Source organism: uncultured Cedecea sp. (genome assembly GCF_947498825.1).
In the GTDB taxonomy this organism is placed as follows: Bacteria; Pseudomonadota; Gammaproteobacteria; order Enterobacterales; family Enterobacteriaceae; genus JGM124.
Genome location: NZ_CANMLV010000024.1, coordinates 1 through 57671 on the forward strand (window position 1 = coordinate 1; position 57671 = coordinate 57671).

Sequence of the window (57671 nt, forward strand, 5' to 3'; positions counted from 1 at the left end):
GTGGTGGGTGATGACGGGATCGAACCGCCGACCCCCTCCTTGTAAGGGAGGTGCTCTCCCAGCTGAGCTAATCACCCCCGCTGTGTGGAGTCGCATTATAGGGATAGTTGAAACTGAGTCAACGCATTTTGTTAAGTTTTTTTCTGTTAGTCTTAAAAATAAACGATGTAGGCAAGAAAGACTTAGCAGTGTTTTGTTTACCATCAAATCATCAGGAATATCACTCTTACCGGGCTGTAACATTGAGGAATTAGCCCACAGTGATAGAATGTTATTGTGAACTTTCCCTGGCAACTGTCGTTTTTCGGCATTTCTGCGTAATTAAGGCCTTTTAATGAAAATCAAAACTCGCTTTGCGCCAAGTCCGACTGGCTATCTCCACGTCGGTGGTGCTCGTACCGCTCTTTATTCCTGGCTTTTTGCTCGTCACAATGATGGTGAGTTTGTATTACGTATCGAAGATACAGATCTCGAACGTTCCACCCCTGAAGCCATCGAAGCCATTATGGATGGTATGAACTGGTTGAGCCTTGAGTGGGATGAAGGTCCTTATTTCCAGACTAAACGTTTTGACCGCTACAATGCAGCGATTGATGAAATGCTGGAAGCCGGAACAGCATATAAGTGCTATTGCTCCAAAGAGCGTTTAGATGAGCTACGTGAAACGCAAATGGCGAATCACGAAAAGCCGCGTTATGACGGTCATTGTCGCCACGATACTCATGAGCATGCAGCAGATGAGCCTTGTGTCGTTCGTTTTGCCAACCCGCAAGAAGGGTCTGTGATTTTTGACGATCAGATTCGTGGTCCTATTGAATTCAGTAATCAGGAACTTGATGACCTGATCATCCGTCGTACTGATGGCGCACCAACTTATAACTTCTGTGTGGTTGTTGATGACTGGGATATGCAAATTACTCACGTTATTCGTGGTGAAGACCATATCAATAACACACCACGTCAAATCAATATCCTGAAAGCGCTGAATGCGCCGGTTCCACTTTATGCACACGTATCGATGATTAATGGTGATGACGGTAAAAAATTATCCAAACGTCATGGCGCAGTCAGCGTGATGCAATACCGTGATGATGGTTATTTACCGGAAGCCTTGCTCAACTATCTGGTGCGTTTGGGTTGGGCCCATGGCGATCAGGAAATATTTACCCGCGCAGAAATGATAGAGCTATTTTCTCTGAACTCTGTCAGTAAGTCAGCGAGTGCCTTCAATACAGAAAAGTTGCAGTGGCTTAACCATCATTATATCAATCATTTGCCGCCAGAATATGTTGCTACTCAGCTTCAGTGGCATATTGAGCAGGAAAATATTGATACGCGCGTTGGTCCACAATTAGCTGATTTAGTTAAGCTTCTGGGTGAGCGTTGTAAGACACTTAAAGAAATGGCCCAGACCTGCCGCTATTTCTATGAAGATTTCGCTGAATTTGATGCTGATGCTGCGAAAAAACATCTGCGTCCGGTAGCCCGTCAGCCTTTAGAAGTCGTGCGTGACAAATTAGCGGCTATTACAGACTGGAGCGCTGAAAATGTCCATCAGGCGATTCAGGCAACTGCTGATGAGCTGGAAGTGGGTATGGGTAAAGTGGGAATGCCGCTACGCGTCGCTGTAACGGGCGGTGGCCAGTCGCCGGGTCTGGATGTGACTGTTCACGCCATCGGAAAAACGCGTGCGATAGAACGTATTACAAAAGCTCTGGCGTTTATTAGTGAGCGTGAAGGACAGTAAGCGTTCGTTCTGTTCTGAATAGCCGGCATAAATTGCCGGCTCAAAGACTATTTTTAGTAACAGAGGACATGGTTACCTCTCCCTCTGTTACCTTTTTATATCTGTACCCATCATTCTTCAGGTTGCCTGGATGTTGCGTGTGTGAGACGCGCCGAATCACATAATTTATCCATGTTCATCGACGAGCCTCACTTCGCACCTACAAACAACCCGAATTATTTTGGGTATATAGCTGCATAATCTCAGTCCAAGTCCAATGACTAAACAGGTTACTCATCTCTGATTCCCAGTCGAGTCAATACACCTGCAATACCGTCCCGCAATAGTATCGCAGCCATTCTTTGTTGTTCGCTATCTGACATTTGCTGGAGTGAATTTAACAGCAGATTTTCCAGTGGTGTATCATTGGTGTTATAGCGAACCTGATTATCAGTGACGCGTCTGGCGCTATTGATAAACTCTCGAACCTGTTCATCAATATGGATCAGACGGGCCTTACCACCCTGGACTCCCGGTTTGGGTGAGGTGGTCCAGCTTTGTTTTCGTACCCATTTGTTGATGGTTTGGCGACTGTAACCAGTAACTATGGCTAATTCCTCGGGTGTCATTCTTTCCTTGAGCACAGTGATTCCTTTTCATTTCCTGAAGGGAGGGGAGTTGTTTATTTTATTGAAGTACTTTACTTCAAACTGTGACAGAATTAACTACAATGCGACTTGATGCAATCAGGATTTACTCAGGACGATGACTTTTTAGGCGATCGAGCGCGGAAAAACAATTTGCCGTTGACAGCCTATGATGGGTTTCATATTATGCCGACCGTCAGCACGACAAGGTTATATGGTCTGGGGCTATAGCTCAGCTGGGAGAGCGCTTGCATGGCATGCAAGAGGTCAGCGGTTCGATCCCGCTTAGCTCCACCAAATCTTTACCAGCAAGATTTGAACCATAGTAAAACCAACAATATGGGGCTATAGCTCAGCTGGGAGAGCGCTTGCATGGCATGCAAGAGGTCAGCGGTTCGATCCCGCTTAGCTCCACCATATTCGAACCCCCGCAATTGCGGGGGTTTTTGCTTTGTATTGCAGATATTCGAAATCTATATGAAGTTATTTTCTGCGATGTAATTGCACACTTCCCCATCAATTTTAGTTGTTCTTCTTCTTATTATTATCCGAAAGTTTTCTCTGAGTACGATATAAAAACCTCTTGGTCGTCATTAAACGACAAAAAACCGGGCCAATCAGGTCCCGGTTTTTAGGTCAAATCTCAGACGCTGTAAAAATCAGACAATGCCCGGTATTAGATAACCAGTGCTGCAACAGAAGCAGACAGGATACTTACAAGCGTTGAACCATACAGCAGTTTCAGGCCGAAACGTGATACCACGTTACCTTGCTCTTCATTCAGGCCTTTAATCGCACCGGCGATAATACCAATAGATGAGAAGTTAGCGAAGGATACCAGGAATACCGACAGGATACCTACTGAACGAGGGGACAAAGTACTGGCAATATTTTTCAGGTCCAGCATAGCAACGAATTCATTCGAAACCAGTTTGGTTGCCATGATACTACCTACCTGTAACGCTTCACTTGCTGGAATACCCATTACCCAGGCAATAGGATAGAAGAGATAACCGAGAATTTCCTGGAAAGAGATCCCCAGTACGGTAGTAAACAGTGCGTTCAGCGCAGAAATCAAGGCGATAAAACCAATCAGCATAGCTGCAACGATAACTGCAACCTTGAAACCTGCCAGAATATATTCACCCAGCATTTCAAAGAAACTTTGTCCTGCATGAGTATTGGTCATTTCCAGCTTATCTTCTGACTCATCAACCCGGTAAGGGTTGATAAGAGAAACAACAATGAAGGTGCTGAACATGTTCAATACCAGCGCTGCGACCACATACTGGGCATCCAATAGTGTCATATATGCACCGACAATGGACATAGAAACTGTCGACATAGCGGTAGCGGACATGGTGTACATGCGATTACGTGACATTTTTCCGAGAATATCTTTATAAGCAATAAAGTTCTCAGATTGTCCAAGTATCAATGAACTGACAGCGTTAAATGATTCCAGTTTACCCATACCGTTGACTTTAGAAAGCACGGTACCGATAGCGCGGATAACAATGGGTAGCACGCGAATGTGCTGCAGAATACCGATAAGAGCAGAGATAAAGATAATCGGGCAGAGTACTTTCAGGAAGAAGAACGCCAAGCCTTCATCGTTCATTTTGCCGAAGACAAAGTCAGTCCCTTCGTTGGCAAAACCAAGGAGCTTCTCGAACATGCCGGAGAAACCTTGAACGAATCCTAAACCCACATCTGAAGTCAGGAAGAACCAGGCCAGTAACACTTCAATAACCAGCAACTGGATAATAAAGCGAATGCGTATTTGTTTGCGGTTAGGACTGACCAAGATAGCAAGCAGTGCAACAACAGCAAGCGCTAAAATGAAATGCAGAATATGGGACATATTTGCTCCGAGTTTGAGGCAAGTTTAGTTTCGTTGCACATTCTATGTAACAGGAAACAATAAAATGAGATCCGCTCCACAAAATAGGAATGTTCTATAATTCAAAATCAAAATAGTGATCTGCCATACAATTTACATATACTGAAAGAATGACGAGTTTATGTTAATAGATGTGGATAAATGTTACCTGTTGCTCAAATAATATCATATGAACTGCTGCGTTTTTTCTGATAGTTAGTCCATCCTTTCGTTTAAATACCGTCTAACTCCTCTAAGTTACACTTGTCGGCTGGTTATAATTTGTTAGCATTAAATATAGCAAAGGCTATATCCCGGAGATACGCAGTGAGCGAACGTCACATTAAACATAGCACCGGGCGAACAAGTCGCAAATTACGTCTGGCGTTAATGGGACCTGCCTTTATTGCAGCGATTGGCTACATTGATCCGGGGAACTTTGCTACGAACATCCAGGCAGGCGCCCGTTTTGGTTATCAGTTACTGTGGGTTGTGGTCTGGGCTAATATCATGGCGGCGTTAATCCAGGTTTTATCGGCAAAACTTGGGATCGCGACAGGAAAGAACCTGGCAGAGCACATTCGTGATAATTATCCGAAACCCATGGTGTGGTTTTACTGGATTCAGGCGGAAATTATTGCGATGGCGACCGACCTCGCGGAATTTATTGGTGCAGCCATCGGTTTTAAACTGATTCTGGGGATCTCGCTACTTCAGGGCGCAGTGCTGACAGGAATTGCCACCTTTCTTATCTTGATGTTACAAAACCGCGGGCAGAAGCCTCTGGAAGTCGTTATTGCTGGCTTACTGCTGTTTGTGGCAGCTGCTTATCTGGTTGAGCTGATTTTTTCCCAGCCTGATATGGTGCAACTTGGGCAGGGCATGTTAATGCCCACTCTGCCAAATTCTGAAGCGGTATTTCTGGCGGCCGGAGTACTGGGTGCCACTATCATGCCACACGTTATTTATCTTCATTCGTCTCTGACGCAAGGGCAGGAGGCGGGGGGGCGGGCTGCACGCTATTCGGCAACTAAATGGGATGTGGGCATTGCCATGACCATTGCCGGGTTTGTCAATATTGCGATGATGGCAACCGCAGCGGCGGCATTTCACTTCAGCGGATACTCAGGTGTTGCCGAACTTGAAGATGCTTATAAGGCACTAGAGCCATTACTGGGCCATGCTGCGGCAACTATCTTTGGTTTGAGTCTGGTGGCTGCCGGACTCTCTTCTACTGTGGTCGGAACACTGGCCGGTCAGGTCGTGATGCAGGGATTTGTGCATTTTTATATCCCACTCTGGTTGCGCCGAGCGGTAACCATGATCCCTTCTTTTGTGGTTATCTTATTAGGACTGGATCCGACGCGAATACTGGTGATGAGTCAGGTATTGCTGAGTTTCGGTATTGCTCTGGCGCTGGTACCGTTACTGTTATTTACTAATAATAAAAAGTTGATGGGTGATTTAGTCAATACGCACTATATGCGCATGATTGTCTGGATGATTGTGATTATCGTGGTTGCGTTAAATATGTGGCTTATCTTCGCGACGTTAACCGATTAAGAAGGCAGAAGGCAGGGAATTTAATCCCTGCCAAAAAATCAATGCCGGTGGTGATGGCGGCCTTTGCCTTTGCTATGCTTTCTGTCTTGATAGCCATCACGATAGCCACGTATATAGCTATCACGACCCCGATCTCTACCACGCTCCCAGCCTCTGTTGTAACGATGCCAGCTATTTTTTTGCCAGCGATAGTGGTCATGCCAGTCCCGACTATTGAGCCATTTTCCGCCGTCCCAGTAGTTTCCTCGATAGTCTCTGTCACCTATTTGTAATTTTATCGAAGGAAGCAGCGTTATTTCAGCGGCATTGGCCATAAAAGGCGCGCTGATGAATAACGTTAACGCTAGCATCAGTGGCTTTAGCATATTTTGTACTCCTGGATATACATCGGCCCCCAATGGCCTGTAATCTCATATTATCGGTAACAATCAAACCGGATATTGCCAAAACTCTTAATTTATCGTCGATCAGAGTTTTCTCATCGCTGTGTCACGCAAACCCTACCCCCGTCGCGAGCTGAATCGAGTCGCCTTGGAATGTGATCCAGTTCACTTTTTACGTGCTTCCTGAACGATCGTCTTGTTGTTTAAGCGGGCAAAATCTACAGTAGCGAAAGAATGATTTGTGACTTTACTGGAGTGATTAAACCATGACCAAATATGCGTTGGTGGGAGATGTCGGGGGCACTAATGCGCGTCTGGCGTTATGTAGCCTGGATAATGGCGATATTGAACAGATAAAGACCTTTTCCGGACTGGATTTTCCCAGCCTTGAAGCGGTTGTTGCTCATTATCTGACTACGATTGATGCCACAATCAAAGACGCCTCTATTGCCATTGCCTGCCCTATTACTGGCGACTGGGTAGCAATGACTAACCACACATGGGCTTTTTCTATCGAGGAGATGAGAAATAACCTTGGTCTGGATACTCTGGAAATCATTAACGACTTCACTGCGGTGTCGATGGCGATTCCGATGATTAAACCTGAGCACTTGATTCAGTTTGGGGGCGGTGCTCCCGTTGCTGGCAAACCCGTTGCCGTCTACGGAGCCGGTACCGGTTTGGGCGTGAGTCACTTGGTTCATGTTGATCAACGCTGGGTAAGTTTGCCGGGTGAAGGCGGGCACGTTGATTTTGCACCGAACAGCGAAGAAGAAGGCATTATTCTGGAAGTGTTACGCGCTGAAATTGGTCATGTTTCAGCAGAACGTGTTCTGTCAGGTCCGGGATTAGTTAACCTGTATCGCGCTATTGTTAAAGCAGATAACCGGACGCCGGAAAACTACCAACCGAGTGATATTACCGAACGAGCTCTGGCCGATAGCTGTACCGATTGCCGTCGGGCGCTGTCACTGTTCTGCGTGATTATGGGGCGCTTTGGTGGCAACCTGGCGCTGAATCTGGGAACCTTTGGCGGGGTCTATATCGCCGGGGGGATTGTGCCGCGCTTTATGGACTTCTTTAAAGCATCAGGTTTCCGGGCTGCATTTGAAGATAAAGGGCGTTTTAAAGAGTACGTCAAAGATATTCCGGTCTATTTGATTGCCCACGATCAGCCAGGCCTTTTAGGTGCGGGTGCGCATCTGCGCCAGGTATTGGGTAAAGTGCTCTAATCCCTTCGTGATATATCAAAAGCAATCATTGATACAGGCATTTCGGTGCCTGTTCTCACATCACTACCCTATGTTATAAGATGATTTGCATTTCCAGTAGAATATACCGCTATTAAACTCCTGTTTATTGATGTATTTCGCTAATTCATTCTGCATCCTCCCCTGGTCTAATGAGTAAATATATTCTCAGTCCCCTCTCGACAACCTGTTTTATTTCAGGCTATTGTCAGCGCTATGCCACCTCATGTGGCAGCGTCGCTCGGACGGTCCGGGCGCTCACGTAATCAGAGGAATTTATGGCTGACTCCAGTCCAAAGCGTCATTTTTCGCGTATCGATCGTCTTCCCCCTTATGTATTTAATATTACCGCTGAATTGAAAATGGCTGCGCGTAGGCGCGGCGAAGATATTATCGATTTTAGTATGGGTAATCCGGACGGTGCGACTCCTCCTCATATCGTTGAAAAACTCTGTGCTGTGGCGCAGCGTGAAGATACGCATGGTTATTCAACCTCACGCGGCATCCCACGTTTACGCAGAGCTATTTCGGGCTGGTACAAGGAAAGGTACAACGTTGATATTGATCCGGAAACGGAAGCCATTGTCACGATAGGCTCTAAAGAAGGTCTGGCACATTTGATGTTGGCGACCCTTGATCATGGTGACACGGTACTGGTGCCTAATCCCAGTTATCCTATTCATATCTATGGCGCTGTTATCGCGGGGGCGCAGGTTCGTTCTGTCCCGCTGGTTGAAGGTATCGACTTTTTTGCCGAACTGGAACGTGCGATTCGGGAAAGTTATCCGAAACCCAAAATGATGATCCTCGGTTTCCCGTCTAACCCAACTGCACAATGTGTGGAACTGGAATTTTTTGAGAAAGTCGTTGCTCTGGCTAAGCGCTACGATGTACTGGTGATCCACGATTTAGCCTACGCTGATATTGTCTATGATGGCTGGAAAGCCCCGTCGATTATGGAAGTACCTGGCGCTCGGGACGTTGCGGTAGAATTCTTCACCCTCTCTAAAAGTTACAATATGGCCGGCTGGCGTATTGGCTTTATGGTGGGAAATCAGGAACTGGTGAGTGCTTTGGCGCGAATCAAAAGCTATCACGACTACGGTACTTTTACCCCTCTGCAAGTGGCTGCTATTGCTGCTCTGGAAGGAGACCAGCAGTGTGTGCGTGACATCGCAGAGCAATACAAACGTCGTCGCGATGTCCTGGTAAAAGGGTTGCATGAAGCAGGCTGGATGGTTGAATGCCCGAAAGCATCAATGTACGTTTGGGCGAAAATACCAGATGCTTATATGGAAATGGGATCGCTGGAGTTCGCTAAAAAAATGCTCAAGGATGCGAAGGTTTGTATTTCCCCGGGGATTGGTTTCGGTGAGTATGGTGATACGCATGTCCGTTTTGCCTTGATTGAAAACAGTGACCGTATCCGCCAGGCTGTCCGTGGGATAAAAACCATGTTCCGTAATGATGGATTACTGCCGAATAGCCCGAAAAATAACGCCGATTTGACTGATTAACTGCGTGCGGAATCTCTTCTTTAAAACAACGACAGGCTGGTAAACCTGTCGTTTTTTTGTACTGTTTGCTGTCCGTTATTCAATCATGAAGAAGAACGTGCCTGCCCATACCATCACCATGAACGAAGTACCCATCAGAAAGTATTTCACTTAGTATCGCTCCGTGTTTTTGCACAAACATTAAACAAAAAAGGTCATCATTACTCCGATGGCGCTAATGTACTCTTAAGCATAAATTAAAAACAAGTGTCTCAAAATTGTGACACTGATCGTTTTAAAGCGCGGACTAATCAACGTATCAGTCAGTTAAAATGAACCGAATTGTTTATAAATGAGAGTCACTCTCAGTGACATACAGATGATGGATAAACTGATTTCACGAAAGTTATAAAAAAATATATATTTATTAAATGATTACAGATTAAATGTTCGTAGAAAAGTTATTTTTGAACCTGGGGTTGTGGGGGCTATTCACGTGACTGAACAGGTAAAATAGCCGGGTGAACAGGTCATATCGTGACGTATTTTTTTATCTTTTAATGCAAAGAAAAACTGATGCTGAAGAAAATAGATTTAAATAGTGACTTGGGTGAGAGTTTTGGTCAGTGGCAGCTCGGCGATGATGCTGCTATTTTACGCCTGGTGAGCAGTGCGAATGTTGCTTGCGGTTTCCATGCTGGTTCACCGGCTCAGTTACTGAAGACGCTCAAAGCGGCCAGGGCACAGGGCGTTATTATTGGTGCTCATGTCAGTTATCCTGATTTGGTCGGTTTTGGGCGGCGCAATATGGATATTGCCAGTGAAGAGTTGACGGCTGACGTTATCTACCAGATAGGGGCATTACAAGGTCTGGCCCTGGCGGCTGGAACTCAAGTGCGTTACGTGAAACCTCATGGTGCGCTCTACAATACGATAGCGTATAACGAACGCCAGGCGCTGGCGGTGATTGACGCTATTCTCGCCGTCAATCCAGCATTACCCTTAGTGGGACTGGCAGGTTCGCCCTTATTAAGCCTGGCACAACAAAAAGGTCTGAAAACGGTTGCAGAAGCCTTTGCTGACCGAGCTTATCACTCTGATGGTACTCTGGTATCCCGTCAGCAATCAGGCGCAGTGATCCACGATACCCGACAGGTGGCAGAGCGTATGCTGCAATGGGTGACCGAAGGTGGACTCCTCTCGACAGAAGGCAAGTTTACCGCTATCGAAGCGCAGTCGATTTGTGTGCACGGTGATACGCCGGAAGCCGTAGCTATGGCGACAGAAATTCACCACTTATTGAAATCTCAAGGTATTGTGATTGGCTCTTTTTTGTCTGAGTAAAGTGACTGGGCAGGCATATACTGAGAACGCCGATATCAACGGCGCTCATTGAAGCAAGAACTCAGCGAGCTGATTCAGGCAGGTCAGGGCTCCCCGTTTTTTAGGACGGGGAGAATGTCAATTGAGGACTATTTAATCTCAATAGCGTATTTTTCAATTGGGGTGATGTGCTTAATCAGCTCATTATCAAACAGAAATTGCTCGTAAGCCTGATAGCGGGCGGTATCCAGATGAGCAGGATTACTGGCGAAGAGTGGCAATGTCTTCAGCCAGGCCTGATGATTCAATTCGCTGTTTAACTCCGGGTGGCTGCTGGCAAACGCTTTCCAGGTTTCTTCCGGATGCGCTTGTAAATAGTCATGTCCTTTTTTTAGCGCGGCAAGGAGTTTGGCCGTTTTGGGCTGGGCTACATCATCCCGGTTGGCCACGATAATCAGTTCGTCATAGGCAGGAATACCGTAATCTTCAATATTAAATACCACCGGTTCTTTACCCTGAAGCTGTAATTCCAGCGCTTCAATATTACGATAACCGCCGATAACAGCATCAACTTGTCCTGCCAGTAGTGCACCACTGAGCTGGAAGTTGACATTAACAGGACGGACATCAGCCAGAGTCAATCCCTGATTTTTTAGCATGGTCCCGAGCGTCACTTCTTCAATCCCTGAGACGGAATAACCGATTTTTTTACCCTTGAGGTCAGCCGGAGAAGCGATCGTTTTGTCCAGAGTGATTATCGTATTTAGCGGAGTATTCACCAGGGTACCTACACGAACCAGCGGTAGCCCCTGGTCGGCAAAAAAGTGCAACTGTGGCTGATAGGTAATCGCAAAATCCGCTTTTTTAGCCGCAACCAGCCGCGGTGGCAGTGAAGGATCGGACGGCGGTACGATTTCGACCTCCAGGCCTTCCTCTTTAAAAGCTCCGATTTGCTCAGCAACGATAACAGGGGCATGATCGGGATTGAGATACCAGTCCAGCATCAGAGAGACCTTTTCTGTCGCAGAAACGGGGGTGACAATGACGGTTGTCAGTAACAGAGCGCACAGATTTTTTTTCATAATATTTAAACTCTTAAGTTAAACAGAATTATTGGGCTTCCCAGTTCACCAGGCGATTTAGCAGACTATCAACCGCTACCCACAGCAGTACTGTCATCAGGATAAGAATGAATAGCGCAGCAAAGAGCTGGTCTGTTTGCATACGTGCATTCGCATTGAGCATCAAATAGCCCAATCCTTCGGCAGAACCGACCCACTCACCGATAATGGCGCCGATAGGCGCAATCGCCGCAGCCATTCGCAGACCAGTGCCAAAGGCGGGAAGAGCTGCCATCAGCCGGACATGACGCAGTTGCGCCCAGGGAGAAGCGCCTAAAGTACGGGCGAGATCGAGATAGTCAGCGTTAACGCGCCGCAGTCCATCGAAAAAGGCAGAAGTGACAGGGAAGAAGATAATCAACACTGCCATCGTCACTTTGGCGCTCATACCAAAACCGAACCACAGCACCAGCAGTGGCGCGAGAGCAAACACCGGTATTGCCTGGCTAGTGAGAACCAGTGGCATCAGCCAGCGTTGCAGACGTGGGGAGTAGATCATCCCCAGAGCCAGTAACACACCGAGCAAAACACCCAGTACCAGACCACTCAATACTTCCGAGACTGTCACCAGCGTGTGATAAGCCAGGTAATCTTGTCCCTGCCATAAGGCTTGCGCCACGGCAACAGGGGAAGGGAGCAGAAATGCGGGAATAGAACCTCTGGTTGCCAGCCACCAGAGTACTAACAGGCCAGTAAAGACCGTAACTCCTCGTCCCCAGCGAGCCAGGCGGTTGTCTGGTTGAGCCACTATTCTGCCCCTCTCACTAACTGCTGTAGCAGCGCGGCCTGGCTTTTGAGCAGAAAAGGATCATCGGGGGCTCGGGGTGGCTGTCCATTGATATGATGGCTGTCATCAATACCTGCCGGATGTCTCGATAACACCAGCAGACGATGGCTGAGTCGGCAGGCTTCCATTGGATCATGCGTTATCAGTAATACTGTATGGTCAGCCAAAAGCTCAGCCGCCAGCGTCTGAATGGTCGTCCGGGTGAGGGTATCCAGTGCTGAAAAGGGTTCATCCATCAGGACGATGGGCTGGCGCTCATACAGTGTGCGTGCAATAGCGGCCCGCTGCCGCATACCGCCTGAAAGCGCAGCCGGGCGATCGTTACCGTGACTGTCAAGCCCGACACGTTCGAGTAAGTGTGTCGCCCACGTCAGGTCCGCTTGTTCACCGCGCAGCCGGGAACCCAGAGTGATATTTTCCATAACGCTCAGCCAGGGATATAACAGGTCTTGCTGACCCATATAGGCAATCCGTCCTGAGACAGGCAGACCATCGCTGGCAATGACTGAACCTGAAGTCGCGGTAGTCAGCCCGGCAATAATTTTCAACAGACTGGTTTTACCTGCGCCACTGGCCCCGAGCATAGCAACAAAGGTTCCGCCTTCAATATGGAAATTGAGTTTTTCAAAAATAACCCGAGAACCAAAGCGGAGCGTCAAATCACGCACTTCAATCCCAGGCCTTGGATAAGTCATGATCATGCTGCCGCCCCGGGCGTTTTAGCTGCGTTGAGCCCCATCTGCCAGAAGGCGGATTCCAATTGTGTCGCGGTGGTAAAGATTTCACTGAGTCGTGCAAAACGCGCGTCTGCTCCTCGCTCCTGACCGACGCGGTCCAGCATCTCTATCGCAGCTTTAACCCCGTCCAGATAAGCAGGATCACTGTAGTTTTGCATCCAGGAAGCATAGGGATTGTTCTCCATGACCGTGTTCGGGTCACGAAGCAACTGGAGCCCGACCTCCGCATAGCCTGCCACACAAGGAAGCAGGGCAACCAGCAACTCAAGGGCATCTCCGGTATGGCCAATATCCAGTACATAGCGGGTATAGTTGATAGTTTCACGAGCCTCTGGTTCAGCGGCCATTTGCTGCTCAGTGAGTTCCCACCCGGCGCAGTAACCTACATGCAGCGGTAATTCCTCCACAATATGATTCAGCGATCTGACGGCCGCGCGAATTTCAGGCAGGGTATGAAATTTGCCAGCCAGCAGAGCATAAGCGCGGGCGAAATGTATCAGGAACAAATAGTCCTGAGTCAGATAACGGCGGAAGGCGACTTCTGGCAGAGTACCTGCGCCAAGTTGTTGTAAAAAAGGGTGGGAAACATAGTGTTGCCAGTCCTGGCCGGCGCTCTGACGCAGACGACCAAACAGACCATATTCGAACATTGAAACAGACATAAGATCTCCAAAAAAAAGGTGGAGATCCGGGGTGCGCGGCGGTGTGAAGAGTCAAAGCACAGCTGTGCCTGACAACCCGTCCCTTCGCTGGCATGACCCAGATCAGGTTCAAAGGGTTCGGCATAACAACTGCCATCTCAGCCCATTACAGGACACCCCTCGGAGAAGCTTGTTATACGATATTTGTTTTTTTATTACAACATAATGCGGGTCAGGGTTAAGCATAACACCGCTATTCCGGGTACCTGACAGGCAAACTTACGAAGAAATAAAATCTCACAGCACCTCAATATTCTGGATATTTCCCTTTCTGTCAGTCAGCATTTTATTGCCGTTACATTTAAGTATTTATCGTCCGATTAATCCTTCTTATCTTCAGGGAGACTTGGAGATCCTTCAATAATTTATAGTTACATATTGAAAATAAAAGTTTAAATAATTATCATTTTCATTCAAAATATGAAAATTTCCTCTGTCTGACTGCCCTTTTGGGGTAGCCCATAAGATAATTTAAGGGTTGTTTTAATGAGATTGAGCACCTTATGTACCGCGATAGCGTTGTGTCTGACTTCCTCTGCCTATGCACAGTCTGCGGCAAACAGTGATGATGAACTGGTTGTCACTGCGACTCGTAACGACGGTTCAAGTAATGATTCCCCTCAGGTAATTCAAATCATTACGGCAAAAGAGATAGCGCAGCAGCGAGAGCTGACGTCAGATACCTCGCAGATCCTCAGTAACTTACTGCCCTCATTTTCTCCCTCCAGACAAAAAATGTCGGGCAGCGGTGAAACCCTCAGAGGACGTACCCCTTTAGTGATGATCGATGGTATTCCGCAATCGAATCCGTTACGTCCGACTGGGCGTGAAATGCATACGATTGATGCCTCAATGATCGAGCGTATTGAAGTGATTAAAGGGGCGAATGCGAGTAACGGTATTGGGGCTACAGGTGGGGTTATCAATATTATTACCAAGCGTGCTCAGCCTGGTAAAGTAAATCAGCATTTCAGTATCGAAACCACAACGCCTACCTCAGAGCTTGACCACAATACGCTTTCTTATAAGACCAACTACAGCGTGAATGGGAGCGAAGAGTATCTCGATTATATGTTTGCTCTGAGTTATGAAGATCAGGGATTGTTCAAAGATGCTGATAACCACGCTATCGGGGTTGATAATACTCAGGGAGATCTGATGGATTCTCGTGCCTGGGATATGCTGGCAAAAGTGGGCTACTGGCTGGACAACGATCAGCGGATACAGTTAAGTCTTAACCGCTATCGACTGAAAAATAAAAATAATTATCTGAGTGTCAGAGGCGATCGTGCCGCGGGCTTGCTGACTACATCCGTTAAAGGGACTCCGGAAGGCAGCGCGCCGCATAACGACGTCTGGACGGTGGGAACAACGTACGATAATTATGATTTTGCCGGCATGAAACTCACCGCGCTGCTCTATTATCAGCGCTATGAAGCGTTATTCGGTGCGACAAACTCCTCATCATTCCAGGATCCGACCATTGCGCCTGTCGGCACGCTTTACGATCAGAGCCGTGCTTTTACTGATAAATACGGCAGTAAAATTGCGCTGACAAAAGACGATCTCTGGGATGACAAAGTCAAAGCGACCGTTGGCTTCGATACTTTGTTTGATAATTCAAAGCAGGATCTGTGGTCCACTAAGCGGACTTATGTTCCTGAAATCAAATACACCGACCTGTCTCCTTTCCTGCAACTCGAATATGCACCGATAGACTCTGTGACATTAAGCGGGGGAGTACGTTATGAGTATGCCCGTCTGAATATTGACAGCTATCAAACGGTATGGGCCAACGATAATGTGAATGTTGAAGGCGGGACGCCTACGTTTAATAAGACATTATACAATGCGGGCATTGTCTGGACGGTGTTTGAGCCCGTTAGTGTATTTGCGAGCTACAATGAAGGCTTTACCGTGCCTGATGTTGGCCGCGTGTTGCGGGGTATTGATACCCCAGGTGTCAAACTGGATGAGTACAGAGGTTTGCAGCCGATCATCACAAAAAACAGTGAAGTCGGTTTCCGGATCCAGCAGTCGGCGTTTGATTTCGAAGCCAGCTACTATAAATCAACGTCAAAACTGGGAAGTCGGGTTGAGTTACTGGGTGATGCGTTTGTCGCTCGTCGTGAAAAAACCGAAATCGATGGTACCGAGATTAGCGCAGGCTATCGTCCTAATGCGGATCATAAACTGACCCTGGCATGGTCACATATGCGCGGACGTTATGACAGCAATGGCGATGGTAAACTTGATTCGAAACTGGATGGTTTAAATATTGCCCCTGACCGCATTATTGCCAGCTGGTCTGCCAACTGGGATCCAAAGTTGAGTACTTTTTTACAGGCCAACTGGGCTTTGGGTAAAACCTTTGATGACCAAAATAAAGACTTTTCTGGTTATGCGTTAGTCGATGCCGCCGTAGCATATCGACTGCCTTATGGTAAGTTAAGTCTTGGTGTCAGTAACCTGCTGAATAAACAATATATCACTTATTATTCGCAAAGCGCTTCGGTCGATCCGGATCGTTACTTTGCCGGACGAGGCCGTACTGCGACATTGGGTTACAGTATTGATTTTTGATTAGGACTGCCCCCGTTACAGGGGGCAATATCATTGATAATGAAAAATAATTATTCGTTTTCTCTTTTGCGCCGCCGTTGTTTGCAGGCGCTTCTATTAGGCAGTGTCTCACCCGCATTATTTGCCGCACCTTCTCGTCAGCCACGCGTTGTATCCTTGTTCCAGGGGGCAACGGACAGTTTGGTTGCACTCGGTGTGACTCCCGACGGTATTGTTGAGTCCTGGGCAGAAAAACCGGTTTATCGCTATTTGCGTCCTTTTCTTTCTGGTGTCCCACAGTTAGGTTTAGAAACTCAGCCATCCCTTGAAAAAATAGCACTGATTAAACCTGATATTATTTTTGCTTCTCGCTTTCGTCACCAGGATGTCGCGCCTTTAATGAAAAAGATTGCTCCGGTGATGCTGTTAGACGATGTTTTTGAATTTAAGAAGACGTTACAGGTTGTCGCGGACAGCTTGCAGCTAACGGCGAGCAGCGAGAGGCTGCTGGACACGTGGTCAAAACGAACAGACATATTGCGTGAAAAAGTTGCCAGACAGTTTACTTCTTCACCTCCTCCCCAGGTTTCAGTAATTGAAATTCGCCCTGATCATATTCGTCGCTACACCGCCCATAGCTTTTCGGGAACGGTGATGTCTGAGCTGGGTTTTGGCTGGCAGGATCAAGATGTTCAGACGCGTAATTCTTCGTTACGTTTTTCCAGCATGGAAAATATTCCACTGTTGGATGCGGATATCTTTTTTATTTTATTACGCGCCAACAGTCCGGCAATTACTCGCCAGTACCATAATTTGGTTGCTCATCCTCTCTGGCAGCAGTTAAAAGCCGTAAAAAACAATCAGTTGTGGGAGGTTGATAGCGTTCCCTGGAGTTTATCTGGCGGTATTCTTGGCGCGAATCAAATACTCAACGATGTTGACAGGGCGTTATCCGGGAGTCAGACATGAGAAAGGGATTATTTTCAGGGATTGTTGCCTTGGTTATTCTGGCAACGATCAGTCTGATGACAGGCCCTCATTTTTATTCTTTAACGCAGCTGATAAATGCGTTATTCCAGAGTGATCCCACACGTATTGTTGACATTATTATTCACACTTCTCGTATCCCTCGAACTTTGCTGGCCATGGGGGTAGGGGCATTTCTTGCGGTTGCGGGAGGGTTAATGCAGGCCTTGACGCGCAACCCGCTGGCATCTCCTGGACTGTTTGGGGTAAACGCTGGCGCGGCATTATTTATCGTTTTTGCCGGCAGTTTCTTTGCCATGAATAGTCCGGCAAGTAGTTTAGTGCTGGCTTTTTGCGGGGCATGTGCCACCGGAACACTGGTGTGGTTTGCCAGTAAAGTCAGTAACGGGCAGTTGAATCCATTGCGTCTGGTACTGGCAGGTGTCGCAATTACAGCCCTTTGTAACGCTTTCACGCAGGCTATTTTGGTTGTAGACCAGGAAAGCCTTGATACCATACTTTTCTGGCTGGCGGGAAGTCTGGTACGAAGTGACGGTGCCAGTATCTACCCGGTCCTGTTGCTGGGAAGCGTGCTGGTTATCGCAGCCTGCCTGTTTGCCAGACAGATGAGCGTGCTGAATGCCGGAGAGGATATCGCCCGTGGCTTAGGCCAGAATATTGCGCGGGTACGTTTATTCGCCAGTATCATGGTGGTCGGTCTGGCGGGTTGTGCTGTCGCCCTTGCCGGAAATATCGGTTTTATTGGGCTTATTGTACCGCATATCGCTCGCCAACTGTTTGGCAGTCATCTCAGTCGCTCTTTGCCCGCCTGTGCGCTGCTGGGGGCCTTACTGTTACTTGCTGCCGATATCATTGCCCGAGTTATCATTTTACCGCAGGAAGTTCCCGTCGGAGTCATGACCGCGCTAATGGGTGCCCCATTCTTTATTCTGCTCGCCCAGCGAGGAGGAAAATATGCCCGATAGTCAGATTTTCCGTATCGGCCCATTGCGGCGTGAATACTCGCCGTCTCTGTTACCTGTTTTCCTGCTGTGCTGTACTGCCACGCTATTGATTATTGTTGCTGCTCTGAGTATGGGAGAGGTTTTTTTTAGCCTGTCTCAAACGTTAGGATTGTTGTTTGAACCTGATAGCAGCGCCCAGAGTTTTATTTTGCATGAACTGCGGCTTCCGCGGATCATTCTGGCCTTACTGGCGGGTAGTGGACTAGGTATTGCCGGATTAATTATGCAGGCTCTGGTACGTAATCCTTTAGCATCCCCCGATACGCTCGGGGTCACGACGGGAGCCAGCGCAGGGGCATTAATCTGGTTATCTTTTTTTAGTCTTCAATACGGCAGCACGGCAATGCCCTATGCGGCAATGACAGGGGCTGCAGTCGCCGTAGGGTTTATTTTTCTGCTTTCCTGGCGTAGTGGGGCGACCCCTTTAAGGCTGGTGCTTACGGGTGTCGGCGTTTCGGCTCTTGCGGGGGCCGGAGTCACACTGGTTTTAGTTTTTAGTCCGCTGACAACGACTTTTTCCGCCTGGGTATGGCTGAGTGGCAGTGTCTACGCTGCAAGCTGGGAGAAAGTGCGCCAGTTGCTGGGTATCTATTTATGGGCGCTACCGATTTTACTGATACTGTTTCGCTATATGAAAGTCCTTCAGTTGCATGATGACCTTGCGACAGGTCTTGGCGTCTCGATACATCCTCGCAGAATATTATTACTTCTCGCCTGCGTGATTCTGGCTGGGGGCGCGATTTCACTGGTGGGAGCCATGGCTTTTGTGGGATTGATTGCGCCGCACCTTGCCAGACTGATTATTCGCAACGGATTTTTTAGCCAGCTGTTGGTAACGGCTTGCTGTGGAGGAGGAATGGTGATTATCGCTGATCTGATTGCCAGAACCCTCTTTCTTCCCGCCGATCTGCCTGCCGGTGTTTTTGTTGCCCTGGCTGGCGCCCCGTTATTTTTATGGTTGCTTATTCGGCAGCGGACATAACCTGATGGAGAAAATGTGTCTCTTTTAACCCAAAATCTGAGTATCAGCTATCAGCAGAAAAAAGTGATAGATAATCTCGATTTAACCTTGCCGGCACAGAAAATATCAGTGCTGATCGGCAGCAATGGCTGCGGTAAGAGTACGTTACTGAAATCTATGGCAAGATTACTGCTACCTGAGTCCGGTGCGGTCATTTTAGAGGGGCAGGATATTCATGCCAGTAACACAGCCCAGATTGCACGCAAACTGGCGATTTTGCCCCAAACACCTGTTGCGCCGGAAGGTGTGACGGTTCGACAGCTAATTAGCCTTGGTCGTTTTCCTTACCAGAACTGGTTGCGACAATGGTCAGAAGAGGATGAAAAGCAGGTCGATGAAGCATTGTGTCTGACGGATACTTATACATTACAGCACTCACCTGTAGATGCTTTGTCTGGCGGGCAGCGTCAGAGAGTCTGGATAGCCATGACGCTCGCACAGAATACCCACTATCTGCTGCTGGATGAACCGACGACGTATTTAGATTTGGCTCATCAGATAGAGATTCTGGAATTGTTGCGTCAGCTAAATCAACAACAAAATAAAACCATCGTGATGGTGCTTCATGATCTTAATCTGGCTTGTCGTTATGCTGACAATCTTGTCGCAGTACACCAGGGCGGTATTTATGCTCAGGGAACACCACAAGAAATTATGAATGAGACACTGGTGAACACCGTATTTAATTTGCGCTGCAAGATTATCGATGATCCCTTTTTCAACACGCCTCTGTGTATTCCGTTTCCTGGTGCATTAAATGTTAACGCTAGCTGAACGTACCTATTTACAAACCTGTTTTCGTCTGCGTAAACGTAGTGAGGCTGATGCACGCAGCCTCAGCGCACGTTCTTTACTGGATACTGATAACTGTCGTCAGATGTTAACGACGATAATGCCGCTGACGGGGGCCCCAGACCTGGGAATTGCTGCCTCTTTGTTCGTTAAACGGCTCGCTTTCCTTGTCACGGGGAATGTGCTGTATGCGATGAGCGTATTTGATAAAGGCCTGGTTCTGTCACTCGAAGGCTGTCAGCTGGAATATGCTCATGACAACGGGCTATGGACATCGTCATTATCGGCTGATATGAAGGAGGGGAACGCTCCTGCTGTCGGACGTGAGCAATGGCGTGAAGAGATTGTTGGGGCATTATTTAAAGATTTTTTTGTGCCATTACTGGACGTTTTGTCGCGAGTCGGTGATATCCCGATGCACATACTATGGGAGAATGTTGCGGTTCGCGTTTATTCCCTGTACCAGGGGCGTATGGATGGGCTCGATCCGCAACAGGAGCAACGCCGCCGGACAGATTACGACTGGTTACTGAAGCAGGCTGATGCCACAGTTTTTGGTCTGCCCTGGAATCCATTAAAACGCTTTAACCGACCACTTAAACAAACTATCACCGGAGAACAAATCCGTTTTCGTCGGACCTGTTGTTTCTATTATAAAGCTACGACACCTGTTGAATATTGTCATAATTGCCCGCTGATTATCACTAAAGATATGACCGCTGTTGTCAGTGATAAAAAATAAAGTCTTCAGCGATTTCCGGGGCCATCATGACAGGGCTTTCTATTCATACTTCAGGCTGTACGTGCGTTGGCTGCATTCGCTCACCCGAATCACTCACTTGAGTAAGCTCATCGGGATTCTCTTATTTGCCGCTTTCGCTCGACTTCGCTAGTTAAATCAGAAACTCCACGTCAGTCCCAGTACCGGACCGCTTTGTAATATGTCATGAACATGACCCTGGCGATCGTAATTAACTTTAAAAGCCTTATAGCCCCCTGATAGCGTAATATTATTGGCAAAAGTATAATTCACCGTAGACAGAAGTGACCAAGTATAATCTGAGCCGACCCCCAGGCCTCCTGCATCAATTTCAGACATAAAAGAAATATTATCAGCGAGAGGAACAAAGACTCTGGCCCCTACAAGCGGGTCTATCCACCAGAATGACTCGCCGTAAGAGACGCGGTGCTCCCCTATTGTAGGATGGCTGGCGTTAACTCTGACGTTATTTTTGATGTACCAGTAGCGCATTCCGCCCAGTATATCGAGGGTATAATGGGAATTATCAATAATACGGTAGCCGCTCATCATGGTGGTAATAAACTGTGTGGTGTCGGCTCTGCCGCTGATATGTGTACCTTGAGGAATAACACCCGTCATCCCCGGTATCTGAAATGCAGGTAAATTATTGTATCTCCTGCGGTCAGTGCCGTCGGCATACATAATATTACCTGAAAATACCAGGCGCCCCTTACGAGCCCAGATATTCGTAAAACTCCCCAGATTAAGGTTACTCAGTACTTCAGAAAAAGACTGCTTAACGTCAACGGTTTCTCCACGCTGGAAAGGGGACATTCTGCCACTGAACCCCGCCGCCCAGATAAAAGGGCTTAGCTGAAATACCCAGGCTTGCTCTTCTTCTGAAGCGATATGGGCAGGTACTGAAGACGTAGCTCCAATGGCTTGAAAGCAAGCCAGAGGGAGTGCAATTAACAGAGCGTATCGGTTCAAGATGCATTTCCTTATGCAATAAACACCGGTTAAGTCAGTAAGAGTTTATCCCATCAGGCTATTTTATTTGCCATTCTGGCCCCGGGCAGTGCTCAAAATCCTCACGTACTGCGTGTACGCTCCGGTTGTCCGCGCACTCTTGGTCCAAACTGTCTGCAACAATGTCCGCCTACGGTGATAGCTCTAAGTGCCTGATATGATTTTATTTCACTGCCAGATATAATGCTTCCTGCATGAGAATTGTTATTCATGCAGGTTTTTTAGCGATAAATCAGAATACTGAATGATACTGTGAGCGTTCTTCCCGGAATACTGTAACGGGATTTGAAATGTCTTTGATGAGTTACTGATAAAAATCTGCCATAGCTTTCAGTTTTTATCAACACTCTTAATTTGAATAATTTAAGAGTGTTGATAGTTGTGCTTTATTTTCCAAAAAACACTATGGATATATGATGGTAATTTCCAGTTAATGATGACGCTATTAAATTGTTAAGATGGTGTTTTAAAATAATAAATGTTTTTTTGTTATGGATTTGATATGCCAATAATTGTCAATAAAGATAATTATAACGAGTACTCTTGATTAAATAGGACAGTAAAAAAATCAGATGTAATCTTATAGGTTCCAAAAACATGTGCTACTCAAGTTATTTCTCTGGCGAGGCACGGTTTCCGTAAAATTAACACGCATCAGCAATCTGTTGATGTGCTGTTCTGAAGCCTCTGAAGAACGTGCACTTCGCAATGGCTCGCCTGAAGCAAGATAAACATCAACATTCGCGATATATACCCGTCATACTTCAAGTTTCCTGAGCGCTGCCTGTCTCCGACCCGCTGAATCACATAGTTTATCTGTGCTTATCGACAGGCTGAATCTGTCATTTGGGAGGGAAGTTACGCCTCTTCCTCCCCCGTATTGTCTCTGCTGACAGGTCTTTTTCGCCATATGGCTTACAAAAAAACATCATTTTGTTTAATTTCCATACTGGGGAATGATAGTTGAAATTTCTTTACACTTTGCCTTTTGTTAGTTTTCTGGTGTTATTTTGTTAATTTCATGTGGTTTATATGCTCTTGAAGGGTATCTGTTTTGTTAAATGCAAGATTTTTCCTGGTGAATATATAAGAATACTCCTTAAATTAATCGCTAATAATAAATAAATATTAAACGTAAGTTGTATTTAATATAATTTACAAAACGAATTCACTAAATAAGCTCAAAATAAACGCTTGTGATTCTCCGAAGAAATAAACTAGTATTAACCCTATATTATGTGTGTTCGTTATACTTGAATCTCTTTCAATGCTGACATAATGGTATTTTCCTGTTTCAGAATTTATTTTTGTTATCTGGCTAATGATATCATGCTAAATAATTCTATGCTTTCTGGATATATCTATTCTGGCAGCTATTTAATAGCTAAAAATAAAAGGTCTTTCTAATGAAAAAATTAACACTTTCGTTAATGGCGTTAGCTTTTGCTGGATTATCCGGAAGCGCGATGGCAGCAGTAAGCGATGAAGGCTATTACGGTGCCGCTCGTCTGAGCAAAGTATGGCAAAAAGCTGACAGCATGGACACCAGCAGCCGTCCGGGCATTGGCCAGTTTATGGCAGGTGAAGACAAAGATAACTTCTATAACGGTTCAATCGCTGCCGGTTATCAGTACGGTAATGGCTGGCGTACCGAAGGTGAATATACCTTTAAGAAAAAGAGTGAGTATACCAGTGGTTCCAGCAGATTCCCTACCAGTCTGAACCACCATAAAACCGAGTCCCAGCGTTTGATGTTGAACGCATATCGTGACTACGAAGTCTATCAGGGCGTTTCCCTGTATGGCACCGTTGGTCTGGGTATTGCAAAAGTGAAATCATCTGGCTGGCAGAACCGGACTGCGAATCAATTCAATAGCAATACCGATACTAACCTGGCCTATTCTGTCGGCGCCGGTATCAGCTATGAGCCAGTTGATAAATTAAGCTTCGACCTGGGTTATCGCTATATTGATTTAGGTAAAGTTGAAAGCGGTATGAATAATTTTACTAATGTCAGAGGTCTGCAAGACGAGCAGATGAAAGCGCACTTAAAATCACAAGAATTGACTTTAGGTGCCAGATACCTGTTCTAATTGGCAGGGGGAATTCCTCTGCTATTTATGGGAATGATACCCTTTCCATCCTGACTCAGGTTTATATTTTTATCTGATTAATAATATTCGTCGAAATAATATTTCGGCGAATATTTTTTTATTGTCAGCTTTAAACCACCTCCTCGGGAGGTGGTGATTGTTCCTGTGAGGCTATAGCCTGAAAGAAGCCCATGCCAGAAAATTCCAGCTTACTCACCACAAGTAAGAAGGAAATCACTGACATGAGCAGCTATAGAAGTTCAGCACATGTGTTTTGGCGTTGCAAATACCATCTTGTCTGGACACCGAAATATCGTTTCAAAATCCTGACAGGCGCACTAGGTAAAGAGCTTTACCGTTCCATTTATATTCTGTGCAACATGAAGGATTGCGAGATTCTGGAGCTAAATGTGCAATCAGATCATGTTCATCTGGTAGTAATGATCCCGCCGAAAATATCGATATCTACACTGATGGGCGTCCTGAAAGGACGCAGTGCTATTCGTCTTTACAACAAATTCCCGCATATACGTAAAAAACTTTGGGGCAATCATTTTTGGGCAAGGGGGTATTTTGTCGATACGATGGGAGTGAACGAAGAAATTATCAGACGATATGTAAGGCATCAGGATAAGAAGGCCCAAGAATACGAACAGCAAATGGAGTTGTTACAGGATTAAAACGAATGAAGCCCCCTTTTAGGGGGCCCCTTGTAAAGCCACCTCTTCAAGAGGTGGATTTTTACTACGGAAAGCGTTTCAGAAAACGCTGACTATCCCCGCTACTCAACAGCAACGTCCATCAAACCACACTCTCTCTGGCCTTTGTGCAGATCCCCCCGGCGAGGTCGAATGTTGGGCGGCTGGCTACGTTGATAAAAATAGCACACCGTTGTTTTCTCCGTTCTCTGTATCGCTCTCCTCCCAGATATAATATTGTTTCTGTACCGCTATGTTATGGATATTTCTTTGTGATTTTAATCATCTATGCTCACCCTTATGCGAATTTTTCTCATGCTAACCGCTTTATGCTGGAACAGGCGAGTTCGCTACCTGAGGTAAAGATCCACTCTCTGTACGATAACTATCCTGATTTTTCGATAGACGTTGCCCGTGAACAACAGCTTCTTTCTGAAGCCAGACTGATTATTCTGCAACATCCGATGCAGTGGTACAGCATGCCGCCTCTGCTCAAATTATGGCTGGATAAAGTACTGAGCTATGGCTGGGCTTATGGTCATGAAGGTAAACAATTGCAAGGAAAATCATTTCTTTGGGCGGTTTCGACAGGTGGAAACGCTGGTCATTTTTCTCTGGGCGATCACCCTGGGTTCGATATTCTGGCCCAGCCCTTACAGGCAACCGCACTCTATTGCGGAATGAACTGGCTTCCCCCTTTTGCCGTGCATAACGCGTTTGCCGGTGATGATGGTGAATTACAGCGCGGCGCTGAACACTATAAACAGAGACTGGTTGAATGGCTGGAGGCCGAGCGTGGATAGTCATAGCATTGAACAAGTCCTGGTTTACCTGGGAGCCGCTGCCTTTATTGTGCCGCTGGCTGTTCGTATTGGTATCGGTTCGGTACTGGGTTATCTGATTGCTGGCTGTATTATCGGACCCTGGGGACTCAAATTCGTCGATAACGTACACACTATTCTCGAATTTGCGGAAATTGGCGTTGTCCTGATGCTGTTTATTATTGGTCTGGAGATGGATCCAAAGCGCCTGTGGAGTATACGTCGGGACGTGTTTGGCAGCGGTAGTCTCCAGATGGTTATCTGTGGTCTCGGCCTTTCTGTATTTTCGATGGTGATGGGATTGGGTTGGCCCGTCGCATTACTTATCGGTTTTACGCTGGCACTCTCTTCCACCGCGATAGCCATGGCGGCGATGAATGAACGTAATCTGCTGACCTCGCCTGTTGGTCGTTCAACCTTCTCAGTCCTGTTACTGCAGGATATTGCTGCCATTCCTTTGGTTGCCATTATTCCACTGTTGTCGAGCAGTGGTAGCGCGATGGATCTTCATTCCATAGGTATTTCCGCTGCGAAAATTGTTGCTGCCTTAGTGCTGGTTGTCTTGCTGGGGCGCTATATTACTCGTCCTATTTTGCACTTTGTTGCCCGTTCAGGGGTCAGAGAAGTGTTCAGTGCCGTTGCCTTATTCCTGGTATTTGGTTTCGGCATTTTGCTGGAAAATGCCGGTCTCTCTATGGCGATGGGGGCTTTCCTGGCAGGCGTCTTGCTGGCAAGTTCAGAGTATCGCCATGCGCTGGAAAGTGATATTGAACCCTTTAAAGGACTGCTACTTGGCCTGTTCTTTATGGGCGTTGGCATGTCTGTCGATTTCGGAACGCTATTTGAGAACCCTTTGCGTGTACTCGGTTTCCTGGCGGGCTTTCTTGTCATCAAATTATTCACCTTATGGCTGGTGGCGCGCATCACCCGCGTAGCCAAATTGCAACGCCGCTGGTATGCCGTGTTACTCGGACAGGGCAGTGAATTTGCTTTTGTGGTCATTGGCGTGGCCAACAGTGCGCAGGTGCTCGATGACAACTGGGCTAAGATGCTTATCTTAGTTGCCGCGTTATCGATGGCGATTACGCCATTGTTACTGCTGCTGCTCTCTGCGGCTGAAGGCCGGAAGAAACAAGAGAGCTTACCCGCAGATGTGATTGATGAAGAGGCCCCGGCGGTGATTATTGCCGGTTTTGGTCGTTTCGGACAAATTGCCGGGCGCTTGCTGATGACCGCGAATGTTAAGGTCATTGTGTTGGATCACGATCCTGATCATATTGAAATATTGCGCAAACTGGGCATGCAGGTCTATTACGGGGATGCCACCAGACCAGATTTACTGGAATCTGCCGGTGCCCATAAAGCCAGGCTGCTTATCAATGCTATCGACGATCCGGACAATAGCCTGGCGCTGACGGAGATGGTCAATGATAACTTCCCGCATCTTTTACAGCTGGCGCGTGCGCGAGACGTGGAGCACTACGTGGCATTACGCCGTGCTGGTATTGAGCACCCGCAGCGTGAAGTGTTTGAAAGCGCGCTGAGTATAGGGCGGGACGCATTGAAAGCACTCGGGGTTGGGGCCTATGAAGCCAAAGAGATGAGCGATCATTTCCGCCGCTATAATACGCAGATACTCGAAGAACTCTCTCAGGATGACAGCCTGACAACACGCGCCGAAATGCTGAAAAAAGGCCATCATTTAATCAGTGATATGATTACCGACGACAAGCGTCATCTTTCTTCTGTACGATTACATGGCTGGAAAGGGACTGACGAAGGCCTTCATAACGGAACGTCAGAGACCGGCACCCGGTAAGCGATAGCAAATAAACAGCCCACCCATTTTCAGCATAAGGTAATGGGGTGGGCTATTTTTTTATCCTCTGATCATGATCCCTCCCCAATATCCGTTCTAGGCTAAATCATAGATCCGGACCTTTTTGATGACTTCGGGCAAATTCTGCCGGAGTCAGGTTATTTAGGGGTTCATGAGGTCGCTCACTATTGTATTCATTCAACCAGCGCTCGGTGATTTCCCTTGCTTCATTCAATGTTCTGAACAGGTAAAAATCCAGTATTTCGGTCCGGTACGTTCGATTAAATCGTTCTATAAACGCGTTCTGTGTTGGCTTGCCCGGCTTGATAAATTCCAGTATCACGCCATACTCTTCGGCCCATTGCGCCAGGGTAATTGAAACAAGTTCAGGTCCGTTGTCCATCCTCAGTGGATATCCGCGGTTAGCCACTATCCTGTCCAGTACCCGGACGACACGTTGCGCCGGAATATTCAGGTCAATTTCGATAGCCAGTGCTGCACGGTTAAAATCACCAACGACATTGAATGTTCGAAAATGTCGGCCACATGTCAGCGTATCGTGCATAAAATCAATCGACCAGATTTGGTTAAGCGCCTTCGGTGTTGCCAGCGGTGCAGGATTACGTACCGGTAAGCGTTGCTTTCTTTTGCGACGAAACTTCAGTATTAGCAGGCAGTAAATACGGTGAACACGCTTATGGTTCCAGATGTTCCCCTGCCGACGAACAACCTGAAAAAGCTTTTTAAAACCGTATCGCGGATAGCGTTCAGCCGCTTCCATCAATGCCTGACGTACGCTCATTGCAAACTGCGTGACCAGATAACTGGCGAGCTCACGCTTTATCACTGGTTTTAAAGCTTTTTTTCAATAACGTCCTTCAGTGCCCTACATTCGAGACTCAGGTCAGCAAACATCTGTTTGAGACGCCTGTTTTCATCTTCCAGCTCTTTGATTTTTTTAATATCAGCCGCTTCCATTCAGCCATATTTTGCTTTCCAGTTGTAATAGCTGGCTTCTGAAATAGCGCCTCACGGCAGACATCTTTCACCGTTCGACCGGCTTCAACAGACTTCAAAACAGCGATGATTTGATGTTCGGTGAATCGTACTTTACGCATGGTGATCTCCTCTGGGAACATATTCAGTATGTCGGAAGATCTCTAAAAGTGAATGGTTCTTTTTACAGAGATGCTTACAGGAAAGAGTCCACCAACCTTGAGCTAAAAATGAGCTAATACAGCTAATTTATTATTTGCAACAAGCCCATTTTTCATAACGTTTGCAACAGCTCTATTTTTTGGGCAGTACTGTCGCACTGCCCATAGTTAGCATTATTCTGGGTCACCATTACTTTATTAGTAATGTTTCAACAGTAACTATTTTTAATTAGTATTGATGGCTTTATTTGTGCATGAAATATTTGCTCATTGCGTCCCTCTACTGAAGTGATGATGATTTTATCGCCAGAAATCTCTATCTTATTGACATTGTTGATATTTATTGTTGCGATTTTTATATCTCTAACTTTTAATATAAGAGTTGCACTGTCTTCTAATATAGTAAAATAGAAGAGAAGGGAGATATCGCCTTTACTATATTCATAGCCAAAAGTTAAGCCGTCATCTAAATTCGTGTAAAAAGGCTCATTTTCAAAGAATTCAAGTAATTCTATGCTATCCGGGTATTTATAAATGCTCATTGTTCACCTTTAGGGATTGTTGTTACAAAAGTCCTATCGCCATTATTTTCTATTTTATATGTAGTATGGAAAACGGTAGCTTTACCTGATGGGCCAATAAGAAACGACTCGCGTTCTTCAAACTTACCCCAATTATTTTCATATGTCTTAATTGTATTGTCTTTCAGCTGAGGTGTTACTTTAAAATGCTCAGTAAGGATATTTTTTCCGATGTCGTCTTCAAATATTCCTAGTTTTTTCATGGTGTTAGCTAGCTGATTTGTTCTGCTGCTGTTATGATCCCCACTCGTAACATGGCCAAATAGATATTTAAACTTATCTGTATGGAAATTAACAGGATTATTTATTGTTATAGTATTTTTTTGCTTAGTGATTCCCATTGCTCCTATAGAAGCAGCAAAAAATAAGTCTTCTAAAGTCTTTTTATCCCATCCTGTATAATTACTTGCATTTTCAATCCATTGATTAAAGACAAATGCATCTATATCAGTTGAACTATCAGTTTTAGAGTAAGTAAATAGTTTTATAGATTCATATCCACCAAAAGCAGGATAGTTTCCAACTACTTTCCTTTCTTTTGTTATCCAATAATCAGCTAATAAAGAATCCTCAATATAAGTACTAGGGTACTTCTTCATGAGTGATTCATAGTAAATTCTATCTGAGGATGCGAGAGACTCTTGAGCAATACAATTTACTTTACGACACGATGAGGCTAATAATCGCTCTAGCTTATTTTTATCGCCATTGGCAAGTTCATTAACAGCTTTTACTTCTTCTAAATGGAGTTGGCGATTATAACGTTCTATAATTTCAGCTGAATTCGCAGCGCTATTAATGCCATTTGCTTTGCCTGTTGCGATTAAACCTGCAAAAGCCCCTGCTATGCGGCTAATTTGTGCCTGCTGCTCTTGCCAGTTATCAGTCTTATCAAGATTATCATTAATCGTAATTCCTGCTATTTGGGCTGCTAAAACACCGACTATTGCGCCTCTAACATTACTATTACTGATTTCAGCACTAATTGCCGCTACAGCTGCATGAGGAATAGTTTTTCCTGCTTCAGTGAGTAGTTCTCCTTTATCCCCAATCAGTTTTGCACCTTCTGCATTAATTTGATTTCCGATGTTGCTGAGTAGGGCATTCTTAAAATTATCGGTAAAGCTACCACCTTGTATCGTGGTATTCACGGTTGAACTAATTACGGATTGTGCAGCAACACGCTGGGCGACTTTATTCCAATCACCATTGCTTAATAGTGGTAATTTAGTATCTGCGGGATTACCTTTAGTCCATTCCATTTTGGCATCAAGGCCATTGAGCGCTCCTGAAATCACCATTTGAGTAATGATGGATTTAACGGTATCACTTTTACCAAGCGAATTAAGCGTTTTGGATAGATTTCCTTGGTTTTCAGCCAGTGCGACTGCTGCTTGTGTAGAGAGGGCTGTCATACCTGAATAGGCTGCGCCTGAGATAACTGCGGCCGTAGTTCCACTTGTTCCCGATGCTGCCCAGGCAGCAAATTGTGAGGCCGTACCTGATGTCATTGCCGCAACAGTTATCGCAATCAAGGCAGAAGCAACAGGGTTTAAGCTCTGGCTTTTATAATCCCAGCTGTCATATGCATCTTGAACTAAATTCCACTGTACATCTGTGCGGTCTTTTAGCCCTGCTAACCATTTTGTTCCTTCGGTTTGTCCGAGTGAATTTAAGGCATTTTGTAAACTTTGAGCATTTTTCGCTTTGATATCAGCAGTGATGCCTTTTGCTGTATCGATGGTCAGCTTACCACCAATGTGCAGGGAAGGTAGTATCCACGTGTCTTCTTTATAGCCTTTATTTCGTTGGCTTATATAGAATCCTTTCGAATTAGAAACGACTTGTTCAAAGGTGGTGTTTTTCACTGCTTTGAAATTTACTTTACCGGTTTTGCTGGTTATCTTGGCATTCTTGCCTGCATTAATTTTGGTGGCTTCTAACGTGATGTCATCCTTGGCGTACAGATTAATATTCCCGCCAGCGATAAACTCAGTAGCTTTATTGGTAGTTTCGCTGCGGGTTTTTTTGACTTCTTTTTTGGTTATACAGGCAGTCCATTTGTTGCATTTTTTACCGCTCTCTTCGTAGTGACTGGTTTCCTCCATGGCTTGCGCGTAGAGATACCCGCCTTTGGCTGCAACATCTATTGTACTTTTTGCTATTAGACTGGAGGCTTGGAAAAGAATGCTCCCTTCAGACAAAATAGTCAGTATTTTCCCACTGTTAATTGTAGTGCCAATTTGACGATATAAATCCTCTAACCGTGTGCCTTCTTGTTTTCGATAATGGGTTTTTACCGACTCTAACCTAATATTTCCCCCGCTTGATATAGTGATGTCGCCAAGGGATTTGATTGTACTACCTTGTGCGGTTAACGCACCGTTAGAAGCTAATGTAACGCCTTTATCACCTGAAAGTGTTGGGGTCACATAATGTACATTTTGGTTATCTTCATTTGGGTTAGAGATGGAGGAATAGGCCGTTGCGGTTAATTTAATATTACGGCCTGAAAGTACAGTGGTTTTATCTTTAGATTGAAGGTTGATGGATTGTAAATCCATATCACGTGCTGCATTTAACGTGATATGGCCATTAGCAATGAGTTGAGAGCGTAACTCTGGGTAGCGAGTCGTTTTATAAGCATTACTATCATTGCTTTCAATTTTTCTTGGCGCTAAGTTAATGTCTTGACCTGCGGTTATAGCTATGTTACCACCTGATGATAATATTTTTCCTTTTATATTTAATGTTTTTAATGCAGAGATTGTAATATCTTTTTGGCTGTTGAGGTTTTTTATGGCGCCTCTATTATTCTCAGAGAGATAATTAGGGGAGCCATTTAAAAAATAAACACTGTTTTCATTCGTTGTTATTGTAATCCCTCCGCTGGAGGAAAGGGTTGTTTTATTGTTTTTACCAATTATTATATCTGTTAGGTTTATATTTCCCCCACTATTAATATCTAGATTATCTTTTGCATTCAATGTTGTAATGATAGGGGTTTTATTAACACTTGAAGAAAAATCATTCGCAGCATTAACATTTCCGTTTTTTGATAATAAGCTGATGTTTTTTCCGCTAATGTTAGAGTTTCTAATTGATATCTCTCCGTTAGCTAGCAATGTTGCATTGTTTTGACTACTTAGCCGTGCGTTTACTAGTTTTACATTATCATTAGCAATAAGCGATAGATCATTTTTAGCTGTAATAATACCATTTAAAACGATGCTAGCTGACTTGATTATAATGTTTCCGGCATTTAATACTTCTTTTAATTCAGTTGATTGTATTTTTTGAACAGAGTTAATAAGTGGGTTTTTATTTTCAAATGTCACGCTATCGTTAAAATCTAAAACAATATTTTTCGCGGCACTTATTTTACCTACATAACTTTCTTTCGTATCCCAGGATTTAAGTGTATTAATCGTGTTGTTTTTAACGTCATAAAATGGACTGTTAGGGTTTGTTATACGTCCAGTATAATGTAATATGTCAAAGGTTTTTAGTTCTCCTGATTGAACTTCATTGTTAGTTAATGAAACTCCCGTAAGAATTGCATTTCCTTTTACTGCAGTAATGATACTTTGTTGATTGTTTAGTGTGTTCGCATTTAAATATATATTATTCCCTGCAGATAAAACAGCAGGTTGAGAGTTTTTATTAAGTGCAATGCTTTGTTTTTCTATAAATATAACTTTGTCAGTGTCGTCATTCCATCCTCTGATATCTAAGATACCAAACCAATTTTTTTTATATTTATCATTATTTACCACGCCTAATTTACTGATTAGAACATTTTCAATTCCATATGAATTAAGTTTTTCCTCTGGTGAATTTCTAGGATGTTCATCCTTCAGCTCTCTGCCGGGTGCGCCCTGAACTTTAGATACCTCAAGTTTTAGTGTCTCTCTTTGGTTGTCTAGTTTTTTTGTTCGAACAACCAAATCACCCATATTGGCCTTTATCGTTCCTGATTTATTCTCAACCAGTGTACTTAAATCCCCCTTGGCATTTTTTTGCATCCACAGACTATCTTGTGCCTGAATAAGTGCATTGCTGCCCGTGTTGCTGACGGACTCGGCGAAGACACGCATGTCCCTGTTTGCGGTGATTTGCCCATTATTGACGAGAGTATTGGTGGCCAGCGTGATATCTTTGGCGGCATTTATTTTAGCACTCGCGTTAATTTGTAGGTTTTTGGTGCTGACATTAATATCTTTTTGGGCTTGGATATTATCTGCAAGGGTAATTTTGCCATCAACGGTTAACGTCAGATCATTTTGGTTAATTTGCATGTTGCTGAGGTTAATCCCCACCCCGGCCTCAGTGCTGACCAATTTAACTTGATTGGCATACATTCCCCCTAATGTCTTAGTATCGACTGAGACACTTGGTTTTGCCCCTTCACCCGCAATCGGTGTCACGGTGCCTTTTTGAAAGTCGACACGATTAGTACCTTGCATCAAAGTCAGGTTCTTGGCTTTGATTTGCCCGTTTAGTTCGGTGGCTCGACTGATAATATCGGCATAGGTTTGGGCTTCGGCATTCATGCCATTTGTGCCGATAATCACACTCCCTTTTTTTACCTCAACCGTAGACAAAGCCCCCTTGTTATCCAGAATAGGTTTACCTGTGGTCAACGTAATAGCTGGGGTATTCAAAAAACTACAGCCATTGCAGGTAATACCATTTGGATTGGCAATTAAGACACTCGCACCTTTACCTGCTACTTCCAGCTTACCTTGTAATTCTGATCGGCTACTGCTGGTTACTTCGTTGATAATCAGATTGGCTGATTTTCCTTTTAGATTCGCATTAGCTTTAATCTGCCCGGCGACTTGGGAATTCACATTAGCGGTAGCGTTATTGAGTACAGCACCTTGTTTATCCACATTGAAGTTTTGAAATTTATTATGCGATATCCCCACTCCGTTCGGCGTGGCAATATTAATAATTGGAGCGTTATTTTGTTGGCTGATTTGAGTATTTTTATCTGCTGCAGTCATGGCAGCTCCCCTGGCGGGGTGTAAGGGGTAGACGGCTGTTAAGAAAATAATGGTGTAACTTAATAATCGCTTAGGCAGTGAAGGTAGTTGTTCATTTAGCATAAATAATCCTTTAAAAACGCAAAGCTATAGAGAGAATGAGACCGACCAATATGTGGACCAATTGTCTGGTTTAAGTTGTGAGGGATAATGCAAAGGCTTACTGATTAGAAACTGCGAATAAAACAGGGTGTTGCCTGTAAAATAGAGGCCAATGGCCCCCCCTGCTAGGGTGTCATGTTCAATGTGATATTTGTCTGCGGCAATCAATCCGTAATCTAACGCACCAATAAAACTCAGTTGTCCAATTGTTGTGTTTGCAATGTCTTTATTGATTTCATTACGCCAATATCCACCTCGGTTGCCACTCAAGGACTGCTCATGGTAGCCACGAACAGAATACTGTCCGCCAATACTCATGCGTTCAATACCGTATAAGTTATCGGGCGAGTATTGACCGTAAAACGAGGTTAAATAGGTTATGCCATTAGAAAAATAATATTGATAGCTGCTACTTAGACTGAGTTTCCGGTAATGGCTGCGCGGTGAGTCTTTCGCAAGCGTGTCCGGTGAAGCACCAAAGGCGGATATCCCCCATTCAGCAACAGGGTTAAACGTGAAATAACCTTGTCCGAGGGTGGTACTGTATTGAGGCGTCAAAGCGATGGAGGTTAACGTTGGACTACTAATACTCAGCGTTTGGGAAGCCAATTGAGTATTGGCTTTTTTATGTTTTAAACTACCTTGTAAGGTTAAACGCTGCTTGCTATCACGATAAATTAAGCGGCTGATATCCCATTGTTGGTTGGTGTTTTTCCCTTCATAACGATATTGCTGGCCCGATGCCTGAAACGATTGTAGAGTATTATTACGATAAAACTGGTAACGGTAAGACCAATAGCCATAAGGGACATTGATTGCAGCAACAGCGTAACGACTGTGATGAGAACGACTAAAGTCAGTATCGGTACTGGCATTTAATGACCATTGCTCACCCAATCCAAAGAGGGAATCCGCCGTCAAACCTCCGGCCAGCAATTGCTTTCCCGTCGATTTATTCCCAGTATTATCAATGCTCAACTGGCTACTTAACGGTATATTGCGAGCCTGTTTCTGAATAATTACTCGTGAGTAACCTGACTCAAAACCCGGCTGAATATCGATAGTGTAATGCGCTGAGGCAGAGCGGTTAAGTTGCTCAAGCCCTTGTTCAATGTCCCGTAAATTCAAGATACTTCCTGTCAGATGCGGAAAGGTCATGATGACCAATTGAGGTGGCGAGTTTTCGATAGTAATAGATTCAATACGCCCTTCGATCACATGAATGCGTAAGTGCTGGTTAGACAGGTCTTGTTCAGGAATGAATGCTTGGGAGGTAATGTAACCTTTCTTGATATAATCATTCGTGATTTGTTTAGTAAGATTTTGAATCGCTTCTAAGGATAAACACTGACCTTGATACGGTAAAATCCAACGTTCATTCATTGTGGATGCAAATACTGAAATATTCACTAATTCAATTTGACTCACTTTAAAACATAGGGTGTCATCACCGGCGCTTTTTAGTGTAGAGTCCACCGTAACGGTATTTTGATTTTCAAGGGCTTCTCGTTGTTGAACTTCTGATTCTAAGCGGCTTTTTTGTTCAAACTGAATACTGTCTCTATTGGCTGGAAATAATAAGGGATCAGAAGAACAGGGTTCAGTAAAGACAATTAAAGGTAAAAGCAAAATAATACGAATAATTTTTATCATAATGAGTTAATACGACTAATAGCACAAAAAGGTAAACTTACCTTAAGTTAAATATTCATTTGTATGATGGCAAGATAAATTATCAATAAATAACACAAAAAGATATTTGACTGAATTTTAATCTCAATCCAGTTTAAAATATATGTATTAAATCAAATATTGGTTTATGTTGCTGTTGTTTTTATATCTTATGGTGTAGTAAGTGATTTTAATAAGTTTAATATACACTGGTCACTACTATCATAGGTAAGGGGTTTTTATCACAATGTCATGAAGCTAATGATAGCGTTAATTGTAAGTTTTATTATGATTTTTTACACAGAAATTGCAGAAACCAATTGGCTAGGAAATATCGACATCACCTGCGTAAATTCCTAATATTGACGTTCAAAGCGCTACTTGATGGCGTTAGCGTTCTGTATTAATTCGTTCATGGCGAGGTTATCCTTGTTTTGACGCGATATTCAGGCTGATAAGCACAGTAGTGACAAATAATAAAAGGAGAGAAAATATCATCTGAAGCGTCATTTCATATTTATTAATGTTGTTATTTTTTACTGAGTTCATGCCTTATATTTTATTACCCTATCTCCCCTTCCGTTATTTGATTCATTATGGTGCACCTCTTGCACTCTGTTTTATTCCCTTGGTGCAGTTTTGGTGAGGTGTGATTTTATTTTCTTATTTATCAGTGTGATATCTATTGGCACGCTCTTTGCTTTTATGAATATCGAAGAACATTGGTTTGATTGTCCGACTTGAGTGACGCAGTGCAAATAACCGGCATGACTTTACTTTATGACGATTCATTCCTTATTTTGATATTTCTGAGGGCTTAGCAGCATGAAAAAACGTTCATTGTTTAACGCTATGGGACTTTGTGCGACGGTAGTCAGTCTTGGCCTGTCATTTGGGGCAAAGGCGGAAGATACAATTAAAGTCGGTATTCTGCATTCATTGTCTGGCACCATGGCTATTTCTGAAACGCCTTTAAAAGATGTCGCCCTAATGACTATCGATGAAATTAATGCCAAAGGCGGTGTTCTGGGGAAGAAATTAGAACCTGTGGTGGTTGATCCGGCCTCAAACTGGCCGCTGTTTGCTGAAAAATCACGCCAGTTACTGGCGCAGGATAAAGTGGCTGCGGTATTTGGTGCCTGGACCTCGGTTTCCCGTAAGTCAGCCCTGCCGGTATTTGAAGAACTCAACGGTCTGCTGTTTTACCCGGTACAGTATGAAGGTGAAGAGATGTCACCTAACGTCTTCTATACCGGAGCGGCTCCTAACCAGCAGGCTATTCCGGCAGTTGAATATTTATTAAGTGAAGACGGCGGCGCGGCGAAAAGATTTTTCCTGTTAGGCACCGATTATGTTTATCCTCGCACCACTAATAAAATTCTGCGCGAATTCCTGCATTCAAAAGGGGTAGCGGATAAAGATATTGAGGAAGTCTATACCCCGTTTGGTTATAGCGATTATCAGACCATTGTCTCTGATATTAAGAAATTTTCCGCCGGCGGTAAAACTGCGGTGGTATCCACCATTAATGGTGATTCTAACGTCCCATTCTATAAAGAACTCGCTAACCAGGGGATCCAAGCCACCGATATTCCGGTGATTGCTTTCTCGGTGGGGGAGGAAGAATTACGCGGCATTGATACCAAACCGCTGGTCGGTCAGTTGGCGGCATGGAACTACTTCCAGTCGCTGGATAACCCGACAAACAAGCAGTTTGTTGAAGACTACAAAGCCTATGCGAAGAAGAAAAACCTGCCTAATGCCGATACTGTCGTCACCAATGATCCTATGGAAGCGACCTACGTTGGCCTCAATATGTGGGCGCAGGCCGTAGAGAAAGCCGGTACCACCGATGTTGATAAAGTCCGTGACGCCATGGCTGGGCAGACATTCAAAGCTCCGGATGGTTATACCCTGGTCATGGATAAAACCAATCACCACCTCCATAAACCCGTGATGATCGGCGAAGTGGGCCCTGACGGACAGTTTGAAGTGGTATGGCAGACAGAACAGCCAGTTCGCGCCCAGCCCTGGAGCCCTTATATCGCTGGCAACGATAAAAAACCTGACCATCCTGTTAAATCAAAATAATAAACCTGAACGACCCGGTCCTGATATTGGGCCGGGTAATGCTGCCCGTTGTTACAAGGTTTGAAAGATGAAGACTCTTCGCTACCTCGGTTATCTGTTGTTATTCCTGCCCTGGCTGGTTCTGGCGGGAGAGAGTGCCGATTTTACTGCCGCCAGTCGCAGCCAGCAGGCTCTGTTACTTGAACAGTGGGCTTCTGCCCCGCAGCCACAGCGCTTAGCGCTACTGGAAGCCTTGCGGAATGAAACGGTGGTCATTGACGAAAATAAACAGCCCTTCCTGCAGCAGAAAGAACAGCTAATCCCTCTTGATAGTGTTCAGCAGCCAGCAGGAGAGGTGAAAAAAATAGTCATTAATAACCGCCTGCGGGGACTGATTGCCAGCGCGCTGGCCGCCCATCAGCTTATCAGCGATGACACAGGCACCCGATTAAAAGCCGCCCGTGCGCTGCAGGCGAATGGGGTAACCGCTCAGCTACCACTGCTTGAAAGCCGGATTGCCGCTGAAAAAGACAGCCAGGTAAAAGAGATTCTGACCATGGCCGCGGCGCGCCTGCAATTAAGCAGCCCCGATGCGGAAGTGCGTCTGCAGGCGGTTGAGCGGCTCGGTCACTCAAGCTCCCCGGCGATGCAGTCACAATTATCCGCGCTGACACAGACAGCTAATGAACCGGATGCCCGCGTCCGCGCCGGTGCCGAGAAAAGTTTGCAGGCCATTCAGTCGCGTCTGCAGTGGGGTGACTGGCTGGGGCAGATTTTTGCCGGTTTATCGCTGGGTTCCATTCTCTTACTGGCGGCATTAGGCCTGGCGATTACCTATGGTTTGCTCGGCGTTATCAATATGGCTCATGGCGAAATGCTGATGATTGGCGCCTATGTCACCTGGCTTACCCAGGGGGCGTTTCAGCAGTTTGCGCCCCAGTGGCTGGCCTGGTATCCCTTGTTTGCTATTCCGGCCGCCTTCTTTGTGACGGCCTTGACAGGTATGGCGCTTGAACGAACATTGATTCGTCATCTCTACGGTCGCCCGCTGGAAACACTGCTGGCGACTTGGGGGATCAGCCTGATGTTAATTCAGCTGATCCGTGTGTTGTTTGGTGCCCAGAATTTAGAAGTAGCGAATCCGGGCTGGCTGTCTGGTGGCCTGCAGGTTCTGCCAAACCTGGTACTGCCTTATAACCGTATCGCCATCATTATTTTTGTCGGCATCGTGCTGATGTTGACCTGGATGATACTGAATAAAACCCGTCTTGGGCTCCGTGTCAGAGCGGTGACCCAGAATCGTCAGATGGCGGATTGCTGCGGTGTGCCTACCGGAAGAACGGATATGCTGGCTTTTGGCCTGGGTTCGGGCATTGCCGGTCTCGGTGGCGTTGCCTTATCTCAGCTTGGCAACGTCGGCCCGGAGTTAGGGCAGGGCTATATCATCGACTCCTTCCTGGTGGTAGTGGTCGGCGGCGTCGGGCAACTGGCGGGAACGGTTATCGCAGCTTTTGGATTGGGTATTCTTAACAAGTTTCTTGAGCCACAGATGGGGGCGGTGCTGGGCAAAATCCTTATTCTGCTGATCATCATTTTGTTTATTCAGAAACGTCCGCAAGGATTATTTGCTGTCAAAGGGAGGGTGATTGACTGATGCGCCAGCCATTTACCGTAACGCTAATACAAAAAGCCCCTTGCCTGACCAAAGGACTGGGCCTGTTGTTGATACTGTCCCTGCTATTGATGCCTTTTCTGGCGCTGTTACCGGAAGATCATACCTTAGCCTTATCGACCTATACCCTGACGCTGGTCGGTAAAATTTTATGCTATGCCATTGTCGCGGTAGCCCTGGATTTAGTCTGGGGCTATGCCGGGTTGCTTTCGCTGGGGCATGGTCTGTTTTTTGCGCTTGGTGGCTATGCGATGGGCATGTATCTGGTCAGACAGAGTGCCGGAGAAGGGTTGCCTGCTTTTGCTTCTTTCTTGTCATGGCAGGAATTGCCTTGGTTCTGGAGCGGAACCCAGTTTTTTCTCTGGACCCTGTGCCTCATCATCCTGGTACCCGGTATTCTGGCCTTTATCTTTGGCTTTTTTGCCTTCCGTTCAAAAATTAAAGGGGTCTACTTCTCGATAATTACCCAGGCGCTGACCTATGCCGCCATGTTGCTTTTCTTCCGTAATGAAACCGGATTCGGCGGTAATAATGGCTTTACCGGCTTCAGTACTTTGCTTGGTTTTACCCTGACGGAAACTTCTACGCGCATTGGTTTATTTATTGCCACAGTTTTATTACTGCTGTTCAGCCTGTGGCTCGGTCATCGGCTGGCGCGCAGCAAATTTGGACGCGTCCTGACCGCAGTGCGTGATGCAGAAAACCGGGTGATGTTTATCGGCTACGATCCGCAGCGTTTTAAGCTGTTTATCTGGACGCTTTCCGCGGTGTTATGCGGCCTGGCAGGTGCTTTATATGTTCCTCAGGTTGGCATTATTAACCCCGGCGAAATGTCGCCAACCAACTCGATTGAAGCCGCCATCTGGGTGGCGCTCGGTGGGCGGGGATCGTTAATTGGCCCGGTGCTGGGGGCGGCGATTGTTAACGGTGCCAAGAGCTGGTTTACCGTTGCCTTTCCTGAGTTCTGGCTCTTTTTCCTCGGCTTGATGTTTATTCTGGTCACGCTGTTTTTGCCTTATGGCGTGGTGGGTTTATTCCGTCGGAGGCGTAATGACTGAACAGCTTTATACCCAAATTTATCCCAACGACGCTCACCGGGAACAGCGTGACCCGGTGCTGATGCTGGATAAAATTAACGTCTCATTTGATGGCTTCCGTGCTTTAACCGACCTGTCGTTGAATATCGGTATTGGTGAACTTCGTTGCATTATCGGACCCAATGGCGCGGGGAAAACCACGTTGATGGATGTGATTACCGGCAAAACAAAACCGGATAATGGGCAGATAACCTATGACCAGGACATCGACTTGACCCAGCTATCCCCGGTGGAGATTGCCCGGGCCGGGATAGGCCGAAAATTTCAAAAGCCAACGGTGTTTGAAGCCCTCAGCGTATTTGAAAATCTGGAGATTGCCCTGAAAACCACCAAGACCGTCTGGGCCAGCCTGCGTGCTCGCTTAAACGGCGAACAGCGGGACAGGATTGATGAGGTACTGACGTTATTGCGTTTGCAGGCCTCCAGCCAGCGCCAGGCAGGACTGTTATCCCATGGCCAAAAACAATTTCTTGAGATAGGTATGTTACTGGTGCAGGACCCGCATCTCTTGCTGCTTGATGAACCTGCAGCAGGTATGACTGATGCGGAAACCGAGTACACGGCTGAATTGTTCCGGGGATTAGCGGGAAAGCACTCTCTGATGGTCGTTGAGCATGACATGGGGTTTGTTGAATCGATAGCCGACCATGTCACGGTATTACATCAGGGACAGGTACTGGCGGAAGGGTCACTGCGAGAAGTACAGGCAGATGACCGTGTAATCGATGTCTATCTGGGGCGCTAATATGTTACAGGTTAAAGAGTTAAATCAATATTACGGGGGCAGTCATATTCTGCGCGGCCTGTCGTTTGAAGTGCCACATGGCGCAATTACCTGTTTGTTAGGGCGTAACGGTGTTGGCAAAACCACCCTGTTAAAGTGTCTGATGGGCTTATTAGCGGTGAAAACCGGAGAGATCCAGTGGCAGGGAAAGGGGATTAATCGCTATAAACCGCACCAGCGTGTTCAGGCCGGTATTGCTTATGTCCCCCAGGGGAGAGATATTTTCCCCCGACTGACAGTGGAAGAGAATTTACTGCTCGGGCTTTCGCGCTTTTCGGGAGCCGACAGCCATCGCGTCCCCGAGGATATTTATCGGCTGTTTCCTGTATTGGAAGAGATGAAATACCGACGAGGCGGTGACTTATCCGGCGGTCAACAGCAACAGCTGGCGATTGGCAGGGCGTTAGCCAGTAAACCTCAGTTACTGATCCTCGATGAACCCACAGAAGGGATCCAGCCTTCGGTGATTAAAGAGATAGGTGCGGTTATTCGTCAACTGGCGCAGCAGGGTGAGATGGGAATACTGTTAGTTGAACAGTTCTATGATTTTGCTGCTGAACTCGCGGATAACTACCTGGTGATGTCCAGGGGAGAAATTATACAAAGAGGGGCAGGTAAAGATATGGAACAGGACCGGGTCAGGGATCGGGTGACAATATAACTGTAACGCCACTCATTCAGCTCGCCGAATTGCCCGCACAGGCGATAATATTCGGCGGGCCTGATTTTAATGCTGGGCGAGAGCCTCGTAAACGCTCAGGCCATTAACCGCATTTTCATCAAAATCCAGCTGCTGTTGCAGGGCTGCTAAGTGATCGCGCATTAACCGCTGCGCCAGGTCACAATCGCCTGCCTGTAAGGCTTCGATTATCTGTTGATGCTCATCGCACTGGCAATGGGTTGAGATGTCTTTCTGATAGAGCATCATAATCAGCGAACTCATTACCATCAGGTTATTAAGAATATCGCGTAATACGTTATTGTCAGCGATACGTGACATCAATGCATGAAATTCCCCTAATTGATGTACGGTATCCCGGTGGTTCTGGCTAAGTAACGAACAGTGTTCATCCTGTTGCTGTTGTTCGATTTCTTTGGCAAAACGGGCCATTTTCTCGGGGGTGATGCAGGAAATAATGGCGCACTCCACTATATTGCGCGCAAAAAAGATTTCCTGGGCCTGCTTTGCCGTAGGACGTGCGACCATCGCGCCATGATTAGGCTCAATTGTGACAATGCCTTGGTTCGACATACGTTGTAGGGCTGACTGAACATGGTTACGGTTCGCCTGGAGAGACTCGACGATTTGCGCTTCAATAAGACGCGTGCCTGGCCGTAATTTATGCTGGCCGATTGCCAGTGTCAGCGCGTCTACTACCCGATTTACTTCCCGTTGTTTTGGCGTCAATACTTTACTCATGCTTTTTTATCCATTTTTATACCCGTCATACTTCAAGTTGCTTGGGCGTTACCTTCGTCAATTCTGCCGAATCACATAGGTTATCTATGCTCATCGCCAGAATTGACTCTGCGCCTACAAGCAACTTGAATTATTTAGGGTATATGCCTTGTGCCAGACTTTTTTCCCACGAAAATAGACAGCATCAACGGCAATCTGTCTGGCGACCACTTCTGCGGAGCAGGACGCATTCATTAATATAAAGCTGGCTTCATCACCGACTACTGGCCATACGCGTTCGCCGCATTCATTGAGAGGCAGACAATTGCCGGTGGCAATAGCCAGCGAGCGATTCAGGCTAAACTCATCGCCACGCGTGTAAAGCCTTGCCCAGTCATAGGTTTTGTCCAGCATACTTCCCGATCCAAAGGGCGACCAGTGGTCGGTTACGCTATCGGTTCCACTCAACAAGGATACGCCTTTTTCGCGTAAAAATGGCAGTGGCATAACGGATTTCCCAAGTGGGATCCCGCTTGCCAGTGAAACCCCAAGCTCTGCCATTTCATCTGCTAATTCGCTCAGTTCTGCGGTTTCTGTCTGCGCCAGACAATAAGCATGGCTGAGCGTCAGCTTGCCTTGCAGAAACGGCTCTTTTCTCAGCGCATTGAGCAAATAGCGAATACAGGCGATACCTGTCGATTTATCTTCATGTAAATGATAATCGATACCTTTTCCCGCTTCCAGTGCCAGACGAAGAGTGATATCGAGAGAGCGCACCATATCGCCATCCACTTTGCCAGGGTCAAGACCACCGACCCAGTCACAGCCCAGCGACATAGCCTCTTTCATCAAGGTCACGGCATTAGAGCGTAGTAATCCATGCTGTGGGAAAGCGACAATTTCACAATGCATCTGTTCGCGCCAGGGGATCAGGGCTTCTTGTAGCTGCAGTAAGCTTTGCAGGCCGCTGGTGGGTTCGATATTGCAATGCGTGCGTACATGGGTCGTTCCCTTTTCCTGCAACAGTTGTAGCAAGCGATGGGTGCGCCGTTGCGCGTCTGGCAGAAGCCTGGGCAGCAACTGTTCTTCCAGAGCTATCATCTGAAAAATATCCCCGGCATTATTTCCCCGAGCGGCGCGCCAGGGGTCACCATAGAAGGTTTTATCTAAATGGATATGTTCATCCCGGGTGCTGGGAAGCAGTAGCCGCCCCTCGCCATTCACGCGGTCCATACCCGGATCATCGTGGTCTCCTTCATAGAGGGCGATAATCTTATCCCCCTCTATTTCAAGAGTATATTCCTGCGTTATCGTGCGCTGAACCCATCCGTTATCGCGCACAAAACCAGACTCTAAACGAACATTATTCAGCAGATAACGTCTTGCCATGGCGGGCTCCTTTCTGATGCAGAGGAAAGGTCGGCGCGACAATCTCGGCGACCGAAGGATGACCGACGGTGCGCTCAGGATAGGTACTGATAATATGCTGAAACACAGACTGAGACTCGGCATGCAATGCATCAAGGCTGAATCCGGCCTGGACCATTTCGCCTTCCCAGAACACTTTCCGTCCGGCGACAAGGGTGCCTTTCACATCCCGACCATTGCCGTTAAGCACCAGCGCGGCGATAGGGTCGAAAATTTGTCCTAACGCAGGCTGATTAAGATCAATCACCACCATATCGGCCTGGCACCCGGCGGCGAGTCGACCTAAATCATCGCGGCCCAGTGCTTTGGCCCCACCGAGCGTTGCCATGCGATAATAGTCAGCACTATTCGCAGCGGAAATATCGCCGCTCACCACCCGGCTTAACACCACGCCCATATGCATATTGCTAAACATATCGGGTGGAAAGGTATCAGTTCCCAGCGCCATATTGATAGCGGATTGCTTAAAGCGTGGATAATACTCCATATATTTTGCATGCCTGCCAGAGACCAGTGGGCAACTGACAACGGTTGCCCCCGAACGCGCCAGGCGGGCAATATCCTCTCCGACACGTCCGGCATCAGGTTGAGCCCCGCCTAAATACTGGCCATGAGGCAGCAACATATGCTGATTTAATAGTCCGCTCTCCTCCAGCAGCGCCAGCGAGCTTTTACCGTTAAAACGCCGGGCGATTTCATTGATCTCCAGTTCACTTTGACAACAGTGCAAGCGGGTGGGGCAGGCAAGCGTCTTGACCAGTTGTGCAAGGTCGTTGAGCCAGGCCAGGTCGCCGCCTTCAATTCTGTCCGGGGCCAGCATGGCACTGAGTGTCGGCACACCGCGTTGCCGGATACGGTTAACAAAACGTTCGGCATCTTCCAGTCCCTGGAGAGCGCGCTGACGGTCTTCCCGGCGACTGACCTGGCCTTGTTCATCGGTGACATAGTATCCCGCCATAAAGGCCGGACCCAGCCAGGCACGCGCACCCAGCGATTCAGCAACGTCAGCGGCATACAGATATTCATCAAACTCTTCGGCCCATTCGCGATAGAGAATTGAGGTAATTGGCGCGAAGCTGGTAATACCGTTACGCAGTAACTGGCTGTAGGCATAGCGTTTAGCGAAATCAAGCTGACTACGACTATAGAGATCCCGACGCTGCCAGTCATGCGCTACCACCCGGCCTTTACGCCAGCCAGGCTGATTATCAAACGCCAGTACGGTAGTGTCTAAATCGCCCAGTGCATCGAGATCGATAAATCCGGGCCCCACCAGGGCGTTGCCGACATTGATTTCTTCATCAACCGCACCAGAATAGTCATGACCGACAAACAGAATTTTATCGCCCTGATAAACCACTTCACCCTCAGGATACAGGCAGTGATCGCCGTGCTGGTAGCCGACAACCCAGGCGGCGCGAATACGGGTTACAGTTGTTGTCAAAATAAGCACTCCTCATTTTCAGCAATCAATACGCCATGCTTAAAGACTTTGCGAGCCGTTGGCAGCTCCACCAGTGATTCGACCATACTTCTGCCGGGAACCAGTACCAAGTCAGCCCGACAGCCGACCTCAAGCCCGTAATTTTTAACGTCCATCACCCGGGCCCCGCCTTCGGTAATGGTTTTGGCGGCACGCAGAATTTCGCTATCTTTACGCCAGCGATAGCGCAGTCCCATCGTTACCGCCCGCTGTAACATATCGCCATTGCCATAGGGACTCCAGGTATCCCGTACCCCATCATTACCTGCGCAAATGGCAACCCCTGCGTCATTGAGACACTCCCAGGGGGGAACTGCCACGTCGGAAGGTGCCGTCGTGGCGACACTCACGCCCAGCTCGGCCATCTGTTCGGCAAAATACTGCTGCCGGGAGGCGTCCACCATACCAAGACAAAAGCCATGACTGAGCGTGACGCTATGTTCTTTCTGATAGCGGCGCGTGTATTCAAGGATCAGTTCCAGACTGAATGCCCCCAGCTCGCCACGCTCATGAAGATGAATATCAATTTTTTTGTTATGCCGGCAGGCCAGCTCAAAAATAATATCCAGGTGTTTTCTGGGGTCGCGGTCAAAAGAGCAAGGATCAAGTCCGCCGACTAATTCCGCCCCCATGGACAAAGCCTGGTCGAGCAGTGCTTCGGTACCGGGGTTTTGCAAAATCCCGCTTTGTGGAAAGGCGACGATTTCAATATCGACATAACCGGCTAATTTTCGGCGCGTTTCCAGCACCCCCTCGAGATTAGCCAGGCCAATTTCATTATCAATATCGACATGGGTGCGAATAAACGAGGTGCCACTGGCTATCCCCCGGCGGGCAATACGTTCTGACTGGCGCTGAGCATCGGGTTGCTGCTGCTTGCGATAATGACGCTCATTTTCAATCATTGCCCCCAGGCTGCGAGGCACATCATTAATGTACCAATCCCGGCCCAGTAAGGTTTTATCCAGATGGGCATGGGCATCGACAAAGCCGGGGAAAAGCTGCAGCCCCCGGCAATCAATAATGGTCGCGTGGTCACTGGCGGATAATTTTTCCCCCCTGGCGGCAATCACCCCGTTCTCAAGCAGTAAATCAACAGGCGTTTGACGGTTAAAAGGGGTGACCCCTGTGAGCAAATATTGTTTCATTTAAGATACCTGTGCTAACGGAATACTGTCGTGGTGCGCCATCACTTCATAGGGGAAATGGCACTCGATTTGGTGATGATCGCTAAGACTATGGGTAGGTGGCATAGTCTGATGACAACGCTCTTTTGCATAAGGACAGCGTGGCGCAAAAGCACAGCCAGGAGGTGGAGCCAGGGGGCTTGGCGCTTCACCCCGAATGGGCTCGCGTATCACATCCGGGTTATCGAACTGTGGAATTGCGGCAATCAAAAGTCGCGTATAGGGATGAGCGGGACGAGCGAAAATCTCCTCTACGCTACCTTGCTCGACGATACGCCCCAGATACATCACCCCGACACGGTCAGAAATATGCGAAATCACCGCCATGTTATGACTGATAAAGAAATAGGTCAGCCCATGTTCGCGCTGGAGCTTTCTCATCAAGTTAAGGACCTGAGCCTGAACGGAAACATCCAGAGCCGAGGTCGGTTCATCACAAATTAAAAAGCTCGGTTGTGTGGCCAGAGCGCGGGCAATTGAGATGCGCTGGCGCTGTCCCCCGGAAAACTCATGAGGAAATTTGTCCAGGTCCCGGGCAGAGAGTCCAACCTGCTCCAGTAACTCGCCACAATATTGCCGCGCCTGGCGGCTATTGCCGATTTTTTTTGCCAGCATCAGCGGTTCCGCAATGGATCGCCCTATGCGCCAGCGTGGGTTAAGGCTGGCATAAGGGTCCTGAAAAATCATCTGGGTGCCATTCTGCTCACGGTTACCCTGGGCGGCACTGTCTTGCCAGGCAAATTGAATCTCACCGTCAGACGGTTTATAAACTCCCGCCAGGGCGCGCGCGACCGTTGATTTTCCACAGCCGGACTCACCGACAATACTGAAGGTTTCACCTTGACGAATGTTCAGATTAATTCCCCGTACCGCATGCAGTTCCTTTTTTGCTGCCGGGCGAAATAGCGAGGTTTTTTTCTCACGACCGAGATTAAAGCGAATATGGAGATCGCGAACGGTCACAATATCATGCGCTGATGATTCACTCATAATGGACTCTCCTGTGGATGGAAACAGGCCAGTTGCACCCCATGATGAGGATGGATGACGGGCTGTTGTTCGTGACATTTGGTGCTGGCATGAGGGCAGCGAGGACTGAAGGCACAGCCTTGTGGCAGGGCATTGAGCCGTGGCATTGCGCCATCAATCTGGGTGAGGTTTTCCCGGCGTTCACGCATGGACGGAATCGCGCTGATTAACCCCCGGGTATAAGGGTGTTGCGGGCGACGAATCACTTCGGAAACCGGACCGGTTTCAACGATACGCCCGGCATACATCACCGCAACACGGGAACAGACTTCAGCCACTACGCCCATATCATGGGTTATCAGCATTACCGCAGTACCATGCTGTTCACATAGCCGCCGCAATAAGCTTAAAACCTGTGCCTGGACTGAAACATCCAGTGCTGTGGTGGGCTCATCAGCGATCACCAGTTGTGGATCGACACATAATGCCAGCGCGATGACTACCCTTTGGCGCATACCGCCAGAAAGCTGGTGGGGATACTGATTAATTCGCTGTTCGGGGCTGTTAATACCCACTTCGGCAAGCAAAGCGATAGCCCGTGCCTCGGCTTCACTGGCTGACAGGGGCAGGTGGGTTCTGATGGTTTCAATCAGCTGTTGTCCGACGGTAAGCACTGGGTTAAGGCTGGTCAGCGGATCCTGGAAAATACAACTGATAGCCTTCCCTCGCAACAGGCGGCGCGCTTCTTCATCGAGCGTATCGATGCGTCCACCATTAAACCAAATCTCGCCCTGACGAATACGTCCTGGGCTCTGGAGCAGTCCGGCAATCGCTGAACCCGTCAGGGATTTACCGGCACCTGATTCACCCACCATGCCGAGTATCTCACCTGGTTGCATGGTTAACGACAGCTCCGCAATCGCCTGTAAATTGCCCTTGCGGTGTAGAAATTCAATACTTAAATTTTTCACTTCCAGCAGTGAAGAAGGGGAAATGGTCATCAGGCTGCCCTCTTAACGGAGTTTGGGGTTCAGCGTATTCAGTAACCAGTCACCGAGTACGTTAAATGACAAAGACAGGATAACCAGCAAACTTGCCGGAAACAGCACTGTCCACCACTGTCCGGAAAACAGATACTGATTACCTTCATTGATAAGGGTCCCTAGTGAGGGCTGATCCGGCGGCATACCGACACCGAGAAACGACATTGTTGCCTCGGTTAAAATAGCGACACCCAGATGTAATGTCGCCATCACCAGTACCGGACGCATCACGTTTGGGACGATATGGCGCAGCATGATATGCAGAGGACTACCGCCACTGATTTGTGAGGCCATCACATACTCACGGCCTTTTTCCAGTAACGTCAAACCACGTACCGTACGGGCATACTGCATCCAGCCGGTTAAGGCGATAGCGCCTATCAGGATAATCGGGGCAAAGTGACCGATATACTCTTTAGGGATCACTACGCGTGCCACACCACTCACCAGTAAGGTGAACATAATGGTGGGAATACTGAGCATGGCATCGGCGAAGCGCATAATCACGGTATCGACGATGCCCCCGAAATAACCGCTTAAAACCCCTAATGTGACACCGAGGATCACTGCGGTTAACACGCTTAATCCGCCGATGATCAGTGAAATATTAAGACCATAAAGCATCAGCGAAAGGATATCCCGTCCTTGCACATCGGTACCCAGCCAGAATTTCGGGTCACCGCCGTTAATCCAGAAAGGTGGTAGCTCAGAATCCATTAAATCAAAACTGGACGTATCAAAAACATTATGCGGCGCTATCCAGTGGCTGAATAAAGAGCAGAACAGAATCAGCAGACAACAGAAAAACGCAATCACGGCACTTTTGCTTTGCCAGAATAACCAGACAAAATCACTATCAGAAAATGTCCGCCAGCGGGTGAGGAGACGCGTTGCTAATTTCTCTTTGGTCTCATTCTGGGAATAATGTTGAGGTTGCATTATTGCTCCTTATTGTGCCCGCATACGCGGATCGATCAAGTAATACAATAAATCGACGATGGTGTTGATAACGATAAAAATAAAGGCAATAAATAGCAGGTATCCGGATAATACCGGGACATCCACATAGTTAATCGATTGGATTAATAACAGCCCCATTCCTGGCCATTGAAAGACAGTTTCAATGACGATAGCAAAAGCAATTAACCCGCCAATTTCCAGGCCAATCACGGTGACGACCGGTAATAATGCATTTCTCAGTGCATGATAAAACCAGATACGATGATTTTTTATTCCTCGTGCCCTGGCGAATTTAATATATTCGGTTTTCATCACTTCCAGCATTTCGGTTCGCACCAGTCGCATGATGATAGTAATCATCGATAATGCCAGGGACAGAGCGGGGAGAATAAGGGCCTTAAGTCCTGTGGCGGTCAGCAGTCCGGTGCTCCAGAAGCCTATCTTTACTGTCTCTCCGCGTCCGCTGGAAGGCAGCCAGCCAAGCCAGACTGAGAAGACAATAATCAGCAATACGCCAATCAGGAACCAGGGGAGCGAAACGCCAATCAGAGAGATAATTTGCACCGCTTCGCGCATGAATTTATTCGGTGATATAGCGACCCAGACACCGAGCGGGATACCGACCAGCAAGGCGATAGTGATAGAGACAAAAACTAATTCCAGAGTCGCTGGCAGGCGCTCCATAATTAACTGAAACACTGACAGTTGATTATAATAAGAAATACCAAAATTACCGTGCATTAAACGGGTGATGTAATTCAGAAACTGAACGAACATCGGATCATTCAATCCAAGACTGGTACGCAACTGTAATCTTTCTGCTTGGGTGGCACTCTCTGGCAGCATATTAGCGACCGGATCACCAAGATACTGAAAAAGAATAAACGAGATCAGCGCAACGCCGATCAGTAAAAAAAATGCCTGAAATAGCTTCCGCAATAAGAAAAACATTATTGCCTCCAGTATTAAATTAGGGCCTGGTGAATAACCGATTTATATCCAAAATAATTCAAGTTGCTTGTAGACGCGCCTCATGCAGGCAACACTCAAACAACTGGAAGTATGACGGGTATATCCGTATCGGCGACAGCGATTCCTTTGCTAATAGAATCAGCAAAAAGAAAAATATCTACCGTTATACTGCTGGCTATAAATCACTGCCTGCCAGGCCGAAAATATTATTTATATAAACGATTAAACCATCGTTTATTATTGTTTTATTGTCGCATACCACAGACGCTGAATATTATCCGGGGTTTGTTTAATGTCGATATTTTTGCCTACAGCCCAGACCACCGGTTCAAAATGCATCGGTAAGAATGGCAAGTCCTGGTTTGCTTTACCCACCGCGTCACTGAGTAAGGCAAGACGTTTGGTATTATCCAGTTCGCCGACAGACTGGTCTATCAGGCTGTCTACCTCAAGATTGCTGTAACGAGGAATATTAAAGGTCCCCATATTTTTGCCGTCATTGGTGTGTAATAGCTGAACGGCGACACTGTAGGGGTCCATAATTGGCAGGTTAGCCCAGCCGAGCACGCCAACATCAGTCCGGCCATTAACAATAATCGGATCATAAACGCTGGCTGGATGCATATTCAGCGTGGTTTTTATGCCAATTTTTGACCAGTAGCTTTGTACCGCCTGACACCACTGAACGGCATTAATATAGGTGCCTTCCGGACAATCGAAGGTGAGGTTAAAACCGTTCGGATAGCCCGCTTCCGCCAGTAAAGCGCGCGCTTTAGTCGGGTCATAGCTAATCTTTGGTGCGGCATCGGCATTATAGCCGGGGATATCTGGAGCTAAATAGTTATCGGTCGGAACAGTCAAACCGCGCATCACTTTTTGCGTAATGGCCTCACGATTTATCGCCATCAGCATGGCCTGACGCACCCGAAGATCTTTTAACGGGTTTTCTGCTTTATCATTTTTAGCATTCAGCTGGTCACGAAGATTAAGACTTAAATAATCAACACGCAGTGAAGGGCTGACCTGCATATTCAATTTCGGATTGCTTTGTAGGCGCGGAATATCCTGTAACGGCACCGACGTCACAAGGTCATATTCCCCGGCTAATAAACCGGACAGGCGGGTTGCATCTGAGGTGACCGGTTTAAAAATGATTTTATCGATGTTGCCACCTGCACTGGTATTCCACCACTCCGGGTTTTTGACCAGCACCATTTGGGTATCACGCTGACGGCTTTGCAAAATATAAGGGCCAGTACCATTGGTATTATTGGTGGCATAACCTTCGGTTCCCTGACTGATATCTGTCGGTTTCAAGGCATTATGCTCAGCAAGCCATGGCTGGCTCATAATCATCACCCCGGTTAATTCATTCAGGGCAATACCGGTTTTTTTCACCAGGTGAACATCAACGGTATGTTTATCGACGGCTACCGCATCTTTGATTGTCGAGGCATTGGCCCGTACGCCGGAGGCCGGGTCGGTAATACGGGCGATAGAGGCCACCACATCGTCGGCAGTAAACTCATTACCATTGTGGAATTTTACCCCTTTACGCAGTTTAAAACGCAAAGTGGTATCGTCCAGCTGTTCCCAGCTTGTTGCAAGCCAAGGCTGGATCTTAAGATCCTGATCACGCTGTACCAGACCTTCATAAATATGGTTCTGAAAGGTTAATGCTTTGGTTGAAGCATAGGCATCCGGGTCAAGAGTGGGGATATCAGCATCGGTTGCCCAGCGGATAACATTCTCTGCACTGGCAGTGTGTGAAGTCACGGTAACCATGCTTCCAATCAACAGCGATAACAGTAGTTTTTTCATCATTCATCACCCAGTTGTTGTGTTAGTAATATTGCTAGCAATATGACTGATATTTGCAATAACGGTGCCAGGTTGCCTGGCTCTGATTGAATTCCGCGATCAGAGGCGCGGCCCGCCCAGGGATTGATGTTATGGGACTTAAAAGCCAGTACGGCGGATTTATCAGGCTGTTACTCTCATCTGTTTGCACTTTTTTAGTTCAGTTGCTTCCTGAATGGTGCCTGTCTTGTCTGTTTATGATGCCTGGGACGAAAACGACCGGGCGATAGCTGAAGGGGTGGTCAGCCAGATATCATCGCGTTGTTCCATCAAATGGCGCAGGGTCTGCTTTAGCTGATAAAAACGGAAAGGCTGACCGACAATATAAGGATGTAAAGCAATGCCCATTATCTGTGTACTGTGCAGGCTGCGTTGTTTCAGCTCACTGAACTGATCCTCAATCATGCGGCAGAACAGTTTGATAGAGGCTCCGTTAGGAATAATGGTCGGAATATCATTAATCTCTTGCGGGTAGGGGAGAGATAACAGCGGGCCTTCCTCTGTTTGCATCCAGGTTGGCATATCATCATGAGCCCAGTTAAGGTTGTAGTTAAAGCCCTGGCGTTTAAGGAAATCAGGGGTTTGCTCACTTTCAGATATCCAGGGAGATAACCAGCCATCCACTGGTTTACCCTGAAAATCTGTTAATCGCTGCTGACAATACTGAATTAACCGCTCTTCATTGACCGGACTCAAGTCACCCTGGCGCTGTGAGTTTGTATGGCCGTGGCCTATCAGCTCACTGCCAGGAATAGCAAGCCAGCGTTCCAGCAAGTCCGGGCAGTAATCAATGATGGCGGTATTACAGATAACCGCCGGGGGAATGGCTAAGGTTTCGAATAAATCGGCCAGATGCCAGGCGCCAACCCGGTTGCCGTAATCCCGCCAGCTGTAATTAAGGATATCCAGCGAGTTTGCCACCTGAGAGAGTTTTGCCCCCTCGGGGCTGCCGAAAGCAAAGTGTTCAAGATTAATGGCGATATACAACGCCATTTTTTTCCCGTTGGGCCAGGAAAGTTCTGGCGTCTGATGGGCAGCCCGCCAGTCAAAACGCCGGTGTGTATTGAGCTCCCAAATAATGTCTGGTGTGGACATAGTCAAACTTCCTCGTTTAAGGGGTAGAAGAGATAGCTCAAGCAACTCCTGTGCCAGGATAGCAATAGTGCTAGCAATATGGATGCCGAAAAAGTGAGGTATTAAAGAGGAACCCTCGTCATCACCATCACGTCAGAAAAGCCCTGCAAGGTGCATAAGCCATCGGTTAGCTAAAAAGCTGAAAATGACCTGAGAATTTGTTATTTCAATTTTTTGCCACGCGATTGTTAGTCTGGATTTCAACCTGCACAGAACAATAAAAGGTCGATCACATGACAAACTCCAGACAGATTAAACTCGGCGCATTTCTCCCCGGCGGCGGGCAGCATATTGCTTCCTGGCGTCATCCGGAACAGCCCTCTGATGGTGCAACACAGTTTGAGTTTCACCGCCAGTTGGCCCAGACCGCAGAGCGCGGATTATTCGACGCCTATTTTCTGGCAGATGGACTGGCGGCCTCTTTTGCCGGTGGTTCCGAGGGCGGCAGTGCCAAAGTGGCCGGCTTCGAACCTCTGACGCTGTTTTCGGCGCTGGCTCCCTTAACCAAAAATATCGGTTTTATTGCCACAGCCTCGACGACGTATGAAGAACCCTATAACCTGGCGCGTAAATTTGCCTCACTGGATCTGATATCGGGTGGCCGGGCAGGCTGGAATGTTGTCACCACGGCGACAGAAGCAGCGGCGAGGAACTTTAATCTTGATACTCAGCATCCCCATGAATACCGCTACCAACGCGCCAGAGAGCATGTTGAGGTGGTGAAAAAGCTGTGGGATAGCTTTGAAGATGATGCATTTATTCGTGATAAAGCCAGCGGCCAGTTTTTAGATTTGGATAAACTTCACGCCACTCACCATGTGGGGCGCTTTTTTAAAGTACAGGGACCGCTCAATGTCCCGCGCTCCCCTCAGGGGCATCCGGTAATTGTGCAAGCGGGCCAGTCAGAAAGCGGGCGTAGCCTTGCCGCACAAACGGCAGAAGTGATTTTTACTTCCCATCAGCATTTGCATACCGCCCAGGAATTTTATCGGGATATTAAACATCGTGCCCGCGCTGCAGGTCGTGATCCTAATCATCTACTGATTATGCCGGGTCTTGCGCCTTTTATCGGGCGTACTCTGGAAGAAGCTCAGGAAAAATACCGCACGCTGACCTCATTGATTGTCGAATCTGACGGTATCTCGTTACTTAACGGTTTAGTGGGTGGCGGTATTAATCTGGCGGATTTTGACCTGGATGGCCCGCTGCCGCCCCTTCCTGTTACAGAGGGAATGAAGTCCCGTCCGGAACTGATCCGTCAGATTGCCGACGAGCATAATTTTACTATTCGTGAATTATATCAATGGGTGGCGACTGCTCGCGGTCATCTTACCGTTGTCGGTAGTGCTGAGCAGGTGGCGGATATTATTCAGGAGTGGTTTGAAAATGAGGCTGCCGATGGTTTTAACATTCTTCCGCCATGGCTGCCCGGTGGGCTTGATGACTTTGTCGACTTAGTGGTGCCTGTTCTGCAAAAGCGTGGTTTATTCCGCACCGCTTACGAAGGAACCACGCTACGCGACAATCTGGGGCTCCCTTATGGTGTGAATCGCCATAGTCTCCCCCAAGCTAAGTCTGCCTGAGGAGTGAATCGATGAGTCTTATTTATCCCCCGCGGGTAAGCGGTAAAAAGAAGCAAATTATTGCCAGCCCTGCGCTCACTCTCACTTATAAGCACAGCCTGAACCTGGCTTCGCGCTATGGTTTATTACTGCTGTTTATTGCCTTCTGGCAGACAGGCAGCCATGTTGGCTGGTTAAATCCGGCAGTATTGCCCCCTCCGGACAGCGTCATCCGTGCGCTCTGTCAAGGGATCGTTTCGGGGTCATTGTGGGGTGATATCACTATCAGCCTGCAGCGTGCCGGCCTGGCATTTTTCTCTGCGGTGATTATCGGTATCCCGCTGGGACTGTTTATGGGGCAAAGCCGGGTGATTGAGCAGGCGCTTGATCCTATCCTGCAACTGTTCCGCCAGACCTCTGCTTTAGCGCTGTACCCGGTATTTATTCTGATTTTTGGCTTGGGTGAAACCTCAAAAGTCTTTGTTATTTTCTGGGCGGCGCTGTTCCCGGTATTACTTTCGACTATCAGCAGTGTTAAAGAGGTTGATAGCAAACTGCTTGAGATGGCGAGAACCTTTGGTGCCGGGCGTTTGACGCTCTTTTACCGGGTGATTGTTCCGGCTTCCATTCCGGGTATTTTTGTTGGCCTGCGTTTATCCGCGACCACTGCACTGCTGCTGCTGATTGCCGCAGAAATGATTGGTGCCAATCGAGGCGTCGGTTTTCAGGTGATTAACGCCCAGTATAATTTCCAAATACCGTTGATGTTTGCTTCTATTCTTCTTCTTGCCCTGGCTGGGCTATTAACTAACACCCTTCTGGTTCTGTTGCAGCGTCGTTTGTGTCGCTGGAATCCCCGTAGCCGGTAATTTCTCATTCTCTTTTTTATACAGGACACCAGAATATGAAGCTTTCGCGTTCTTTAATAGCGGGTGCCGCCCTGCTTATGGCTGCAACCAGTTTTACCGCCAGCGCCGAGGATAATGTCACTCTGCGCTATATGCCGAGTCATGGGGGAATTTCGGCCCATGAACTGGCTGATGCTCTGGGCTACTTTAAAGGTACCGGTATTACCATTAAAAATGTCGGTTATGCCAGCGGCGGGCCGGAGTCACTGTTTGCTCTTGCTTCGGGCAATATAGAGATAGGTTCTGCCGCGACGCCCGCAGTTATCAATGCGATTGCCAGTGGTAACAAATTCGTGGCCGCGTATCCGACTAACGGCATTGATGATGAAACCAAGTCTATTTTTTATGTCCGTGAAGACAGTCCGATTAAAACGGTGAAGGATCTGGCGGGTAAAAGTATTGCTATCAATACGTTAGGGGCTCATCTTGACTATACCCTGCGTGAAGCGCTGCATCAGGTGAATCTTCCTGAACGTGCCGCACGTCCGGTGGTGGTGCCGGGCCCACAGTTAGAGCAGACTCTGCGTTCGGGACAAGTGGATGTTGCCGCCTTTGGTTACTGGCAGACCACCTTTGAAGGTGCGGCCCGGAGTAAAGGCGGGCTGCGTCCGGTATTTAATGATACCGAGGTGCTGGGGCCGATTGCCGGAGGATTTACGGTATTGAGCGCTGATTTTGTAAAACAGCACCCACAGGCCGCGCGTGATTTTGTTATCCAGTCAGCCCGCGCCCTCGATTTTTCCCGCGAGAACCCAGAGAAAACCCGCGAAATACTGGCCAGACAGCTAAAAGCCCGTGGCGAAAATCCGGAACTGGCCCAGTACTTTACCGGTTATGGCGTACGCCCGGGAGGACGAGCTGAAGATCATGATATTCAGTTCTGGATTGATATTCTTGAGCGGGGCGGCGTGATTAACAAAGGCCAGCTAAAAACCAGCGATATTTTGCTTAAAGTTTAGCCGGAGGGGCATATGCAAACAGAATCTATCCGTTCTGGTGAAATCACCATCCGGCATCTGCATAAAGCGTTCTCGCTTGAGGGAAAACCCTTCGATGTGTTTCGGGGGTTAAACTTACATATTGAAGGAGGGCAGAGCATGGCTATCGTTGGTCCTAGTGGCTGCGGTAAAACCACGTTACTGCGTATTCTGGCAGGTCTTGAAGAGCCGGACGGCGGAGAGGTGACTATTGACGGTCGCGAAGTTCAGGGAATGAGTCGTGAACGGGCGGTGATTTTCCAGGAACCCCGGCTACTGCCCTGGCTTTCCGTACTGGATAATGTCCGCTTCGGACTTGATCTTCAAGGCGTTTCGGCCAGTCAGGCACGGGAGAGAGCAAAACAGGCGATTCAATTGGTAGGGCTGGAACAGTATCAGAGTGCCCTGCCAGGACAGCTTTCC

Annotated in this window: 46 protein-coding genes, 3 tRNA genes, 1 pseudogene and 1 riboswitch (1 of these 51 running past the window's edge); of the genes and pseudogenes, 26 read left to right on the top strand and 24 right to left on the bottom strand. The window is 47.1% G+C overall.

What is annotated here, in order from left to right; all coding sequences use genetic code 11:
• Position 1: 1 nt before the first annotated feature.
• Positions 2–77, bottom strand: a tRNA-Val gene (locus tag Q1A40_RS19200).
• Between the two features lie 257 nt (positions 78–334).
• Here Q1A40_RS19200 and gltX point away from each other — a divergent pair.
• Complete coding sequence (gene gltX, locus Q1A40_RS19205) at positions 335–1747, top strand: glutamate--tRNA ligase (RefSeq protein ID WP_300003925.1); 1413 nt, start codon at positions 335–337, stop codon at positions 1745–1747.
• A gap of 269 nt (positions 1748–2016) precedes the next feature.
• Here gltX and Q1A40_RS19210 read toward each other — a convergent pair whose 3' ends face one another.
• Positions 2017–2370, bottom strand: a complete 354-nt coding sequence (locus Q1A40_RS19210) for a YfeC-like transcriptional regulator (RefSeq protein ID WP_300003928.1) — start codon at positions 2368–2370, stop codon at positions 2017–2019.
• 224 nt (positions 2371–2594) lie between these two features.
• On the opposite strand from Q1A40_RS19210, the gene Q1A40_RS19215 reads away from it, so the two are divergent.
• Positions 2595–2670: transfer RNA gene (locus tag Q1A40_RS19215), tRNA-Ala, on the top strand.
• A 44-nt stretch (positions 2671–2714) separates the two neighbouring features.
• A tRNA-Ala gene (locus Q1A40_RS19220) sits at positions 2715–2790 on the top strand.
• 259 nt (positions 2791–3049) lie between these two features.
• Here Q1A40_RS19220 and Q1A40_RS19225 read toward each other — a convergent pair.
• On the bottom strand, positions 3050–4237 hold the full coding sequence (locus tag Q1A40_RS19225) for a NupC/NupG family nucleoside CNT transporter (RefSeq protein WP_300003931.1): 1188 nt from the start codon (positions 4235–4237) through the stop codon (positions 3050–3052).
• Between the two features lie 345 nt (positions 4238–4582).
• On the opposite strand from Q1A40_RS19225, the gene Q1A40_RS19230 reads away from it, so the two are divergent.
• The gene (locus tag Q1A40_RS19230) at positions 4583–5818 is read left to right on the top strand and encodes an Nramp family divalent metal transporter (protein ID WP_300003934.1); all 1236 of its coding nucleotides are present in this window, start codon (positions 4583–4585) and stop codon (positions 5816–5818) included.
• Positions 5819–5856: 38 nt separating this feature from the next.
• Here the strand turns inward: Q1A40_RS19230 and Q1A40_RS19235 are convergent, their stop codons facing one another.
• Complete coding sequence (locus tag Q1A40_RS19235) at positions 5857–6183, bottom strand: DUF2502 domain-containing protein (RefSeq protein WP_300003936.1); 327 nt, start codon at positions 6181–6183, stop codon at positions 5857–5859.
• A gap of 284 nt (positions 6184–6467) precedes the next feature.
• Here Q1A40_RS19235 and glk point away from each other — a divergent pair, with 284 nt between their 5' ends.
• Together glk and alaC are read left to right on the top strand one after the other, a co-directional pair.
• Positions 6468–7433 carry a glucokinase gene (gene glk / locus Q1A40_RS19240; protein WP_300003938.1) on the top strand — a complete coding sequence of 322 codons (966 nt, stop codon included), beginning with the start codon at positions 6468–6470 and terminating at the stop codon, positions 7431–7433.
• Between the two features lie 296 nt (positions 7434–7729).
• The gene (gene alaC, locus Q1A40_RS19245; RefSeq protein ID WP_300003940.1) at positions 7730–8968 is read left to right on the top strand and encodes an alanine transaminase; all 1239 of its coding nucleotides are present in this window, start codon (positions 7730–7732) and stop codon (positions 8966–8968) included.
• Positions 8969–9043: 75 nt separating this feature from the next.
• Here the strand turns inward: alaC and ypdK are convergent, their stop codons facing one another.
• Positions 9044–9118: a membrane protein YpdK gene (ypdK, locus tag Q1A40_RS19250; RefSeq protein ID WP_300004101.1), complete on the bottom strand. Its 75-nt coding sequence runs from the start codon at positions 9116–9118 to the stop codon at positions 9044–9046.
• Positions 9119–9523: 405 nt separating this feature from the next.
• Between ypdK and Q1A40_RS19255 the strand changes: the two genes are divergently transcribed.
• Positions 9524–10291 (top strand): LamB/YcsF family protein, encoded by a 768-nt coding sequence (locus Q1A40_RS19255; RefSeq protein WP_300003942.1) that lies wholly within the window; start codon positions 9524–9526, stop codon positions 10289–10291.
• 128 nt (positions 10292–10419) lie between these two features.
• Here the strand turns inward: Q1A40_RS19255 and Q1A40_RS19260 are convergent, their stop codons facing one another.
• From Q1A40_RS19260 to Q1A40_RS19275, 4 genes are read right to left on the bottom strand one after another with little or no spacing between them, the layout of a single operon-like run.
• Positions 10420–11355, bottom strand: coding sequence for an ABC transporter substrate-binding protein (locus Q1A40_RS19260; protein WP_300004104.1), 936 nt, complete (start codon positions 11353–11355; stop codon positions 10420–10422).
• Positions 11356–11380: 25 nt separating this feature from the next.
• Positions 11381–12142, bottom strand: coding sequence for an ABC transporter permease (locus Q1A40_RS19265; RefSeq protein WP_300004107.1), 762 nt, complete (start codon positions 12140–12142; stop codon positions 11381–11383).
• On the bottom strand, positions 12139–12879 hold the full coding sequence (locus Q1A40_RS19270; RefSeq protein WP_300003945.1) for an ABC transporter ATP-binding protein: 741 nt from the start codon (positions 12877–12879) through the stop codon (positions 12139–12141). Before Q1A40_RS19270 ends, Q1A40_RS19265 begins: the two co-directional genes overlap by 4 nt.
• Positions 12876–13577 carry a TenA family protein gene (locus Q1A40_RS19275; protein WP_300003948.1) on the bottom strand — a complete coding sequence of 234 codons (702 nt, stop codon included), beginning with the start codon at positions 13575–13577 and terminating at the stop codon, positions 12876–12878. Before Q1A40_RS19275 ends, Q1A40_RS19270 begins: the two co-directional genes overlap by 4 nt.
• 62 nt (positions 13578–13639) lie before the next feature.
• Positions 13640–13747, bottom strand: a riboswitch (TPP riboswitch).
• A 355-nt stretch (positions 13748–14102) separates the two neighbouring features.
• Here Q1A40_RS19275 and Q1A40_RS19280 point away from each other — a divergent pair.
• Genes Q1A40_RS19280 through Q1A40_RS19305 form a run of 6 tightly spaced genes read left to right on the top strand, consistent with a single transcriptional unit; the run spans position 14103 to position 20724 of the window.
• A complete protein-coding gene (locus tag Q1A40_RS19280) occupies positions 14103–16199 on the top strand; it encodes a TonB-dependent receptor (protein ID WP_300003951.1) in 2097 nt (698 codons plus the stop codon).
• Positions 16200–16238: 39 nt separating this feature from the next.
• A complete protein-coding gene (locus Q1A40_RS19285) occupies positions 16239–17147 on the top strand; it encodes an ABC transporter substrate-binding protein (protein WP_300003954.1) in 909 nt (302 codons plus the stop codon).
• Entirely contained in the window at positions 17144–18130 is a 987-nt protein-coding gene (locus tag Q1A40_RS19290) for an iron ABC transporter permease (RefSeq protein ID WP_300003957.1), read from the top strand. The genes Q1A40_RS19285 and Q1A40_RS19290 overlap by 4 nt, the downstream gene beginning before the upstream one ends.
• On the top strand, positions 18120–19151 hold the full coding sequence (locus tag Q1A40_RS19295; RefSeq protein WP_300003960.1) for an iron ABC transporter permease: 1032 nt from the start codon (positions 18120–18122) through the stop codon (positions 19149–19151). The genes Q1A40_RS19290 and Q1A40_RS19295 overlap by 11 nt, the downstream gene beginning before the upstream one ends.
• A 15-nt stretch (positions 19152–19166) precedes the next feature.
• The gene (locus tag Q1A40_RS19300) at positions 19167–19964 is read left to right on the top strand and encodes an ABC transporter ATP-binding protein (RefSeq protein ID WP_300003963.1); all 798 of its coding nucleotides are present in this window, start codon (positions 19167–19169) and stop codon (positions 19962–19964) included.
• Positions 19948–20724, top strand: coding sequence for an IucA/IucC family C-terminal-domain containing protein (locus Q1A40_RS19305; protein WP_300003966.1), 777 nt, complete (start codon positions 19948–19950; stop codon positions 20722–20724). The genes Q1A40_RS19300 and Q1A40_RS19305 overlap by 17 nt, the downstream gene beginning before the upstream one ends.
• 156 nt (positions 20725–20880) lie before the next feature.
• Here Q1A40_RS19305 and Q1A40_RS19310 read toward each other — a convergent pair whose 3' ends face one another.
• Complete coding sequence (locus tag Q1A40_RS19310) at positions 20881–21714, bottom strand: hypothetical protein (protein ID WP_300003968.1); 834 nt, start codon at positions 21712–21714, stop codon at positions 20881–20883.
• A gap of 1445 nt (positions 21715–23159) precedes the next feature.
• Between Q1A40_RS19310 and Q1A40_RS19315 the strand changes: the two genes are divergently transcribed.
• The 4 genes from Q1A40_RS19315 to kefC all read left to right on the top strand — a co-directional run bounded on the left by Q1A40_RS19315 (position 23160) and on the right by kefC (position 27184).
• A complete protein-coding gene (locus tag Q1A40_RS19315; protein ID WP_300003970.1) occupies positions 23160–23846 on the top strand; it encodes an outer membrane protein in 687 nt (228 codons plus the stop codon).
• A 242-nt stretch (positions 23847–24088) separates the two neighbouring features.
• Positions 24089–24526, top strand: coding sequence for an IS200/IS605 family transposase (gene tnpA / locus Q1A40_RS19320; protein ID WP_300004110.1), 438 nt, complete (start codon positions 24089–24091; stop codon positions 24524–24526).
• Between the two features lie 290 nt (positions 24527–24816).
• Positions 24817–25347 carry a glutathione-regulated potassium-efflux system oxidoreductase KefF gene (gene kefF, locus Q1A40_RS19325; RefSeq protein ID WP_300003972.1) on the top strand — a complete coding sequence of 177 codons (531 nt, stop codon included), beginning with the start codon at positions 24817–24819 and terminating at the stop codon, positions 25345–25347.
• A complete protein-coding gene (gene kefC / locus Q1A40_RS19330; protein ID WP_300003975.1) occupies positions 25340–27184 on the top strand; it encodes a glutathione-regulated potassium-efflux system protein KefC in 1845 nt (614 codons plus the stop codon). Before kefF ends, kefC begins: the two co-directional genes overlap by 8 nt.
• Before the next feature lie 106 nt (positions 27185–27290).
• Here kefC and Q1A40_RS19335 read toward each other — a convergent pair.
• The 4 genes and pseudogenes from Q1A40_RS19335 to Q1A40_RS19350 form a co-directional block, all read right to left on the bottom strand.
• Positions 27291–28302: pseudogene (locus Q1A40_RS19335) on the bottom strand (IS3 family transposase).
• Positions 28303–28550: 248 nt separating this feature from the next.
• Positions 28551–28883, bottom strand: coding sequence for a hypothetical protein (locus tag Q1A40_RS19340; protein ID WP_300003978.1), 333 nt, complete (start codon positions 28881–28883; stop codon positions 28551–28553).
• Positions 28880–34033: a DUF637 domain-containing protein gene (locus Q1A40_RS19345; protein WP_300003981.1), complete on the bottom strand. Its 5154-nt coding sequence runs from the start codon at positions 34031–34033 to the stop codon at positions 28880–28882. Before Q1A40_RS19345 ends, Q1A40_RS19340 begins: the two co-directional genes overlap by 4 nt.
• Positions 34034–34057: 24 nt before the next feature.
• The gene (locus Q1A40_RS19350; RefSeq protein ID WP_300003984.1) at positions 34058–35725 is read right to left on the bottom strand and encodes a ShlB/FhaC/HecB family hemolysin secretion/activation protein; all 1668 of its coding nucleotides are present in this window, start codon (positions 35723–35725) and stop codon (positions 34058–34060) included.
• 843 nt (positions 35726–36568) lie between these two features.
• On the opposite strand from Q1A40_RS19350, the gene urtA reads away from it, so the two are divergent.
• From urtA to urtE, 5 genes are all read left to right on the top strand, one after another.
• The gene (gene urtA / locus Q1A40_RS19355; RefSeq protein WP_300003987.1) at positions 36569–37834 is read left to right on the top strand and encodes an urea ABC transporter substrate-binding protein; all 1266 of its coding nucleotides are present in this window, start codon (positions 36569–36571) and stop codon (positions 37832–37834) included.
• A 67-nt stretch (positions 37835–37901) separates the two neighbouring features.
• Complete coding sequence (gene urtB, locus Q1A40_RS19360; protein WP_300003989.1) at positions 37902–39467, top strand: urea ABC transporter permease subunit UrtB; 1566 nt, start codon at positions 37902–37904, stop codon at positions 39465–39467.
• Positions 39467–40543: an urea ABC transporter permease subunit UrtC gene (gene urtC, locus Q1A40_RS19365; RefSeq protein WP_300003991.1), complete on the top strand. Its 1077-nt coding sequence runs from the start codon at positions 39467–39469 to the stop codon at positions 40541–40543. Before urtB ends, urtC begins: the two co-directional genes overlap by 1 nt.
• Positions 40536–41327 carry an urea ABC transporter ATP-binding protein UrtD gene (gene urtD / locus Q1A40_RS19370; protein ID WP_300003993.1) on the top strand — a complete coding sequence of 264 codons (792 nt, stop codon included), beginning with the start codon at positions 40536–40538 and terminating at the stop codon, positions 41325–41327. The genes urtC and urtD overlap by 8 nt, the downstream gene beginning before the upstream one ends.
• Position 41328: 1 nt before the next feature.
• Positions 41329–42027 carry an urea ABC transporter ATP-binding subunit UrtE gene (gene urtE / locus Q1A40_RS19375; protein WP_300003997.1) on the top strand — a complete coding sequence of 233 codons (699 nt, stop codon included), beginning with the start codon at positions 41329–41331 and terminating at the stop codon, positions 42025–42027.
• 66 nt (positions 42028–42093) lie between these two features.
• Here urtE and Q1A40_RS19380 read toward each other — a convergent pair whose 3' ends face one another.
• The 10 genes from Q1A40_RS19380 to Q1A40_RS19425 all read right to left on the bottom strand — a co-directional run bounded on the left by Q1A40_RS19380 (position 42094) and on the right by Q1A40_RS19425 (position 53762).
• A complete protein-coding gene (locus tag Q1A40_RS19380) occupies positions 42094–42786 on the bottom strand; it encodes a GntR family transcriptional regulator (RefSeq protein ID WP_300004000.1) in 693 nt (230 codons plus the stop codon).
• Positions 42787–42900: 114 nt separating this feature from the next.
• Positions 42901–44154: an amidohydrolase gene (locus Q1A40_RS19385; protein ID WP_300004003.1), complete on the bottom strand. Its 1254-nt coding sequence runs from the start codon at positions 44152–44154 to the stop codon at positions 42901–42903.
• Positions 44129–45637, bottom strand: a complete 1509-nt coding sequence (locus Q1A40_RS19390; protein WP_367275768.1) for a chlorohydrolase family protein — start codon at positions 45635–45637, stop codon at positions 44129–44131. Before Q1A40_RS19390 ends, Q1A40_RS19385 begins: the two co-directional genes overlap by 26 nt.
• Positions 45634–46824 carry an amidohydrolase family protein gene (locus Q1A40_RS19395; protein WP_300004008.1) on the bottom strand — a complete coding sequence of 397 codons (1191 nt, stop codon included), beginning with the start codon at positions 46822–46824 and terminating at the stop codon, positions 45634–45636. Before Q1A40_RS19395 ends, Q1A40_RS19390 begins: the two co-directional genes overlap by 4 nt.
• Entirely contained in the window at positions 46825–47853 is a 1029-nt protein-coding gene (locus tag Q1A40_RS19400; RefSeq protein WP_300004011.1) for an ABC transporter ATP-binding protein, read from the bottom strand. It abuts the gene before it with no gap.
• Positions 47850–48833 carry an ABC transporter ATP-binding protein gene (locus tag Q1A40_RS19405; RefSeq protein ID WP_300004014.1) on the bottom strand — a complete coding sequence of 328 codons (984 nt, stop codon included), beginning with the start codon at positions 48831–48833 and terminating at the stop codon, positions 47850–47852. Before Q1A40_RS19405 ends, Q1A40_RS19400 begins: the two co-directional genes overlap by 4 nt.
• Positions 48834–48845: 12 nt before the next feature.
• Positions 48846–49814: an ABC transporter permease gene (locus Q1A40_RS19410; RefSeq protein ID WP_300004017.1), complete on the bottom strand. Its 969-nt coding sequence runs from the start codon at positions 49812–49814 to the stop codon at positions 48846–48848.
• A gap of 9 nt (positions 49815–49823) precedes the next feature.
• Positions 49824–50786, bottom strand: a complete 963-nt coding sequence (locus Q1A40_RS19415) for an ABC transporter permease (RefSeq protein WP_300004020.1) — start codon at positions 50784–50786, stop codon at positions 49824–49826.
• 258 nt (positions 50787–51044) lie between these two features.
• The gene (locus Q1A40_RS19420; RefSeq protein WP_300004113.1) at positions 51045–52628 is read right to left on the bottom strand and encodes an ABC transporter substrate-binding protein; all 1584 of its coding nucleotides are present in this window, start codon (positions 52626–52628) and stop codon (positions 51045–51047) included.
• A gap of 234 nt (positions 52629–52862) precedes the next feature.
• Entirely contained in the window at positions 52863–53762 is a 900-nt protein-coding gene (locus Q1A40_RS19425) for a polysaccharide deacetylase (protein WP_300004023.1), read from the bottom strand.
• A gap of 272 nt (positions 53763–54034) precedes the next feature.
• Between Q1A40_RS19425 and Q1A40_RS19430 the strand changes: the two genes are divergently transcribed.
• The 4 genes in view from Q1A40_RS19430 to Q1A40_RS19445 are tightly spaced (at most 35 nt apart) and all read left to right on the top strand, a layout consistent with a single transcriptional unit that may run on beyond the window.
• Positions 54035–55384, top strand: a complete 1350-nt coding sequence (locus Q1A40_RS19430; RefSeq protein WP_300004026.1) for an LLM class flavin-dependent oxidoreductase — start codon at positions 54035–54037, stop codon at positions 55382–55384.
• 11 nt (positions 55385–55395) lie between these two features.
• Positions 55396–56232 carry an ABC transporter permease gene (locus tag Q1A40_RS19435; RefSeq protein ID WP_300004029.1) on the top strand — a complete coding sequence of 279 codons (837 nt, stop codon included), beginning with the start codon at positions 55396–55398 and terminating at the stop codon, positions 56230–56232.
• Between the two features lie 35 nt (positions 56233–56267).
• Positions 56268–57230 (top strand): ABC transporter substrate-binding protein, encoded by a 963-nt coding sequence (locus Q1A40_RS19440; protein ID WP_300004032.1) that lies wholly within the window; start codon positions 56268–56270, stop codon positions 57228–57230.
• 12 nt (positions 57231–57242) lie between these two features.
• Positions 57243–57671, top strand: the 5' portion of a protein-coding gene (locus Q1A40_RS19445) for an ABC transporter ATP-binding protein (RefSeq protein WP_300004035.1). 339 nt of this gene lie beyond the right edge of the window; only the first 429 of its 768 coding nucleotides appear in the window; its start codon is at positions 57243–57245; the stop codon falls past the right edge of the window.

What these genes read in the sequence shown, in the direction of transcription:
- gltX (WP_300003925.1), top strand. Translation starts at nt 335, where the DNA reads ATGAAAATCAAAACTCGCTTTGCGCCAAGTCCGACTGGCTATCTCCAC.
- Q1A40_RS19225 (WP_300003931.1), bottom strand. Translation starts at nt 4,237, where the DNA reads ATGTCCCATATTCTGCATTTCATTTTAGCGCTTGCTGTTGTTGCACTG.
- Q1A40_RS19235 (WP_300003936.1), bottom strand. Translation starts at nt 6,183, where the DNA reads ATGCTAAAGCCACTGATGCTAGCGTTAACGTTATTCATCAGCGCGCCT.
- glk (WP_300003938.1), top strand. Translation starts at nt 6,468, where the DNA reads ATGACCAAATATGCGTTGGTGGGAGATGTCGGGGGCACTAATGCGCGT.
- alaC (WP_300003940.1), top strand. Translation starts at nt 7,730, where the DNA reads ATGGCTGACTCCAGTCCAAAGCGTCATTTTTCGCGTATCGATCGTCTT.
- Q1A40_RS19255 (WP_300003942.1), top strand. Translation starts at nt 9,524, where the DNA reads ATGCTGAAGAAAATAGATTTAAATAGTGACTTGGGTGAGAGTTTTGGT.
- Q1A40_RS19270 (WP_300003945.1), bottom strand. Translation starts at nt 12,879, where the DNA reads ATGATCATGACTTATCCAAGGCCTGGGATTGAAGTGCGTGATTTGACG.
- Q1A40_RS19275 (WP_300003948.1), bottom strand. Translation starts at nt 13,577, where the DNA reads ATGTCTGTTTCAATGTTCGAATATGGTCTGTTTGGTCGTCTGCGTCAG.
- Q1A40_RS19280 (WP_300003951.1), top strand. Translation starts at nt 14,103, where the DNA reads ATGAGATTGAGCACCTTATGTACCGCGATAGCGTTGTGTCTGACTTCC.
- Q1A40_RS19285 (WP_300003954.1), top strand. Translation starts at nt 16,239, where the DNA reads ATGAAAAATAATTATTCGTTTTCTCTTTTGCGCCGCCGTTGTTTGCAG.
- Q1A40_RS19290 (WP_300003957.1), top strand. Translation starts at nt 17,144, where the DNA reads ATGAGAAAGGGATTATTTTCAGGGATTGTTGCCTTGGTTATTCTGGCA.
- Q1A40_RS19295 (WP_300003960.1), top strand. Translation starts at nt 18,120, where the DNA reads ATGCCCGATAGTCAGATTTTCCGTATCGGCCCATTGCGGCGTGAATAC.
- Q1A40_RS19305 (WP_300003966.1), top strand. Translation starts at nt 19,948, where the DNA reads ATGTTAACGCTAGCTGAACGTACCTATTTACAAACCTGTTTTCGTCTG.
- Q1A40_RS19315 (WP_300003970.1), top strand. Translation starts at nt 23,160, where the DNA reads ATGAAAAAATTAACACTTTCGTTAATGGCGTTAGCTTTTGCTGGATTA.
- tnpA (WP_300004110.1), top strand. Translation starts at nt 24,089, where the DNA reads ATGAGCAGCTATAGAAGTTCAGCACATGTGTTTTGGCGTTGCAAATAC.
- Q1A40_RS19340 (WP_300003978.1), bottom strand. Translation starts at nt 28,883, where the DNA reads ATGAGCATTTATAAATACCCGGATAGCATAGAATTACTTGAATTCTTT.
- Q1A40_RS19345 (WP_300003981.1), bottom strand. Translation starts at nt 34,033, where the DNA reads ATGCTAAATGAACAACTACCTTCACTGCCTAAGCGATTATTAAGTTAC.
- Q1A40_RS19350 (WP_300003984.1), bottom strand. Translation starts at nt 35,725, where the DNA reads ATGATAAAAATTATTCGTATTATTTTGCTTTTACCTTTAATTGTCTTT.
- urtA (WP_300003987.1), top strand. Translation starts at nt 36,569, where the DNA reads ATGAAAAAACGTTCATTGTTTAACGCTATGGGACTTTGTGCGACGGTA.
- urtB (WP_300003989.1), top strand. Translation starts at nt 37,902, where the DNA reads ATGAAGACTCTTCGCTACCTCGGTTATCTGTTGTTATTCCTGCCCTGG.
- urtC (WP_300003991.1), top strand. Translation starts at nt 39,467, where the DNA reads ATGCGCCAGCCATTTACCGTAACGCTAATACAAAAAGCCCCTTGCCTG.
- urtD (WP_300003993.1), top strand. Translation starts at nt 40,536, where the DNA reads ATGACTGAACAGCTTTATACCCAAATTTATCCCAACGACGCTCACCGG.
- urtE (WP_300003997.1), top strand. Translation starts at nt 41,329, where the DNA reads ATGTTACAGGTTAAAGAGTTAAATCAATATTACGGGGGCAGTCATATT.
- Q1A40_RS19380 (WP_300004000.1), bottom strand. Translation starts at nt 42,786, where the DNA reads ATGAGTAAAGTATTGACGCCAAAACAACGGGAAGTAAATCGGGTAGTA.
- Q1A40_RS19385 (WP_300004003.1), bottom strand. Translation starts at nt 44,154, where the DNA reads ATGGCAAGACGTTATCTGCTGAATAATGTTCGTTTAGAGTCTGGTTTT.
- Q1A40_RS19395 (WP_300004008.1), bottom strand. Translation starts at nt 46,824, where the DNA reads ATGAAACAATATTTGCTCACAGGGGTCACCCCTTTTAACCGTCAAACG.
- Q1A40_RS19400 (WP_300004011.1), bottom strand. Translation starts at nt 47,853, where the DNA reads ATGAGTGAATCATCAGCGCATGATATTGTGACCGTTCGCGATCTCCAT.
- Q1A40_RS19405 (WP_300004014.1), bottom strand. Translation starts at nt 48,833, where the DNA reads ATGACCATTTCCCCTTCTTCACTGCTGGAAGTGAAAAATTTAAGTATT.
- Q1A40_RS19410 (WP_300004017.1), bottom strand. Translation starts at nt 49,814, where the DNA reads ATGCAACCTCAACATTATTCCCAGAATGAGACCAAAGAGAAATTAGCA.
- Q1A40_RS19415 (WP_300004020.1), bottom strand. Translation starts at nt 50,786, where the DNA reads ATGTTTTTCTTATTGCGGAAGCTATTTCAGGCATTTTTTTTACTGATC.
- Q1A40_RS19420 (WP_300004113.1), bottom strand. Translation starts at nt 52,628, where the DNA reads ATGAAAAAACTACTGTTATCGCTGTTGATTGGAAGCATGGTTACCGTG.
- Q1A40_RS19425 (WP_300004023.1), bottom strand. Translation starts at nt 53,762, where the DNA reads ATGTCCACACCAGACATTATTTGGGAGCTCAATACACACCGGCGTTTT.
- Q1A40_RS19430 (WP_300004026.1), top strand. Translation starts at nt 54,035, where the DNA reads ATGACAAACTCCAGACAGATTAAACTCGGCGCATTTCTCCCCGGCGGC.
- Q1A40_RS19435 (WP_300004029.1), top strand. Translation starts at nt 55,396, where the DNA reads ATGAGTCTTATTTATCCCCCGCGGGTAAGCGGTAAAAAGAAGCAAATT.
- Q1A40_RS19440 (WP_300004032.1), top strand. Translation starts at nt 56,268, where the DNA reads ATGAAGCTTTCGCGTTCTTTAATAGCGGGTGCCGCCCTGCTTATGGCT.